39 protein-coding genes and 3 pseudogenes (1 of these 42 only partly in view) are annotated in these 46,819 nt (G+C 64.2%); 20 read left to right on the top strand and 22 right to left on the bottom strand.

Going from position 1 to position 46,819, the window contains the following annotated elements:
- Positions 1–132: 132 nt before the first annotated feature.
- Positions 133–1,029, bottom strand: coding sequence for a methylisocitrate lyase (gene prpB, locus AWB83_RS13240; RefSeq protein ID WP_087045906.1), 897 nt, complete (start codon positions 1,027–1,029; stop codon positions 133–135).
- A 197-nt stretch (positions 1,030–1,226) separates the two neighbouring features.
- Here prpB and prpR point away from each other — a divergent pair, with 197 nt between their 5' ends.
- The gene (gene prpR / locus AWB83_RS13235; RefSeq protein WP_087045955.1) at positions 1,227–3,173 is read left to right on the top strand and encodes a propionate catabolism operon regulatory protein PrpR; all 1,947 of its coding nucleotides are present in this window, start codon (positions 1,227–1,229) and stop codon (positions 3,171–3,173) included.
- Positions 3,174–3,470: 297 nt separating this feature from the next.
- On the top strand, positions 3,471–4,139 hold the full coding sequence (locus AWB83_RS13230) for a TetR/AcrR family transcriptional regulator (RefSeq protein ID WP_374729106.1): 669 nt from the start codon (positions 3,471–3,473) through the stop codon (positions 4,137–4,139).
- 264 nt (positions 4,140–4,403) lie between these two features.
- Here the strand turns inward: AWB83_RS13230 and AWB83_RS13225 are convergent, their stop codons facing one another.
- Positions 4,404–4,637: a hypothetical protein gene (locus AWB83_RS13225; protein ID WP_244197711.1), complete on the bottom strand. Its 234-nt coding sequence runs from the start codon at positions 4,635–4,637 to the stop codon at positions 4,404–4,406.
- Between the two features lie 534 nt (positions 4,638–5,171).
- Here AWB83_RS13225 and AWB83_RS13220 point away from each other — a divergent pair.
- The 6 genes and pseudogenes from AWB83_RS13220 to AWB83_RS13195 form a co-directional block, all read left to right on the top strand.
- Complete coding sequence (locus AWB83_RS13220; protein ID WP_087045902.1) at positions 5,172–6,047, top strand: HpcH/HpaI aldolase/citrate lyase family protein; 876 nt, start codon at positions 5,172–5,174, stop codon at positions 6,045–6,047.
- A 29-nt stretch (positions 6,048–6,076) separates the two neighbouring features.
- A pseudogene (locus AWB83_RS13215) lies at positions 6,077–6,280 on the top strand (MaoC/PaaZ C-terminal domain-containing protein); the annotation flags it as partial.
- 47 nt (positions 6,281–6,327) lie between these two features.
- Entirely contained in the window at positions 6,328–7,494 is a 1,167-nt protein-coding gene (locus AWB83_RS13210; protein ID WP_087045900.1) for an acyl-CoA dehydrogenase family protein, read from the top strand.
- Positions 7,495–7,660: 166 nt separating this feature from the next.
- A pseudogene (locus AWB83_RS13205) lies at positions 7,661–7,834 on the top strand (CoA transferase); the annotation flags it as partial.
- 134 nt (positions 7,835–7,968) lie between these two features.
- Positions 7,969–8,655: a nitroreductase family protein gene (locus AWB83_RS13200; protein WP_087045898.1), complete on the top strand. Its 687-nt coding sequence runs from the start codon at positions 7,969–7,971 to the stop codon at positions 8,653–8,655.
- Between the two features lie 120 nt (positions 8,656–8,775).
- Positions 8,776–9,234, top strand: a pseudogene (locus AWB83_RS13195) (enoyl-CoA hydratase/isomerase family protein); the annotation flags it as partial.
- Positions 9,235–9,300: 66 nt separating this feature from the next.
- Here the strand turns inward: AWB83_RS13195 and AWB83_RS13190 are convergent.
- Entirely contained in the window at positions 9,301–10,452 is a 1,152-nt protein-coding gene (locus tag AWB83_RS13190; RefSeq protein ID WP_087045896.1) for an acyl-CoA dehydrogenase family protein, read from the bottom strand.
- 238 nt (positions 10,453–10,690) lie between these two features.
- Here AWB83_RS13190 and AWB83_RS13185 point away from each other — a divergent pair, with 238 nt between their 5' ends.
- The 6 genes from AWB83_RS13185 (at position 10,691) to AWB83_RS13155 (ending at position 18,982) form a co-directional block, all read left to right on the top strand.
- Positions 10,691–11,566: a MaoC family dehydratase gene (locus AWB83_RS13185; protein ID WP_087045894.1), complete on the top strand. Its 876-nt coding sequence runs from the start codon at positions 10,691–10,693 to the stop codon at positions 11,564–11,566.
- Between the two features lie 25 nt (positions 11,567–11,591).
- Positions 11,592–12,341, top strand: coding sequence for an SDR family NAD(P)-dependent oxidoreductase (locus AWB83_RS13180; protein ID WP_087045892.1), 750 nt, complete (start codon positions 11,592–11,594; stop codon positions 12,339–12,341).
- A 90-nt stretch (positions 12,342–12,431) separates the two neighbouring features.
- Positions 12,432–13,637 carry an acetyl-CoA C-acetyltransferase gene (locus AWB83_RS13175; protein WP_087045890.1) on the top strand — a complete coding sequence of 402 codons (1,206 nt, stop codon included), beginning with the start codon at positions 12,432–12,434 and terminating at the stop codon, positions 13,635–13,637.
- 15 nt (positions 13,638–13,652) lie between these two features.
- Positions 13,653–15,605, top strand: a complete 1,953-nt coding sequence (locus AWB83_RS13170; RefSeq protein WP_167389105.1) for an AMP-binding protein — start codon at positions 13,653–13,655, stop codon at positions 15,603–15,605.
- A gap of 223 nt (positions 15,606–15,828) precedes the next feature.
- Positions 15,829–17,010 carry a CaiB/BaiF CoA transferase family protein gene (locus tag AWB83_RS13165; protein WP_087045886.1) on the top strand — a complete coding sequence of 394 codons (1,182 nt, stop codon included), beginning with the start codon at positions 15,829–15,831 and terminating at the stop codon, positions 17,008–17,010.
- 277 nt (positions 17,011–17,287) lie between these two features.
- A complete protein-coding gene (locus tag AWB83_RS13155; protein ID WP_087045884.1) occupies positions 17,288–18,982 on the top strand; it encodes an electron transfer flavoprotein-ubiquinone oxidoreductase in 1,695 nt (564 codons plus the stop codon).
- 222 nt (positions 18,983–19,204) lie between these two features.
- On the opposite strand, the gene AWB83_RS13150 is transcribed toward AWB83_RS13155, so the two are convergent.
- The 4 genes from AWB83_RS13150 to AWB83_RS13135 all read right to left on the bottom strand — a co-directional run bounded on the left by AWB83_RS13150 (position 19,205) and on the right by AWB83_RS13135 (position 24,581).
- Complete coding sequence (locus tag AWB83_RS13150; RefSeq protein ID WP_087045882.1) at positions 19,205–20,629, bottom strand: MmgE/PrpD family protein; 1,425 nt, start codon at positions 20,627–20,629, stop codon at positions 19,205–19,207.
- 320 nt (positions 20,630–20,949) lie between these two features.
- Complete coding sequence (locus AWB83_RS13145; protein ID WP_087045880.1) at positions 20,950–22,359, bottom strand: MmgE/PrpD family protein; 1,410 nt, start codon at positions 22,357–22,359, stop codon at positions 20,950–20,952.
- A gap of 163 nt (positions 22,360–22,522) precedes the next feature.
- Positions 22,523–23,332 carry an enoyl-CoA hydratase/isomerase family protein gene (locus AWB83_RS13140; RefSeq protein WP_087045878.1) on the bottom strand — a complete coding sequence of 270 codons (810 nt, stop codon included), beginning with the start codon at positions 23,330–23,332 and terminating at the stop codon, positions 22,523–22,525.
- Between the two features lie 355 nt (positions 23,333–23,687).
- Positions 23,688–24,581 carry a LysR family transcriptional regulator gene (locus AWB83_RS13135; RefSeq protein WP_374729105.1) on the bottom strand — a complete coding sequence of 298 codons (894 nt, stop codon included), beginning with the start codon at positions 24,579–24,581 and terminating at the stop codon, positions 23,688–23,690.
- A 151-nt stretch (positions 24,582–24,732) separates the two neighbouring features.
- On the opposite strand from AWB83_RS13135, the gene AWB83_RS13130 reads away from it, so the two are divergent.
- From AWB83_RS13130 to AWB83_RS13110, 5 genes are all read left to right on the top strand, one after another.
- Positions 24,733–26,307 carry a D-arabinonate dehydratase gene (locus AWB83_RS13130; RefSeq protein ID WP_087045874.1) on the top strand — a complete coding sequence of 525 codons (1,575 nt, stop codon included), beginning with the start codon at positions 24,733–24,735 and terminating at the stop codon, positions 26,305–26,307.
- A gap of 52 nt (positions 26,308–26,359) precedes the next feature.
- Positions 26,360–27,283, top strand: coding sequence for a dihydrodipicolinate synthase family protein (locus AWB83_RS13125; RefSeq protein ID WP_087045953.1), 924 nt, complete (start codon positions 26,360–26,362; stop codon positions 27,281–27,283).
- 81 nt (positions 27,284–27,364) lie between these two features.
- On the top strand, positions 27,365–28,660 hold the full coding sequence (locus tag AWB83_RS13120; protein ID WP_087045872.1) for an MFS transporter: 1,296 nt from the start codon (positions 27,365–27,367) through the stop codon (positions 28,658–28,660).
- 12 nt (positions 28,661–28,672) lie between these two features.
- On the top strand, positions 28,673–29,920 hold the full coding sequence (locus tag AWB83_RS13115; RefSeq protein WP_087045870.1) for an alpha-hydroxy acid oxidase: 1,248 nt from the start codon (positions 28,673–28,675) through the stop codon (positions 29,918–29,920).
- 23 nt (positions 29,921–29,943) lie between these two features.
- Positions 29,944–30,888, top strand: a complete 945-nt coding sequence (locus AWB83_RS13110) for an NAD(P)-dependent oxidoreductase (protein ID WP_087045951.1) — start codon at positions 29,944–29,946, stop codon at positions 30,886–30,888.
- 751 nt (positions 30,889–31,639) lie between these two features.
- Here the strand turns inward: AWB83_RS13110 and AWB83_RS13100 are convergent.
- The 15 genes from AWB83_RS13100 to AWB83_RS13030 all read right to left on the bottom strand — a co-directional run bounded on the left by AWB83_RS13100 (position 31,640) and on the right by AWB83_RS13030 (position 46,373).
- Positions 31,640–32,110, bottom strand: coding sequence for a YbhB/YbcL family Raf kinase inhibitor-like protein (locus tag AWB83_RS13100; protein ID WP_087045949.1), 471 nt, complete (start codon positions 32,108–32,110; stop codon positions 31,640–31,642).
- Between the two features lie 537 nt (positions 32,111–32,647).
- Positions 32,648–33,808, bottom strand: a complete 1,161-nt coding sequence (locus AWB83_RS13095; RefSeq protein WP_087045869.1) for an acyl-CoA dehydrogenase family protein — start codon at positions 33,806–33,808, stop codon at positions 32,648–32,650.
- 15 nt (positions 33,809–33,823) lie between these two features.
- The gene (locus AWB83_RS13090; protein ID WP_087045867.1) at positions 33,824–35,371 is read right to left on the bottom strand and encodes an acyl CoA:acetate/3-ketoacid CoA transferase; all 1,548 of its coding nucleotides are present in this window, start codon (positions 35,369–35,371) and stop codon (positions 33,824–33,826) included.
- Between the two features lies 1 nt (position 35,372).
- Positions 35,373–35,837: a MaoC family dehydratase gene (locus AWB83_RS13085; protein WP_087045865.1), complete on the bottom strand. Its 465-nt coding sequence runs from the start codon at positions 35,835–35,837 to the stop codon at positions 35,373–35,375.
- 13 nt (positions 35,838–35,850) lie between these two features.
- Positions 35,851–36,669, bottom strand: a complete 819-nt coding sequence (locus AWB83_RS13080; RefSeq protein ID WP_087045863.1) for an aldo/keto reductase — start codon at positions 36,667–36,669, stop codon at positions 35,851–35,853.
- A 4-nt stretch (positions 36,670–36,673) separates the two neighbouring features.
- Complete coding sequence (locus AWB83_RS13075; RefSeq protein WP_244197709.1) at positions 36,674–37,399, bottom strand: enoyl-CoA hydratase/isomerase family protein; 726 nt, start codon at positions 37,397–37,399, stop codon at positions 36,674–36,676.
- A 53-nt stretch (positions 37,400–37,452) separates the two neighbouring features.
- Positions 37,453–38,619, bottom strand: coding sequence for a dihydrodipicolinate synthase family protein (locus AWB83_RS13070; RefSeq protein WP_087045947.1), 1,167 nt, complete (start codon positions 38,617–38,619; stop codon positions 37,453–37,455).
- Positions 38,620–38,657: 38 nt separating this feature from the next.
- Positions 38,658–39,452: a 3-ketoacyl-ACP reductase gene (locus AWB83_RS13065; RefSeq protein ID WP_087045860.1), complete on the bottom strand. Its 795-nt coding sequence runs from the start codon at positions 39,450–39,452 to the stop codon at positions 38,658–38,660.
- On the bottom strand, positions 39,428–40,693 hold the full coding sequence (locus AWB83_RS13060; protein ID WP_087045858.1) for a TRAP transporter large permease: 1,266 nt from the start codon (positions 40,691–40,693) through the stop codon (positions 39,428–39,430). Before AWB83_RS13060 ends, AWB83_RS13065 begins: the two co-directional genes overlap by 25 nt.
- Positions 40,690–41,250 (bottom strand): TRAP transporter small permease, encoded by a 561-nt coding sequence (locus AWB83_RS13055; protein ID WP_087045855.1) that lies wholly within the window; start codon positions 41,248–41,250, stop codon positions 40,690–40,692. Before AWB83_RS13055 ends, AWB83_RS13060 begins: the two co-directional genes overlap by 4 nt.
- Before the next feature lie 20 nt (positions 41,251–41,270).
- Positions 41,271–42,257, bottom strand: a complete 987-nt coding sequence (locus AWB83_RS13050) for a TRAP transporter substrate-binding protein (RefSeq protein ID WP_087045853.1) — start codon at positions 42,255–42,257, stop codon at positions 41,271–41,273.
- 205 nt (positions 42,258–42,462) lie between these two features.
- On the bottom strand, positions 42,463–43,491 hold the full coding sequence (locus AWB83_RS13045) for a LacI family DNA-binding transcriptional regulator (RefSeq protein WP_087045851.1): 1,029 nt from the start codon (positions 43,489–43,491) through the stop codon (positions 42,463–42,465).
- A gap of 64 nt (positions 43,492–43,555) precedes the next feature.
- Positions 43,556–44,371: a shikimate dehydrogenase family protein gene (locus AWB83_RS13040; protein WP_087045848.1), complete on the bottom strand. Its 816-nt coding sequence runs from the start codon at positions 44,369–44,371 to the stop codon at positions 43,556–43,558.
- Positions 44,368–45,414 carry a Gfo/Idh/MocA family protein gene (locus AWB83_RS13035; RefSeq protein ID WP_087045846.1) on the bottom strand — a complete coding sequence of 349 codons (1,047 nt, stop codon included), beginning with the start codon at positions 45,412–45,414 and terminating at the stop codon, positions 44,368–44,370. The genes AWB83_RS13040 and AWB83_RS13035 overlap by 4 nt, the downstream gene beginning before the upstream one ends.
- 113 nt (positions 45,415–45,527) lie before the next feature.
- Entirely contained in the window at positions 45,528–46,373 is an 846-nt protein-coding gene (locus AWB83_RS13030) for a TetR/AcrR family transcriptional regulator (protein WP_244197708.1), read from the bottom strand.
- Between the two features lie 140 nt (positions 46,374–46,513).
- On the opposite strand from AWB83_RS13030, the gene AWB83_RS13025 reads away from it, so the two are divergent.
- Positions 46,514–46,819, top strand: the 5' end (the start) of a protein-coding gene (locus tag AWB83_RS13025) for an enoyl-CoA hydratase/isomerase family protein (protein WP_087045842.1). 453 nt of this gene lie beyond the right edge of the window; only the first 306 of its 759 coding nucleotides appear in the window; it begins with the start codon at positions 46,514–46,516; its stop codon lies beyond the right edge, outside the window.

Here is a 46,819-nt window from a genome sequence, read left to right as displayed (position 1 = left end):
CGGCCGACCGTGCACAGCGCGGTATTGCCCGCCGTCACGCCCGACAGCGCGACGGATTTCTTCGGCTTGAAACCGCCGCTCGTAGCGGTGCTGTTGTCTGCTTCACTCATCGAATCGTCTCCATTACAAAGGTTATTTCTGTGCCGCAAAAAGCTGATCCAGCTTGTCCTCGTAGGCGTGATAGCCGAGATACTTGTAGAGGTCGGCACGCGTCTGCATCGTCTCGACGGCTGCCTTTTGCGTGCCGTCGCGCTTCACGGTCTCGTAGAAGTTGAGCGCGGCGGCGTTCATCGCACGATACGCGCCGCAGCAATACAGCGCGATATCGACGTTCGCGCTCCTCAGTTCGTCGACGGTGAAGAACGGCGTCGAGCCGAACTCGGTCAGGTTCGCGAGGATCGGCACGCGCACGGCGGCCTTGAAGCGGCGATAGTCGTCGAGCGTCTTCATCGCCTCGGGGAAGATCATGTCCGCGCCCGCTTCGACATATGCGACGGCGCGCTCGATCGCGGCGTCGATGCCTTCGGCGGCGGCGGCATCGGTGCGCGCCATGATGACGAACGAGTCGTCGGTGCGTGCATCGACGGCGGCCTTCACGCGATCGACCATTTCACCGGTCGGCACGACTTCCTTGCCCGGACGATGGCCGCAGCGCTTCTGCCCGACCTGATCCTCCATGTGCACCGTCGCCACGCCCGCCTTGATGAACGAGCGAATCGTGCGCGCGATGTTGAAGGCGCCGCCCCAGCCGGTGTCGATGTCGACCATCAGCGGAAGCGAGGTTGCATCCGTGATGCGGCGCGCATCGATCAGCACGTCTTCCATCGTGCTGATGCCGAGATCGGGCATGCCGAGCGAGTTCGCGGCGACGCCGCCGCCCGACAGATACAGCGCCTTGAAGCCGACGGCTTCGGCCATTTTCGCGGCGTAGGCGGTGATCGCGCCGACGACTTGCAGGGGGGATTCCTCGCGAAGGGCCTGGCGGAACCGCGCGCCCGCGGTACGTGGGGATTGATTATCGGAACTCACATTTGTCTCCCGGAAAAGTGCGCCCTCTAATGCAACTATCTTGCCAGGATGCTGTTTTGTTGTAAGCCTTTGATTTTGCTTGAAAACGCAATTTACGGCTTTCCCGATTGATTTCATAGTTGAAATCACCCATTCCGGTCATGAAATGCGCGGTGCATACTGAGGGCGCTTCGTTGATTCATTTCACGCAGATGGCCATGGAAACAGACACCGTGTCACGCCCGCGTATCTGGGCGGTCGGCATCAGCCGGTTGAGAGAGTTGTTCATCGATATCGCCGGCGCGTATGCCGATCGCGCCGAACTCGACGTCGTTCCGCTCGGCTTCGAGGACGCTGCGAGCAGCATTGAATCCGCGTACGACGATCGGCCCGATGTCGTTGTGGCAGGCGGCTCGAATGGCGCCTATCTCAAGAGCCGCGTGTCGGTGCCGGTCGTTGTCATCAGCCCGACCGGCTTCGACGTAATGCACGCGCTCACCAAGGCGCGGCGCGAGGGAGCGAGCGTCGCGCTCGTCACGCACGGCGATACGCCCGGGGAAATACGCCGGTTCCTCGCCGCGTACGGCATCGACATGATCTGCGAATCGTATCGCTCGGCGCAGGACGCGGAGAGTCTCGTGTTGGACCTGCGCGATCGGGGCGTCGACGTCGTGGTTGGCCCGGGCCTGGTCGCGGACCTGGCGGCCGACGCCGGCATGAGTTCAGTGTTTCTGTACTCGCGCACGTCCGTCGTCGCCGCGTTCGAGACCGCGCTCGAAGTCGCTCAGGCGATGCGCCGCGAAGTCGCGCGGCGCAATCGCCTCGACAATCTGCTGCAGCATCTTCGCGATGGCGTCGTCGCGGTCGATGCGGGCGGGCGCATCGAGGCGGTCAATCGGCGGCTGGCCGCCGCGCTCGGCATCGCCGATGCATCGCGCGCCGTCGGTCGTGCGCTGCTCGATGTCGCCCCCGAGCTCGATGGCGTGCTGCCCGATGCCGACGGCGATGTATTCGGCACCGTGCGCGGCGTGAGCTACGCGATCCATCGCGGACCGCTGGCGGGCGACGGCGCATCGGGCGGCACGATTTTCACCTTCCAGGAATCGCGCGCGGTCGAGCGGCTCGACCGATCGTTGCGCTCGCGCCAGGGCGCGCAGGAATTCGTCGCGCGCTATCGCCTGGAGGACGTCGTGGGCGAGTCGGAGTCCATGGAGCGCGTGAGGGCGCTCGTACGCCGGTACGCGAAATCCGATGCCACCGTGTTGATTCTCGGCGAAAGCGGCACAGGCAAGGAGATGGTCGCGCAGAGCATGCATCGCCTGAGCCGCCGCAAGGATTTTCCGTTCGTCGCGATGAACTGCGGCGCCTTCCCCGAGGCGTTGCTCGAAAGCGAACTGTTCGGTTATGAGGAGGGCGCATTCACGGGTGCGCGCAAAGGCGGCAAGGCTGGACTGATCGAGGCAGCGCATCGCGGAACGTTGTTTCTCGACGAAATCGGCGAGATGCCCCCCGCTCTGCAAAGCCGCCTGTTGCGTGTGCTGCAGGAAAGAGAAGTCATACGCCTCGGATCCACGGAACCGACGCGAGTCGACATCCGCGTGATTGCCGCGACGCATCGCACGCTCGCCGCGGGTGTCGCCGACGGATCGTTTCGGGCCGATCTCTTTTATCGCATCAATATTCTGAGCATCGCGTTACCGCCGTTGCGGGCTCGCTCCAATGACATACTGCCGTTGGCGACGGACTTGCTGATGCGAGCGGCAAAGCGTGAAAGGGCGCTTGCGACACGTGTGCGCAGCCGCGACGTAGCGGCTCAGATACTTACCCCGCTGGCACATGCGCTGCAGCGCTATCCATGGCCCGGAAACGTTCGCGAGTTGCAGAACATCATGGAGCGCATCGCCGTTGAAATCACAGACCTGGACGTCGAGAACGGCCGACCTGTCGCATTGACGCTGGATGAGCTAAAAGGGATTGCGCCTGAGATCTTTGAAGCGGAATCGCAGGCCAACGTCGCGCGGTCTCTGCGCGACCTGGGCCGTTCTGTCGAAGCCGATCAGGTACGGGCGTCGCTGGCCGCGTTCGGAGGCGATCGTGAAGCGGTATGCAAGGCGCTCGGCATCAGCAAAACGACATTGTGGCGGAGGCTTAACCCGAAGCGTTGACGGCCGAGGACGACGGAGCATGTGAGGCTCACGTTCGGCGTCGCTGCATGCGAGTCCAAAGCCGCCGCAATTGAAGCACGGTTGGTCGACAGGAGCACAAGGCCTTGCCGGATTCTCGTTCGTGCTGAGTGTTGACTCGCGATCGCGCTCTCGCCGGCGCACGCGGCGTATCAACGCGCGGCCGCTAGTGGTTCCGTACTGTGAACGCCCTGGCTCGCGCGTTAGAAATAGGATAATCTTTCAAACGAACATTAGATTGAGCGGCGGGCGCCCGAACCGCGCCGAAAAAAGACAGCGTTGACCCGAGACACCGACGTGCGAAAACGAAATGTAAACCCTAGCGTGGATACCCGGGAGACCTTGCTCCGGTTGGCGGCGCGCTCGTTTGCGACGCAAGGGTACACGGCAACGACGATGCGCTCGATTGCCGACCAGGCTGGCATCGAGGCCGCCAGCATCTACTATCACTTTTCGTCGAAGGAAGAGCTTGTCGATATTGTGATGGAGCACGGCGCGGACAGCATCGTGCGGCATATCAATGAGCATTTCGATGCGCTGCCCGCCAACGCGGGCGCCGACGACCGATTCAAGGCGGCACTTGTCGGACAGATGAGCGCCCTGATCAAGTTCGGCGACTACGCGCTTGCACACGGCCGCCTCCTGAGCCAGTTGCCGGACAAGGTGCGAGAGCGCCAGATCAAGCGGCGCGAGCGGCACCAGCGGCTATGGACAACCGTCTTCGACGATCTGCGCAAGGAAGGTTTTCTGCGCGAAGACGTCGATATCGCGCTGTGCCGCGTCTTCGTCCTCGGCTTTATCAATTCGGTCCAGACCTGGTTCGATCCGAAGAAGGGATCGCTCGACAAGGTCGCAGATCAGTTCATCACGATGTTCTTCGAGGGCGTGCAGCCAGCGGCCAAGCGGCGGCGCAGCGGCCGCAGGAAGGAACTGGCCGCGTCATCCTGAGCCCGGCGCGCCTTGCGCGCATGCGGGTGTTCAACTGGCGTGCGTATGATGCAGCAAGAAGTGCAGCGCCGCTTCGCCGAGCTCGTCGTTGCGTTTTCCTGCGATCGTGTGTCCTGCGTCGCGGCCTCTCTATATTCAGCGCATGAGCGTCGCGACCTGCGGCGATGAACCTGGGACTCCGAGGCCGCCGCTCTCGAGTAATACAACGAAACGCATCCGCATAGCACACGATTGTCCCGTGCCTCACTCCGGCACGACGTCCCATCATCCCTGTGCCGCTTGCTCTTCGGCCAGCAAGTGCCGATAGTGAGGCAGCGCGGTAAGCAGCAGCCAGGCCGCGAGCGCTGACGCGATGGCGCACACGATAGCGATCGAATGTCCAACCATCTTCGGATTGCGGAACACATGATCGGTAATCAGCGCAATCAGCGTCGGGCCTGCGCCGAAGCCGATCAACTGCGCGACGAACGAATAGATGGCGCCGACGGTGCCGCGCATGCGGCTCGGTGCGACGAGCTGCAAAGCCGCAGGACCCGATCCGGGGACGGCCGCGCTAGCGCTTCCGCATTGGCGCTGACGCCGTCGGACGGCATCTTGTTCGTGGCGTTGCTCACTTCTCCTCCGAAGAGATCATTCAAGCGTGGTGATGGCTTCATGCCGGTCGTCCTCCCGCGGGCCGGGCTGAAAACCCGTGCCCTGCGCGATGTGCATCGAGTCGGCAACATCGGCATGCACGATTCCGTGGTTTTGGGCTATCTAATGTTTGTTAGTTTGTGGTGTGTTCGGGCGATGTTCCATGGGTGTTATCCATGAGCCAGCCGGACTCGCAGAGGGAGTGCGGACGTGCCCGATCCGGCGGCCGTCGACTGGATGGGAAACGCCATGTGCCGAGCGAGTCGAGCCAGTGGTGGGTTGGCGTAAACCCCCAATGACAGTGTTGCCCGATGAGGGACAAACTAACTACCAATCGTTAGGTAAAAAACGATCGTAAGATGAAACCATCAACAGCCCGAGACAGTCACGACTACGCAGATGAAACCCATACGCTCGTTCCTCTTTGTTCCGGGCAACAAATCGACCTGGATTGAGAAGTCCATCAACTCCAAAGCCGATGCACTGATCCTGGATCTGGAGGACAGCGTGCCGCCGGCCCAGAAGGTCGAGGCGCGGGAGATCGTCAAGTCGAAGCTGGCCTGGCTGGCTGAGCAAAAGCAGCGTGTCTGGGTGCGCATCAACCGTAGCGCGCACCTGTACGACTTCGACGACATCCTGGCCATCGTGAGCCCGGTGGTCGAAGGCATCGTGATCTCCAAGCCCTGCGGCCCTGAAGACATCCATACCGTCTCGTCCATGTTGGCCGAGGCCGAATATCGAGCAGGCGTCCAGGTAGGTCACACGAAGGTGATTCCGCTGCTGGAGACCGCCCGCTCGCTGCAACTGGCCTACGAAATCGCACAGCACGAACGCGTGCCCGCCATCGTGGGCGCCACGGCCAAGCACGCGGACGTGGCACGTGCGCTCAAGACGGTCTGGTCGCTGGGCGGTCGTGAAACCCAGTATCTCAAGTCGCGCATTGTCATGGCTGCGCGCGCCGCGGGCAAGCTGCCCATCGGCGGGGTCTGGCAGCAGGTGCACGACCTCGAGGGGCTCAAAATCTCCTCGGCCAACGATCGGCAACTGGGCATGAGCGGAGAGCTGGTGCTGCATCCCTCCAACGTCGAGATCGTCAACCACACCTACAGCCTCACCGGGGAAGAGATTGCCTTTTACCAAGGGATGATCGACGCGCTGGACAGGGCACGGGCCGAAGGTCGCGCCTCCTGCATCTACGACGGCGAGCACATCGATATTGCCCATGCAAAGACGGCGCGCGAAATCATCGAACTCGCGCAGTCGTTCAACAGCTGATCGGTATCCGGAACGCCAGGAGAAAGAAAATGGCAGGCCTTCATTTCGAAGAATTCAAGCCCGGCATGGTGATCGAGCATGCCATCCGCCGCACCGTGACCGAGACCGACAACATCCTGTTCTCGGCCATGACCTACAACTGCGCGCCGCTGCATATCGACGACGAGTACAGCAGGAACACCATGTACGGTCAGCGCCTCTTGAACAGCATGTTCCTGCTGGCGCTGGATGCCACGTCCCGCCGACAAGGCTCGATTTCACATCTGCAGGAGACTTAGCCATGGACTACCAACTCAGCGCCGATCACCTCGCCATTGTCGATGCAGCGCAAAGAATTTGCTCGGACTTCCCGCTCGATTACTGGCGCAACAAGGACAGGAATCACGAGTTTCCGCACGAGTTCTTCGAAGCCGTAGCCAGCGGCGGGTGGCTGGGAATCTGTATGCCGGAGGATGTGGGCGGAGCGAATCTCGGTGTGACCGAGGCGGCGCTGTTCATGCGCGCTGTCGCCGAGTGCGGCGGCCAGGCGGCAGCGTCCACCATCCACATGAACATATTCGGCCTTCAGCCGGTCGTGCACTTCGGCACGGAAGAGCAGAAGAAGGCCTGGCTGCCGCCCTTTGCTCGCGGCGAGAACAAGGCGTGTTTCGCGGTCACCGAGCCGGACACGGGACTGGACACCACCAAGCTCAAGGTTGTGGCGAAGAAGCAGTCCGACGGCAACTACCTGATCTCGGGCAAGAAGGTGTTCATCTCGACCGCGCAGGTCGCCGACCATATGCTGATCCTCGCGCGTACCACGCCGATCGAGGAGGTCAGAAAGCACAGCGAGGGGCTGAGCCTGTTCTACACCAGGCTCGACCGCGACCATGTCGAGATTCGGGAGATCGACAAACTCGGCCGCGCCGCGGTCGACACCAACGAACTCTTCATCGACAACCTGCCGGTGTCGAGGCACTCGCTGATCGGTGAGGAAGGCAAGGGCCTGAGCTACATATTCCACGGCATGAACGCCGAGCGCGTGCTGGTCGCCGCCGAGCAGATCGGCATCGGCCGTGCCGTGCTCAAGCTCGCGACCCAATACGCCAAGGACCGCGTGGTGTTTGGCCGCCCGATCGGCAAGAACCAGGGTGTCCAGCATCCGCTGGCCCGCAACTGGGCGGAGCTGGAAGCGGCGAACCACATGGTCTTCGGGGCCGCGGATCTTTACGACAAGGGGCTCTCCTGTGGCTCCGAGGCCAACGCGGCGAAGCTGCTGGCATCGGAGGCCTGCATGAACGCCTGCCAGACCGCGATCCTGACACATGGCGGCTTCGGCTACGCAAAGGAATATCACGTCGAACGGTTCATGCGCGAGGCCTGGATCGGCTACATCGCACCCGTCACGCCTCAGCTCATCCTGTCGAACATCGCAGAGCGCAAGCTCGGGTTGCCGAAGTCTTATTGAGCAAGGCGTATCGCCCATTTTTTCCGGGCGGAACCGGCTTCGACTTCGCCTTGACGCCTGACGAAAAAAAGCGCTGGCGCCTGTCGATTTCTCCATTGACAGCCGCCAGTTTCCCGAACAGAAGCCTGCCAGCGAGCGTCGGCCGGCCAGGTTTCAGGAGACGAGCATGGCAGCTGCAAGACCCCTGGAAGGTATTCGCGTTCTCGATTTGACCGTGGCCTTGGCTGGGCCCTGCGGATCGCTGTTGCTGGGCGGCCTGGGCGCGGAAGTGATTCGTGGCGAATCGCCCGGTGGCGGCGATATCGCGCGCAACAATCCTCTGTACGTGGGAGAAGAGGGCACCTTCATCTGAAGCGCCGGACAGGTTGCTTGGACGAACGTGTCCAACCTATGGCGCATCGCCGAACACCGATTCTTCGCCGATCCCGCCACGTCTCCCCCAAGGACCAAGGAACAGGCAAGGACTTTACCGACATGACATCGCAGACTTCCGATCTCGCCGCCCTTGATCGCTTGACGAGCGGCCGCTCTACCTGCCGCGCCTATCAGAACAAGGCGCTGGATGCCGACTTGATCCGCAGCATCGTTGGCATGGCGAGCCGTTCGGCCTCGTGGTGCAACGTGCAGCCCTGGCAGTTGGTCATCACCGAAACCCTGGAGAGCACGGAGCGTTTCCGCGAGGCGCTCATCGGGCGCGTGCGGAGCCATCCGGAAACCGAATCCGATCTGCCGTTTCCGCCCGGTTATAAGGGCATTTATGGCGAGCGTCGGCGCGGCGCGGGCATTGCACTGTATTCGTCGCTGGGCATCGGTCCAGGGGACACTGAGCGCAGCGCCCAGCAGGCCCTCCGCAACTACCGCATGTTCGATGCGCCGCACGTGGCCATCGTCACGGTGCCCGCGGAGCTGGGGCCGTATGCGCTCGTGGATGCGGGCGGCTTTGTCGCTTCCTTCCTGCTTGCGGCGTATGCCCATGGCGTCGCGACCACGCCGCAAGGGGCGCTGGCTCGCCACGCGCATTTCGTGCGCGAGTATTTTGGCGTCCCCGATACGCAGCACATGATTTGCGGCATTTCGTTTGGCTATGCCGAGGCCGAGCACCCCGTCAACCGGTTTCGCACTACGCGCGCCGGCGTGGACGATCTGGCGCGCTTTGCCTGAGCAACGCGCGCATGCGTGACAGGAACACCGCGGCCCAGCGAGCTTCAAAGCGCGCCCGCAGCCTCATCACCTGCGCAGCGCTGGTCGTCACCGGCAAGACAGAGCAGATAGGGGAGCACCATGGCATTGCTGATCGACAACCCCGCGCCGCAGGTGCGCCGCCTGACGCTGAACCGGCCCGAGCGCATGAACGCGCTCGACGGCCCCACCTTGCAGGACCTCAACGATGCGGTGCGTGACTGCGCGGCGGCTGGCGACGAGGTCAAGGTGCTCGTGATCCGCGGTAGCGGCAGCGCCTTCTGCGCCGGCAACGACCTCAAGTGGCTCGCGAGCGGCGTGCTGGCCGACCGCGCAGCCCATATGAACCACCAGGACCTGATGCAGGACACCTACGAGCGCCTGGAGTCGGCGCCGCAGATCGTGCTGGCCAGCATCAACGGTTACGCCGTGGCGGGTGGCTTCGAGCTGGCGGCGGCCTGCGACCTGATGATCGCCGATGACGCAGCGCAGCTTGGCGACGAGCACATACGTCGCAACTTGCTGCCCAGCGGAGGCAGTTCCCAGCGGTTGCCGCGCAAGCCTTCGGCAGCAGCGGTCCCCCAGCTCGACATGTGACGCTGACATCCTCGATGATGCGACCGTGAGTTACTGCGCCTCACGGATCATATTTCGGGCAATGACGAGCTGCTGGATCTGCGTCGTGCCTTCGTAGATGCGAAACAGCCGCACGTCGCGGTAAAAGCGCTCGATGCCGTACTCGGCCATATAGCCAGCGCCGCCGAAAATCTGCACTGCGCGATCAGCCACGCGACCACACATTTCGGAGGCGAACAACTTGGCGCACGAAGCCTCGGTGCTCACGGGCAGTTTGTCGTCGCGCCGGCGCGCGGCATCCAGCACCATGCTGCGTGCCGCGTAGATCTCGGCCTTGCTGTCGGCCAGCATGGCCTGTACGAGCTGGAACTCGGCGACGGGCTGGCCGAACTGCTTGCGCTCCATGGCATAGGACAGGGCCATGGACAGCATGCGCTCAGCCACCGCCACGCAAACCGCGGCGATATGGATGCGGCCCTTGTCCAGCACTTTCATCGCAGTCTTGAAGCCCTGGCCTTCCTTGCCGCCGATGAGACTGGCGGCGGGGACGCGCACGTTTTCGAAGATCACGTCGCAAGTGTGGGCGCCCTTTTGGCCCATTTTCCTGTCGCGCTTGCCGAAGCTGATGCCGGGCGTCCCCGCATCGACGATGAAGGCCGAGATGCCGCTCGAACCCTTGTCGTCCGGATTGGTACGCGCCATCAGCGTGAAGATGCCCGCATGCGGCGCATTGGTGATGAAGCGCTTGGTGCCATTGACCACGTAGTCGTCACCGTCCCTGATGGCGGTCGTGCGCAGCGAGGCCGCGTCGGAACCGGACTCGGGCTCGGTCAGCGCGAAGGAGGCGATCAGCTCGCCCGTCGCGAGACGCGGAAGGTACTTTTCCTGTTGCTCCGGCGTGCCATCGAACAGAATGCCCTGCGAACCGATACCGACCGTGGTGCCCAGCAGCGAGCGAAACACCGGTGAGGCGCGACACAACTCGAAGACGGCCAGCACTTCTTCTTCCATGGTCAGCTCGAGGCCCCCGAAGCGCTCGGGAATGGTGAGACCAAACAAGCCCATGGTCTTCATGTCGGTCACGATGTCCTCGGGAATCTCATCGGTCTCGGCGACCCGCTCCTCGTTGGGTACGAGGCGTTCTCGCACGAAGCGGGCGATGGTGTCGAGCAATCCGTTGAGCGTTTCGTGGTCGCGAATCATGGCAGCGTGCAGATCGATGGATGAGGATGCCATGCTGCGCTTGCCAGGAACGGGAGGCAACGGATTGGCGCAAGGCGTTCCGGAAATTGGAATTGCGGCGGCCAGGATGGCATTGACACTGGTGAAGGAATCACTGACCGGCGTGTACCAAGGTACGGAACGGACCATGCCGATCCGTTGACCGTGAAACGCACCGGTCTCATCGTGTCGACATGTTATTTCAGTTGTCTTGAACGCCATGCCTATCAATCCCGCTCACTTGCTGGGACGTCCTTTTCCCATGATCGAACACGCGTTTTCGCTGCGAGATACCGAGCTATACGCCTTGGGTCTGGGCCTGGGCGCCGACCCGCTCGATGCGCGGCAGTTGCGCTATGTCTACGAAGGGACGGACGGCCGATCGCTGCGCGCCATGCCGACCATGGCGAATGTGCTTGCCTACCCGGGTTTCTGGGCGCGTGAGCCGGATACCGGCATCACCTGGCAAAAGGTGCTGCATGCCGAGCAGGAAATCCATATCCATGCGCCCTTGCCGGCGAGCGGCCGCGTCAAGGGCGCGACCCGCGTCACCGGTCTCTGGGACAAAGGGGAAGGCAAGGGTGCCTTGCTGCAGCAGACGCGAGAGATCACCGATGCCGAAACCGGCCAGCTGCTTGCCACCGTGGCGCAACTCAGCCTGCTGCGCGGCGACGGCGGCTTCGGCGCGGGCGGCAGCGCCGGCGCACCGCCCGTGGCGCATGTCATGCCCGAAGGCGAGCCCGACCATGTATGTGAACTGGCCACGCCCGTGCAATTGGCGCTGATCTATCGCCTGAGCGGCGACCGGAATCCTCTGCATGCGGATCCCGCGGTGGCGGCTGCGTCCGGCTTCCCGCGCCCCATTCTGCATGGCATGGCCGCGATGGGCGTGGCGGCGCACGCCGTGCTGCGCTCCGTGCTGGATTACGACGAGACGCGCTTTGCCGGCATGCGTGTGCGCTTTACGGCGCCGGTCTGGCCGGGGGACACGCTGCGAACCGAGATGTGGGTGCGTGGCGGCACGGTATCGCTGCGCGTCACGGCGATGGAACGCGGCGTGGTCGTTTTGAACAATGCGCGGGTCGATCTGCGCTGAACACCATTCTTTCGAGGAGAAACAAATGGACCTGGGTTTAACCGGCAAGGTTGCCATCGTCACCGGTTCGGCGCGCGGCCTGGGCGCCGCCACCGCGCGGCGGCTCGCGCAAGAGGGCGCCAGGGTCGTCATCACCGACATCAATGGCGAACTGGCGGAAGGCACGGCCAAGGCGCTGCGGGACGACGGGCTGGCCGCGTATTGCGTCGTGGGCGACATCACCCAGGCAGGCGACGTGCAGCGTCTCGTCGATGAAACCGTGGCGCATTTCGGTGGTGTACACATTCTGGTGAATAACGCCGGTGCGCCGCGCGACAAGTACCTTGTGAAGATGAGCGAGGAAGACTGGGACTTTGTCATGACGGTGATGCTCAAGGGCGCGTTCCTGGCGGCCAAAGCCGTCATGCCGCACTTCATCGGGCAAGGTTGGGGCCGCCTGATCAACATCAGCTCGCGCGCTCATCTGGGTAATCCCACGCAGGCCAACTACTCGGCGGCCAAGGCCGGTCTGATCGGCATGGCCAAGGCGCTGTCGATGGAAGAGGGCCGTTACGGCATCACGGCGAATTGCGTGGCCCCTGGCTTCATGGACACGGAAATGGTGCAAGCGCTCGCCACCTACGAGACCATCAAGGAGCGCGCTGTGGCCGCACAGCCGATCAAGCGCGCAGGACGCCCCGAGGACGTCGCCGACGCCGTCGCCTTCCTGGCCAGCGAGTGCGCCGGCTTCATCAGCGGAGAGGTGCTGCATGTGACGGGCGGCCGCTACGGCTGATCGCGCGGCGGCATCAAAAACGACAGCTGCCGGCGCGCGACACGCGAGCCATGGCGGCCGATTCTTCATGACGTTCAAGAGGCATTGGAAATGAAACGAGCAGCCATCGTCTCCCCGCTGCGCACACCCGTGGGCGCATTCGGCGGGGCTTTGAAGGGAGTTCCGGTCGAGGAGTTGGGCGCCACCGTGGCGCGGACCATCGTGGAGCGCACGCAACTCGACCCTGCGCGCATCGACGACGTGATCTTCGCGCAGAGTTATGCGAGCGGCGAGACGCCGTGCACCGGGCGCTGGGTGGCGTTGCAGGCGGGCTTTCCGATCGAGGTCGCAGGCATGCAGCTGGATCGGCGCTGCGGCGGTGGCGTGCAAGCCCTGGCCACGGCGGCCATGATGGTGCAAACCGGCGCAGCCGACGTGGTGATGGCAGGCGGAGTCGAAAGCATGAGCAACGTCGAGTATTACACCACCGACATGCGCTGGGGCAAGCGCGCGGGCACGGTGAAGATGCACGACCGTCTGGATCGTGGCCGCGAGCGCTCGCAGCCCGAAAGCCGCTTCGGTCGCATCAGCGGCATGATCGAAACCGCCGAGACGCTGGCGCGCGAGTATGACATCTCACGCGAGCAATCTGACCGCTTCGCCGCGCGCAGCCATCAACGCGCGGCCGCGGCGCTCGCGGATGGTCTGTTCGATGCGGAAATCGTTCCCGTCCGCGTTCCGCAGCGCAAGGGCGATCCCGTGGTGATGAGCAAGGACGAAGGCGTGCGCGGTGAGACTACGGCGGAGAGCCTGGCCAGACTCAAGCCGATCATGAAGGACGGCGTGGTCACCGCGGGCAACGCCTGCCAGCAAAACGATGCCGCCGCTGCCTGCCTGATCGTGGCCGAGGACAAGCTTGAAGAACTGGGCCTCGCACCCATGGGCTGGCTGGTCGGCTGGGCGGCAGCAGGCTGTGACCCGGCGCGCATGGGCATCGGGCCCGTCCCTGCCGTGCAGAAGCTGCTGGCTCGCACGGGCCTCACATTCGATCAGATGGAGCTGATCGAACTCAACGAGGCCTTTGCCTGCCAGGCGCTCGCTTGCGTGAAGGGCTGGGGGAGTTCCATGGAAGCGCTGGAGGACAGGCTCAACGTGAATGGCTCGGGGATTTCGCTGGGTCACCCGGTGGGCGCCACGGGCGTTCGCATCATGAGCACGCTGCTGCATGAAATGCAGCGCCGCAAGGCCCGCTATGGCCTGGAAACGATGTGCATCGGCGGTGGTCAGGGCATCGCCATGATTTTCGAACGCGCGTGAGGCAGGAGACAGATCATGACCCATCCTGAATCGGGCAACGTGTGGCAGCCCGGCGAGCGCGAGCTGCGGAACTCCGGCATTGTGAAGTTGATCCGCGCGCTGGACGTGCCCTCCTATGAGGAACTGATGCGCGTGTCGATTGCCGAGCCCGAACGCTACTGGAACACTGTGATGCGTGAATGCGGCATCGTCTGGGACGAGCCGCCCAAGGGCTATGTGAACCTCTCGCGCGGCCAGCAGTTTCCGCGCTGGTTCCCCGGCGGCAGGCTCAACTGGGTCAATACCATCTACGCGTGGGCGCGAAATCCAGCCACCGCACAGCAAAAGGCCGTGGTGGCCGAGCGCGAGGACGGCAGCGTGAGCGCGCTGACCTATGCGGAGCTTGAGCAGCGCGTGCGCGATTTTGCGGCCGGCCTCGCACGGCGCGGCCTGAAAGACGGCGACCGCATTGGCCTGTTGATGGAGAACGGCATTGAGGCCACCATTTCGCTGCTGGCCATCGTGCATCTGGGCGCGCTGGTCGTGCCTCTCTTCAGCGGCTTCGGTATCGACGCCATCGTGGCCCGGCTGTCAGCCGCAGAAGCGCGCATGGTGATCGCGTCTACGGGTTTCTCGCGCCGTACCAAACGCGTGGATGTGCAAGGGGCGCTACGCGAAGCGTGGCGCCAGTTGCCGCTGCTCGAGCACGTGATCTGGAAGCGCGGCGAGGGGGAAGCCGCCGGGGATGCGCGTGACCTGGACTGGAACGAGACCGCGACCGCGGCATCGGGCCAAGGCACGGCACCCGTAACCGTCACGCCCGACACGCCATTCATGGTGATCTATACCTCGGGCACCACGGGCAAGCCAAAGGGCGTCGTGCACACGCACGGCAGTTTCCCGATCAAGATCGCACACGACTCGCTGATCCACTTCGACGTGCATCCCGGCGACGTATATTGCTGGCCCGCCGACATGGGCTGGATCGCGGGCACTCTAGTTCTGGGCTGCGCGCTGCTGCGCGGTGCGACGCTCGTTTGCTATGACGGTGCGCCCGACTACCCCGACTGGTCGCGCATGTCACAAGTGGTGGAGCGTCATCAGGTCACGCATTTCGGCTCCGCGCCCACGCTCATCCGTGGTATGGCCAGCCACGAGGAACTTGCACTCAAAGGCGATCGCTCCACTGTGCGCTTGCTCATCACGGCGGGCGAAGGCATCGCGCCCGAGCACTTCAACTGGTTCTTGCAGCGATTTGGCGATGGTGCGGCGCCGGTCATCAACTATACGGGTGGCACCGAGGTCTCGGGCGCGCTCCTGGCGAGCGTTCCGATCCGCCCGATTCCACCCAGCGGCTTCAACACCGCCTCGCCCGGCGTAGCCGTAGACGTGGTCGATCCCGACGGCCACAGCGTGACCGGCGAGGTGGGCGAGCTGGCCATCCGCGCGCCTTTCGTGGGCATGACACAATCGTTCTGGCGCGACGACGAGCGCTACCTGGAAACCTACTGGCAGACCGTGCCCGGTGTCTGGGTGCATGGCGATCTGGCGCTGCGTACGCCCGAAGGCAACTACTTCATGATGGGCCGCTCCGACGACACACTCAAGGTCGCCGGCAAGCGCCTGGGCCCGGCCGAGGTCGAGGAAGTCGTGCTGGAACTGGCCGATGTGGCCGAGGCGGCGGCCATCGGCGTAGCGGACGCCGACAAGGGCCAGAAGCTCGTGGTCTTCGTGGTGCCCAAGCCGAACGCCAGCCTTGTGCGCGCCAATCTGGAGGCTATCGTCTCGGGCCACGTCGACAAGCGCCTGGGCCGGCCCTTCAGGCCCGGTCGCGTGCATGTGGTCGAACAGCTGCCCAAGACGCGGAGCTCCAAGATCATGCGCCGCGTGATTCGCAGTGTGTACTGCGGCTTGCCGCCGGGCGATCTGTCGTCGCTGGACAATCCGGCCGCGCTCGACGAAGTGCGCGCCGCAGCGACCACTGCCTGACCTGCGCAAGACCATGCCAGCCGCTCACTACGCCGACAGCCTGTCCGTGGGAGCTCATTGCGCATCGCCCAGTCGCTCGCGCACCCGGGATATCCGCTGTACGACGTGCGGGTAGGCATTGCGTTCTCACCCATGGGCTGGTCGCTGCTCGCGGCGCTACGTCGGAATTCAACATGATCGGTCGCCGACATTGCGTCTTGCCGATCCATCTGCGAAAGAAAAGATGAAAGTACTCGAAGGCATCAACGTTCTGGATTTCGGCCGCTTCATCGCCGGACCGTTCTGCTCGGCACTGCTCGCCGACTATGGCGCCGACGTCATCCGCATCGACCGCGTGGGCGGCGGTGAAGACCGCTTCATCGTGCCCGTGACCGAACAGGGCGAGGGCGCGCTGTTCCTGCAGGTCAACCGCAACAAGCGCTCCATGACACTGGACCTGGACAGCCCCGAGGGTCGCGAAATCGTGCGCAAGCTGGTCGCGAACGCCGACGTCGTGGTCGCCAACATGCCGCCGCGCACGCTCAGGAGCCTGGGGCTGGACTATGAAAGCCTGCGCAGTATCAAGCCCGACATCATCCTCGTGGCCTCCAGCGCTTTCGGCAACAACGAGGCCGTGCGCGACCGCGTGGGCTTCGACGGTGTGGGCCAGGCGCTGAGCGGCGCAGTGCACATCGCGGGCACGCCCGATCAGCCGCAAAAGGCCATGGTGCCCGTAGTGGACTTCGCCACGGCGTTTTCCTGTGCGCTGGGCGTCATGCTGGCGCTCTACGAACGCCAGCGCAGCGGGATCGGTCAGGAGGTGAGCGCATCGCTGCTGTGCACGGGTCTCAACATGGCTAGCGGCGCGCTGATCGAGGAAGCGTTGCTGGGTCTGGACCGCCACGCCATGCGCAACCGCGCGTCCGGCTACGCGCCCTCCGACATCTTCAAGGCCAGGGACGGCTGGTTCATCACGCAGGTCATCGGCCGCCCCATGTTCCAACGCTGGACCCAGCTCGTCGGGCGCCCGGATCTGCTCGACGACCCTCGCTTCGCCGACGATACCTTGCGTGGTGAGAACGGCGAGTTGCTGAGCGACGTGATGACCGGATGGTGCGCGGACAAAACGCTGGCCGAGGCATTGGACGCCTTGGAACAAGCGCGCATTCCGGCCAGTCCCGTCAATTCGCCGCGGCAGGTGCTACAGGACGAGACGATCAAGGCCGCCGAGGTGATTCGCTGGATGGACTACCCCGGCGCGCCGAAGAAAGTTCCCATCTTCGCCACGCCTGTGTCGCTGTCGCGAACGCCGCCCGAAATCCGGTTCCGGCCGCCGCTGACGGGCGAGCACACGGACGAAATCCTGGCCGATATCGGCGTCGATGCGAAGGCGATCGTCGATCTGAGGGCTCGGAAAATTATTTGACCGAGCCAGAGTGCATCGGGTCGACGGCTATTTTCGAACGTGGTCCTGACGCAGTCCAGCAGCACCCCGACCACGCACCGGACGGGCGCCGCGAGCACGATGGTGCGCTCGAGTTCCGCCGATGCCAACGGGGCCGAGCTCAGGATGCCCCTCGCGACTTCCTGCGAGACGCCCACCGCTGGAAGGATCGTCCAGCCGTGACCTTGCGCGACCAGTTCCTTCCGCACGCTCAGCGCGATGGTTCAGGCGCTTGGGCCAGTATCACTGAGAAAACACGATGAATAGCGAAGACTTGTTGGCCCGGTACGGCCCCCGTGAGTCTATGGAGTACGACGTGGTGGTCGTGGGTGGCGGCCCCGGCGGCCTGGCCACGGCCATACGCATCAAACAACTGGCGGCGGAAAAAGACCGAAATGTCTCGGTGGTGGTGCTGGAAAAAGGCTCCGAGCCCGGCGCGCACATCCTCTCGGGCGCGATCATGGACCCCAAGGCGCTGACCGAACTCTTGCCCGACTGGAAGGCGCGCGGCGCGCCGCTGAACCAGCCCGTCACGGACGAGGCCTACGTGTTCCTCGGCAAGAAGTCCGCTGCGCGTGTGCCCAAGATCTTTCTTCCGCCATTCGCGCAGAACCACGGCAACTACATCATCAGTCTCGGAGCGGTGACTAAATGGCTGGCCGACCAGGCGGAGTCGCTCGGCGTGGAAATCTTTCCTGGCTTTGCGGCCGCGGAGGTGCTCTACAATGAGGACGGTTCGGTCAAAGGCGTGGCCACAGGCAACATGGGCATCGACAAGGCAGGCGAGCCCACCGACAACTTCCAGCTCGGCATGGAGCTGCATGGCCGGTACACCATCTTTGCGGAGGGCGCACGCGGCCACCTCGGCAAGCAGCTCATCGCGCGCTACCAACTCGACGCCGGACGCGACCCGCAAAGCTTCGGCCTCGGCATCAAGGAGTTGTGGGAAATCGACCCCGCTCGCCACAAGCCCGGCCTCGTCGTGCATACAGCCGGCTGGCCGATGGATAACAAGACCTACGGCGGCGCCTTCCTCTACCATCTGGAGGATCACAAGCTCGCAGTCGGGTTCGTCACGGGGCTGGGCTACGCCAACCCTTACTTGAGCCCGTTCGAGGAATTCCAGCGCTGGAAGACCCACCCCAGCATCCGTTACTACTTCGAAGACGACAAGGGCGAGATCACGGCCAAGCGCGTGTCGTATGGTGCGCGCGCCATCAACGCCAGCGGCATCAATGCTCTGCCGCGGTTCGTGTTTCCAGGCGGTGCGTTAGTGGGCTGCGACGCGGGCTTCCTCAACGTGAGTCGCATCAAGGGGAGCCACGCAGCCATCAAGACCGGGATGCTCGCGGGAGAAGCCGCCTTCGCGGCTGTCGTGGCGGGTCGCCGGCACGACGAACTCGTGTCTTATCGCGAAGCCTTTGAAAACAGCTGGCTGTACAGCGAGTTGACCAAGGACCGCAACTTCAAGAACTGGTTCAGGTACGGCCTAAAGGCGGGCACGTTGATGAACGGATTCGAGCAGTTTGTACTGCGCGGCCGCATTCCCTGGACCTTGCGCCGCGGCAAGCCCGATCACGCATATCTGAAGCCGGCCAGCGAGTGCCAGCCTATCCTCTACCCCAAGCCCGACGGCAAGCTGACTTTCGACCGTCTTTCCAGTGTATTCATCAGCAACACGAATCACGAGGAAAACCAGCCCGCGCATCTGACGCTTGAGGATGCCGACGTGCCAGTGAACGTCAACCTGTCCACGTACGCAGGGCCCGAGGCGCGCTATTGTCCGGCCGGCGTCTACGAATTCGTGGATGACGAGGCCCATGGCGGCAAGCGACTGCAGATCAACGCGCAGAACTGCGTGCACTGCAAGACCTGCGACATCAAGGACCCGACACAGAACATCGTCTGGGTCACGCCAGAGGGCGGAGGCGGGCCCAACTACTCGGGCATGTAGACACGAGGAACAACGGTTCTCGGTGCGTGGGTCATCTTGTGGGAAGACATGCCCCACGCGCTGCTTCGGCGCCCGCCCGACAAGTTGGTGGTGCTGAACACGATTCCCTCATGCCCCGCATCAGGGGCGTGAGGAAGCGCGTGCGTGACGGTGAGTCCATCAAGCCCGCCCGGGGACGGCGGTAGATACACCGATGTCCGATGCCGCGACGCGCTCGCACAGTCAGCCTTCAATGGTCCACATGCTCGTTAGCTCTTCGGTTTTCATGTCGGGATCCATCGCGCGTAGTGCGGCCAGCAGCTTCCGAGCCCGAGCCGCACCCAATACGTCAGTGGTCAGTTCCATGAACTTCGCGTCCTGCTCGTGTTCGGGCATTGGATTCGTGTCGCTACCGATCGGGTCTTCTACAAACACATGCCCGGAGCTACCATCCTTGAAGGTGACGGTCACGTCGGCCACGAATTTGCCCGGATAGTCTTTCTCCAGCGTGGGCTCCTCGGTAATCCGGATGCTGCGCGCCATGTCGATGACGGGCGCCATGTCGACCTTGCCGGCGAGGTAGTCGCGGTGGATCCGGTAGCCGTTGCCGTTGCCCGACAGCGTGAAGGCCGCCTGGATCGGCAGGCTGAACTGCACATGTTCGATGTTCCTGGGCTCGTAGGCATTGGCGTTGGCTGTGCCTACAACGACGTTGAAGTGTGGGGTGATCTTCAGATGCACGTCGGCGATCTCGTTCCGGCGCGCCGCGAAGGGGCGCAGCGCGTCGATGTAGGCATGCGTGCAATAGCAGGCGCAATAGGCCTTGAGCCAGACAGTACCGATTTCGAAGGGCCGCTCCGACGCGAAGCGCTGCTCGGCGGCTTCACCTGCCGGACGCTGCAGGAAGGTCCGGAAGAACCCCTTGTTGCCGCTCAGGAACGCGCGCGGTCCCGTGATGCCAGCCCTGGCCATGTCGGCAGCCGCGATGCCGTTTCGAGTGCCGATGCCGGCGTGGATGCGCTTGATGGAGCCGCCGGTGGAGGTGTATTCGGTGGTGCCCGAGACATGGCTCAGCGCGATCGCCAGCGCATGCAGCGTCGTCTCGGCGTCGAACCCGCGCAGTTTGGCGGCGACTGCCGCAGCGCCAAAGTTCGAGAGCGTGCCGTGCGGGTGAAAGCCGCGCTGCAGCAGGTCGGGCGCGGCCAGCAAGCCGATGCGTGTGTAGACCTCGTAGCCGGCGACCATCGCGGTGATGACCTCCTCGAGCGAGGAGCCGAGCTCTTCGCCGATAGCCAGCGCGGCCGGGATCACGCAACTGCCCGGGTGGCTGTAGCTGGGGCCGTGCGCATCGTCGTATTCGAAGCCATGGCCATACGAGCCGTTGACGAAGGCGGCATCCGCGGCGCTCATCATCAGCGTCGAGGCACTGACGCGGCTCTTGCCCGGCCGCTGCTGGGCCGAGGCGTACTTCAGCAACTGCTCGGACCAAGGCATCTTCGAAATGCCGACTTGCAGCGCGACCTGATCGCGCATCAGCCGGTTCAACCCAGCATGTGCGCGAGCGTCGAGGTGTTCATATTTCAGGTCCCGAATAAAGCGCACCACGGCTTGTTCCAGTGGGGGGCAATTCGCTGGCGCGGAGGAAAGGGTTTTATGTGTGGCGGTCATGGCTGTCTCCTTGAAAGTCAAATGCCGGCAGGTCCTCGCATTTTCCGGTGCGTGTCGATTCAAGCGTGGCGGTAGATACGGCTTTGTCCGTTCATCGATAGCGCAATGCTTGCGGCAACGAGCGCAACAAGGCCATCGATATCAGCGTGGCCGTGATGGCCTCATTCATGATCCGACGGACGAAGAATGGCACCAGGCGTCGAAACACTTTTCCATCGTGACTTGCTCAAGCGAATTCATGCAGTCTCCCAAGACTATTCGCGTCAATGGCGAGGGGCTGGAATCTGCTTCGGTAGCAGACAATTCCGGCTCGCTCGCCATTAGCTCTCTGGCGGCACCAGCGGGTCGAGCAGAACACTAACCACGTCATCCACTTCCTCGAAGTGCAAGATGTCGTTGATCAAGTTGTCCACTGTCTTTTGAGCCAGCGGTATGGCTGAATAGGGCACGCAGAGCTTGAACTTGGCGATGAATTCCGCTTCGGTGAACGGATTCTTTGGATGCCCTTTCACGTAGATGCACTCCTTCCTCAATTCACGTCCGCCACGCAGCTTGACGGTGAGGCGCGCGCCCCAATCCGACACACCAGGATTCTCCTCGGCGGTGATGCGCGTCATCAACTCGCGCACCTCGGGCCGGGCACGCGCCTCGTCGCTGTACGATTCCAGGAACACTTTGTCGTCGAAAGCGGCGATCGCCACCACGTAGGGCAGGCTGAACTGGCACTCGGGGACCGTGACGGGGTTCCACTTCTTTTCTTGCGGCTCGCACACGGCCCGCCAGCCGGGCGTGGAGGTCTCGATGTGGATGCTGGCGATGTCGTCCGCGCCAAACTCGTGTTCCTTCGTCAGCTCGCGGATGGCGTCGATGGACGAATGCGAAAAGTAGCACGCGCTATAGCCCTTGGTGATGATGTTCTCCAGCTCCCAGCGCTCACCCAACGCGTCGAGGATGAACCCGGGATCGGTCTCCCAGCGCGCGGTAGCGAGGAAGCCCTTGGGACCGGTCAGCACCTCTGCGCGCGGCCCCGTGATGCCGCGCTGAGCCAGTTGGCAACAGGTGATGGCAGCCTGGCTCACCAGACCGTGATGCATGCGCACCATCAGCGTGGCTGGCGAGTAGATGCCCATGGTGTTGGGTTGCGTCATGGTGCGCGCGATGCCTTGGGCGTTTTCCAATTGTTCCTGCGTCAGCCCCAGCAGCTTACCCACCGCAGCCACAGCGCCAAAGATGTAGTGACCGCCGCATTCATGGTGTTTGATCGCGCGGTTGATGACTCTATAGGCGGTCCCCAGTCGCACCAGAATCTCCTGACCGACCGCCATCGCCGCCACAAACTCCTTGCCCGAAACCTTGCCCCGCAGGCCGGTCGCCGCGAGCAACGTCGGCACCACGTATTCGGTGACGTGGCCGGCCTCTTCATGCAGGTCGCCGCAGTCCATGGCGCGCGGCATCGGACCCATGGCGAGTGCCGCTTCGTTCGCAGGCACGCGCCCGCCATAGAACGGCAGCGGCGTCTGCGGGTTGCCCCCGCGCTCTTTCACGAGTGACACGATAGCGGCGATGCCTTCCATCGCCGAGCCGCCGATGGTCACACCCATGGCATCGAGCAGGGTTTGTTTGACGTGACGCACCACGTCGGGCGGGAGGTCGGCGTACTGGGTCTGCAGCGCCATGCGGCACAAAGTAGCCATCGGGTCCTCGACCCCCTGCTGGGCAAACTTCGTCATTCTTCAATCTCCATTCTTATGCTTTGCACGGTCTGTCCATCGTGCTGATGTGTGGCTTGCCCGTGCCTGAACCGAGCAGCGACCACGATTTCGGTCATGGATTGAATGACGTCTTCGTTCTGAGGTACAAGGCCAAAGGATGCCCGGTCCCGGCGTCCGTTCCCTACCGGGGCAACCGAGCAGAGGGGAAGTCCGCCTGACGTTTGGCGCGCAGCGCAGCCAGCCCTTCCTTGACGTCCGGTCCCAGGAAGCACAGCATCTCCATGGCGAGCGAATTGTCGAAGACAGGCCCGGCGATGCGCATCCAGTTGTTGAGCGACTTCTTGGTCGCGCGAATCGCGGTCTGGCTCCCGCATGCCAGCTTCGCGGCGATGGCAAGCGACCTGGCGAGCACTGCGGCGCGTGGCGCACAGAAAGTCACGAGGCCAATACGTTCAGCTTCCTTACCATCGACGAAGTCGGCCGTCATCAGGTAATACTTGGCCTTCGCCATGCCGCACAGCAGCGGCCATACGATGGTGGCGTGATCGCCCGCCGACACGCCCAGACGAGCGTGTCCATCGGTCAGGCGTGCGTCCTCCGCCATGACGCTCACGTCCGCCAGGAGCGCCACGACGAGGCCCGCGCCCACAGCCGTCCCGTTGATCGCGGAGATGATGGGCTTATCGCAGGCCAGCATGTTGTAGACAATGTCGGAAGCCTCTTTCATCACGCGCAGCGTTGCCTCCTGACTGTTCGACATCTCCTCCACGACAGACAGGTCTCCGCCCGCGGAGAAGGCCCGGTCACCCGCACCCGTAACCACGACGACCTTGACCGTGGGATCGTCGTTGACCACTCCCCAGATCTTGCTCAGTTCCCAATGCATTCTGTTGTTCGTGGCATTCATGACCTCCGGACGATTGAGCGTCACGAGCAATACGCCGTCAGGCTGGCGGTCGAACAGAATGAACTGAAAGTCTTTGTATTGCATGCGTGATTCCAGGGATGATTTGAACGATGGCGGGGTCTGCTGATCCATTGAACTCGCCGACGGCAGGTGGCGCAACGTGTGCACCGCGGACGTTCCGTACTTTGGTGAATTCGAGTGTTGAATCAGGTGAAAACCCGCTTGGGCATGGCGGTTGAAGGCAAGCATCACGCATGTTTGTACTTGCGCTGCCGTTAGATTGCCGCCCGCAGCCGTGCGATATCTCCCGGCCGTGCCGAGCGCAGCAGTTCAGTGCCGATCGGGCCGGGCGCGACTGCATTCGCGGTAATGCAGAAAGAGGCAGTACGGCAGAACGGACAATCCCGATGCATCGATCCGTTACGCTCAGGGCATCGCCTTACCTTCCTGCCCGCGCCATCAGCAACTCGATGAACCGTTCCGCCATCGGTGAAAGTACGCTGCCTTTGCGCGTCACAATACCGAAGGTCTGGGATGACGATCGCAGGTCGACGGGCAGGATGCGGAGCATCTTGTGCTGCGCGAACAGCTCGGCGATGTCGGTCGGTAGCAGCGAAACCAGATCCTTGCCCTGATTCAGCAGCGCGACCGTGACGAAGGTGGACGCCGTCGAGATGGTGTTCAGCGGCATGTCGAGACCGGCGAGATCCAGCTCGCGTTCGAGCAGTTCGCGCAGCGGCATCTTGCTCGGATAGGTGACCCACTGGCAGTGCGCGAGGTCGCGTATGGCGATATTGCCGCGCGGTCTCGTCGAATGCCGATAGCCCATCACCACCGACAGCGGCTCGTCGGCCAGCTTCACATAGCGATACTTCGAAGGCTGCGCGCTGACGGCCGAGCGGCCGATCACCAGGTCGAGACGGCCGTCGTCAAGCTGCGACAGCATGCGCGCGCTCGTATCCTCCACGATCTCCACCGACACGTTAGGCAGATTCTCGCGAAGCGCTTCCAGCGCCGGCACGACGACGGCGGGTATCGCCCCCATGATCGCGCCGATCGCGAGTCGCCCGCCACGGCCGGACTTGATGTCCGTGATGTCCTGACAGAGCAGCGTCAGGTCCGTCGTGAGCAGCCGCGCGTATTCGATCACGCGCCGGCCATACTGGTTCGGAATCATGCCGCTCGCCGAGCGGTCGAAGAGCTCGGCCTCGAACATCGTCTCCAGTTCATGCAGCGCCTTGCTCGCGGCGGATTGCGTGATGGCCTGAACGGCGGCCGCCTTGTGCAGCGACTTGTGCTCGTCGAGGGCGATCAGCAATTGAAGCTGTTTCATTCTCAGTCTCGACAGCAGCGTCTGGACGGTGTTCATCAGCGAGTAGAAAAAGTCATCGGGGGATGGAAACTATTCAATATACATGCGGCGGAGCACCACCGTATAGTCAGCCCCGGAGACAACATCACGGACCCGTTTTCGGGTGACCACAATGCAGAACTCAAGCGAGAGCATCATCGGCGGGCTCGTCGAAGCCGCGCCGCGTCCCCTCACCATTCGCCTTCATCGCGATGACGACGTCGTCATCGCGCGAGAGCAGCTCGTAGGTGGCGCCCGCCTGAGCGAGGAAGGCGTGACCGTTTCGGGACTGATTCCGCCGGGCCACAAGATCGCGACGCGCGCCATCGCGCAAGGCGAGGCCGTGAGGCGCTACGGGCAGATCATCGGATTCGCAAGCCGCGCGATTCAGGCCGGCGAGCATGTTCACATTCATAACCTCGCGATGGGCGAGTTCGACCGCGACTACGGTTTCTGCGCCGCATCGCGCGCAACCGACCATGCGGGCACGCCGGCGACCTTCGAGGGCATCGTTCGCGCGGACGGACGCGTCGCGACGCGCAACTACATCGGCATCTTGACGTCGGTGAACTGCTCGGCGACGGTTGCGCGGGCGATCGCCGATCACTTCCGCCGCGATACGAACCCAGAAAGCCTCGCGCCGTATCCGAACATCGACGGAGTTGTCGCGCTGACGCACGGCGTGGGATGCGCCGTCGATCCGGAAGGCGAAGGACTCGCGCTCTTGCAGCGCACGCTCGGCGGCTATGCGGCGCATCCCAACTTCGCGGGCGTGCTCGTCATCGGCCTCGGCTGCGAGACCAACCAGATCGCGCGCATCATGGAGACGCAAGGTCTCGTCGAAGCACCGTTCCTCAGGACCTTCAACATTCAGGAGACGGGCGGTACGGCGAAGACCGTCGCGCACGGCATCGAACGCATCGAGGAGATGCTCGAGGCCGCAAACCGCGTCCAGCGCCGCCCCGTGCCGGCTTCGCATCTGATCGTCGGCCTGCAATGCGGCGGCTCCGACGGCTATTCCGGCATCTCCGCGAACCCCGCGCTTGGCGCGGCCGTGGACTTGCTCGTCGCGCACGGCGGCACCGCGATCCTGTCGGAAACGCCGGAAATCTATGGTGCCGAGCATCTGCTGACGCGCCGCGCCGTCAGCCGCGAGGTCGGCGAGAAGCTCGTCGCGCGCATCCACTGGTGGGAAGACTATTGCGCGCGCAATCGAGCGGCGATGAATAACAATCCGTCGGCGGGCAACAAGGCGGGCGGCCTCACGACGGTGCTGGAGAAGTCGCTCGGGGGCATCGCGAAGGCGGGCAATACGAATCTCGTCGAAGTCTACGAGTACGCCCAGCGCGTCACGGCGAAGGGGCTCGTCTTCATGGATACGCCCGGCTACGACCCGATTTCCGCGACGGGGCAGGTCGCGGGCGGCGCGAATCTCATCTGCTTCACGACCGGACGCGGATCCGCCTACGGCTGCTCGCCGACGCCCTCGCTGAAGATCGCGACCAACGACGCGCTATGGAACCGCCAGCAGGAAGACATGGACCTGAACTGCGGTCCGATCCTGAGCGGCCAGAAGAGCATCGGGCAGATGGGCGCCGAACTCTTCCAGCTGATGCTCGACACGGCATCGGGCAAGCGCTCGCGCAGCGAGATGCACGGATACGGACAGAACGAGTTCGTGCCCTGGCAGATCGGCGCGATCACCTGAGCGCATCCCGACGTCCACCGAATTCAACCCTTACTCCTCGCACTCCATGAGCATGCAGAACGATAGCCGCTACCGCGGCGTATTCCCGGTCGTCCCGACCATCTTCGACGACGCAGGCCGACTCGACCTCGAAGGTCAGAAGCGTTGCGTCGACTTCATGATCGACGCAGGCTCCAACGGCCTGTGCATTCTTGCCAACTTCTCCGAGCAGTTCGTGCTCGCCGACGACGAGCGCGACACGATCATCCGCGTCGTGCTGGAACACGTGGCCGGACGCGTGCCCGTCATCGTCACGACGACGCACTTCAGCTCTGAAGTATGCGCGCGCCGCAGCCGCACGGCCGAGAGCGCCGGCGCCGCGATGGTGATGATCATGCCGCCGTACCACGGCGCGACGATCCGCGTCACGGAAAAGGGCATTTTCGAGTTCTTCGGCAAGGTGTCCGACGCGATCCGCATTCCGATCATGATTCAGGACGCGCCGGTCGCCGGCACGCCGCTTTCGGCGCCGTTCCTTGCGCGCATGGCGCGGGAGATCGACCACGTCTCGTACTTCAAGATCGAGACCGCGCAGGCGGCCGCGAAGCTGCGCGAGCTGATCGAACTGGGTGGCGACAGCGTCGTCGGTCCTTGGGACGGCGAGGAAGCCATTACCCTGATGCCCGATCTCGACGCCGGCGCGACCGGTTCGATGACCGGCGGCGGCTACCCCGACGGCATCCGCAAGATCGTCGATGCGTACATGAGCGGCGAGCGCGAGAAGGCGGCATCGCTCTATCAGCAGTGGCTGCCGCTCATCAATTACGAAAACCGTCAGTGCGGCCTCGCGGCCTGCAAGATCCTGATGAAGGAAGGCGGTGTCATCCGCTCGGACGCGGTGCGTCACCCGCTCGCGCCCGTGCATCCGAAGACCCGGGAAGGCCTGCTCGAAGTTGCGCGCCGTCTCGATCCGATCGTGCTGCGCTGGGGACAATAGGCGTCCACGCTGCAGCAAACCGTGTCATGGCGGGCCATGCCCGCCCGGCTTACTTTTATAAGACTTACAGGAGACCCGGACATGAGCGTGTCCAGTGTGCAGGCGGCCGGAATGACCAGCGTGCGGTGGAAGATTTTTCTTCTGCTGCTTTTGCTCGTATCGATCAACTACATCGACCGCGCGGCGCTTTCGGTCGCGATGCCGTCCATCGCGCAAGAGTTCGATCTCTCGCCCGAGCGTCAGGGCCTCATCCTCAGCTCGTTTTTCTGGACGTATCTCTTCATGCAGGTGCCGTCCGGCATGCTGGCCGACCGCCTGAAGCCGCGAGCGCTGATCGCGGCGGCGACGATCGGCTGGGGCGCATTCCAGGCACTCGGCGCGGTCTGCACGGGCTGGTTTGCGCTGCTGCTCACGCGTCTGGGCCTGGGCATCACCGAAGCGCCGATCTATCCGGGCGGCGGCAAGCTCAACGCGCTGTGGCTCACCCAGCACGAGAAGACGCGCGGCGCGGCGATCGTCGATGCCGGCTCGGCGCTCGGCTCCGGCGTCGGCGCGGTCGTCGTCGCGACGCTGATGGCATGGTTCGGCTCGTGGCGCGCGGCGTTCGTCGTCGCGGGCGTCGGCACGATCGCCTGCGGCATCTGGGCGTGGTGGTACATCCGCAATACGCCACGCGAGCATCCGTCCATCAGCGAGGCGGAGATCGCCTACATCGAACAGGCGCATGCCGAAGAGGATGCCCGCGAGCCCAAGGTCGCGGCGGGCGGCTCGCTGCTGCGCTTCTTCGGGTATCGCTCGGTATGGGGCATGTGCGCGAGCCACACCTGCACGAACCTGATCTTCTTCGGCCTGATGACCTGGCTGCCGACCTATCTCTTCAAGGTCCACGGCTTCGATCTCAAGTCGCTGGGCGGCGCGACGTTCCTGATTTTCTTCTGCGGCTTCGTCGGCGAAGTGATCGGCGGTCAGATCGCCGACAAGTGGAAAGCGGCGGGCGCGGGATCCAACCTCGTCTATCGCACCATGATGTTCATTGGCGCGACTGCCGTCGCGCTGTCGATGCTGGGCGTCGCCTATGTTCGTGCGCCGTTCCTCGTCGTGGGCCTGTTGTGCGTCTCGCTGTTCTTCCTGCGCTGGTGCGGCGGCTGCAACTGGGCGACGCCGGCCATGCTCGCCACGCGCGCCCGCGCCGGCGCGCTGAACGGGATCATGAACTTCGTCGGCAATATCGCGGGCATTTTCGTGCCGATCTTCATCGGTTACATCGTGCAGACGACCGGTTCGTACTTCCTGGCCCTGATGTTCTTCGTCGCGGTGGCGGTGGTCCAGATGCTCGCCGTGCTGGCGATCGACTATCAGAAGAAGCTTCCGGTCTGAGGAGAAAGCGAAGTGCAGCGCCGTTTATATACGGGCAACGATCCGCGCCGGGCTCATAGCATCGAGGAGCTGCGCGCCATGGCGGCGCGGCGCGTGCCCAACTTCTGCTTCGAGTATGTGGAGGGCGGTGCGGAGGAGGAAGCCACCCTGCGCCGCAATCGCGATGTGTTCGCGGATATCGCGTTTCGGCCGCGCTCGCTGGTCGATGTGTCGAAGCGCGACATCGGCATCGAGCTGTTCGGACGGCGCAGCGCCGCGCCGTTCATGATCGGGCCGACGGGCTTCAGCGGGCTCCTTGCCCACGAAGGCGACATCGCGCTGGCGAGCGCGGCCGCGGCGGCGGGTATTCCGTTCGTCCTGAGCAATGCGTCGACGGTGCCGCTCGAGCGTGTCGTCGAGCGCGCGGGCGGCCGCGTGTGGATGCAGGTCTACATGTACCGCACGCGCGATTTCGTCGCGAAGCTGGCCGAGCGCGCGCAACGCGCGGGCGTGGAGGCGCTCGTCGTCACGACCGACAGCGCGATCTACGGCAAGCGCGAGTGGGATCTGCGCAACTACGCGAGGCCGCTCGAGCTGAACTGGCGCAATACGCTCGATGTCATCGCGCATCCGCGCTGGATGATGGACGTGCTGTGGCCGAAGGGCATGCCGCGCTTCGCCAATCTCGGCGACTTGCTGCCGCCGGGGCAGGACAGCGTGCGCGGCGCGGCCTCGGCGCTCGCGAAGGAGCTGGACCCGTCGCTGTCGTGGAACGACATTCGCTGGTTGCGCGACCGGTGGCCGGGCCGGCTCATCGTCAAGGGCCTGCTTCATCCGGATGATGCCGCGCAGGCGGTGTCGCTCGGGGCGGACGGCATCGTGCTGTCGAATCATGGCGGCCGGCAACTGGACGGCGCGGTCTCGGCGATGGACGTCCTGCCCGAAGTGGTCGATGTCGCCAAGGGGCGTCTTGCGATCATGCTCGACGGCGGCTTCCGGCGGGGCACCGACATCGTGAAAGCCATCGCGCTGGGCGCGGACGCCGTGCTGCTCGGCCGCGCGACGACATGGGGGCTGGCGGCCGGAGGCCGCGCGGGCGTCGATCGGGCCATCGACATTCTCAGGACGGAAGTGGACCGGGTCATCGGTCTACTGGGCTGCGGCAGTGTCGCCGCGCTGGACGCGCGCTATCTGCAACGGATGCCGCGCGAGGTCCGGCCGGCGCCGCGCGACGCGTCGCGGTCCGCTCACGAAACATTACTGGAAGCGGAATTGCAATGAACGATACAGGCAGCGTGGAACGCATGAATGAACGAGACTCATCGGCGGCGCGTGTCGAACGGGTCGGCATGATCGGACTGGGACTGATGGGCAGCGCAATCGCGGCGCAGGTACTCAAGAATGGCTTTCATCTCTCGGCGCTCGCGCATCGAAGCCGGGACGCCCTGAACGCGCTGCTCTCGCAAGGCGCGGCGGAAGCACGCAGCGCCGCCGAACTCGCGCGCAACGCGGACGTCGTGCTGATCTGCGTGACGGGAACGCCGCAAGTGCGCGACGTCGTGTTCAGGGAGGATGGCGTGCTCGCGGGCGCGCATCCCGGGCTGATCGTGATCGACAGCACGACGGCCGATCCCGAATTCGCCGACGAAGCGGCCGCTGCTTTCGCGGGCAAAGGCGCTGCCTTCCTCGATGCGCCGGTGAATCGCACGCCGAAGGAGGCCAGGGAAGGGCGGCTGAACGTGTTGGCCGGCGGGGATGCGGACGTGCTCGAACGCGTGCGGCCGGTGATGGCCGCGTACGCGGAGACGGTGCATCATCTGGGCGCGCATGGCGCGGGCTATCGCGCGAAGCTGATCCACAACTTCATCGCGCAGGCGAACGGCGCCATTCTTGCCGAGGCCTTCGGGACCGCGGCCAAGGCGAAGCTGAACCTGAGCGAGTTCGCGGCGGTGTGCCGCCTGAGCGGCGCGCACAGCAAGACGTTCGACCGCATCATTCCGTACCTGCTCGAAGGCGATGACAGCGGCCAGCAGTTCGCCATTCGCAATGCCGCCAAGGACATGCGCTCGTATTCGCAACTCGCGGCGGCGCAGTCTTCGACGGCCGTGATTGCGGAGGCGGTGCGTCAGCTCTATGTGCTCGCGACCAATCTCGGGCACGGTGACAAATACGTGCCGCATATCTTCGATGTATTGGCGGAACTCAATGGGCTTCCACCGGCGCGTCATGGGGATGGAATAACCGGCTGATAACACGCTTGCGCTCAGCGTGCGCCTCACGGGGCAGAACCGGCCATCGACCTGAGGTTCATCGCCCGGTTTTCCCGCCGATGTCGGTGCACTCTTCTCCGTCTATGGCGTCGGGCGTGCTACCGGGCTACCGAAATGCCCGCACGTTACCGTCCGTCCCTGGTGGCATGGCAATCGACCCGGCACGCCGAAAAACATCGACGGTTTCCGTTAGCGCGAGCCGTGAGTGGCATACATACCAACGTGAAGACAGCAGCCGTCGCGGAGCGATAATGTAGTCGCAATAGTCCGCCAAACGATGACGAGAGTGCTTGACATGGAATGGACACACACACGGCCAACCGCCCCGGGTTACTACTGGTTGCGCTTCGTCGACGAGCGATCGCCCCAACAAACAATCGCGGAAATCTCCAAAGTGCCTGGCGATGGGTCAGACGAATACGTCGTCATTCTGATGGGAGACGACACCATCATGGAACTGGATGACGCGTTCTTCGATGGGGGCCTGTTCGCTGGACCCATCGAGCCACCGTTGACTGGGGACCGACCATAGCGAGACCGACCGCCGACGGGCAGCGCAACGGATTGTCCCCACCATGCGGGGTTATCGGTCCGAACGCAAAGTCCTTCGTCCGACCTGGACGGTTTATTGCTCATCGGCGCACCGGACCTCCTTAGCCGCTTCGGCACGTACTTTTTTGCGCCCGCTGGGTAGTGCTGTACCTGCCGGCTCGACCTTGGCGCATCAGCATCAGTGCCCGAATGTGCCGAGCAATTCCGTGTGCGCCACCACATGGCCTTTCATCGCTTGCTCCAACGCTGCCTTGGTGGGATGGTGAAGATCGGGCAGCACCGTGTCGAGCGCGTACAGCTTGTGGAAATAGCGATGACGGCCGACCGGCGGGCATGGACCGCCATACGTGGCACGCTGGAAGTCATTGGTGCCTTGCAGCGTGCCTGCGGGCAGCGCGGCCGGTGTGACGCCTTCCTGCAAACCGGACGCCGTGGGCGGGATGTTGTAGAGCACCCAGTGCACCCACGTCATCCGTGGCGCGGCCGGGTCGGGCGCGTCGGGATCGTCGACGATCAGCGCGAGACTTTTCGCGTTGGCGGGTACGCCGGACCATGCAAGCTGCGGCGACACGTCCGCACCCTTGCAGGTGTGGCGCTGGGGAATCTCGCCTCCATCGTGGAAGGCGTGCGAAGTCAGGGTCAGGGCCATGTTCCGCTCCTGGGCGTTGGTCTGCGCCGCCAATCCGGTGGCGCAGGCCAGCAAGATCAGAATGGATGCCGCGCAACTGCGCATCGTATGTGCTCCATCGGCTTCATCGACAGCCGCTCGCGAAGGGCGAGAGCGAGCGGATCCTCCGCGCTCAACTGTTTCAATCGGTGCTCGCGTCGTTGTCTCGGCGACATAAGAAAACTAGTGCAGCGCGAGGCCGAATGCAATGAGCGCGCCGCGCGCCTGCAATCAACGGAAATGTTCCCGTTGGATGAGCAGGAACGCAGGCGATACGTGATTGGAACCATGTAGTGTCGGCATGGCAGATCCGGTTGCGCCAACCTCAAATCCAACGCGAAGGCTCACTTCGCCAAGGCCCGCTACCAGGAAAGAGCCCTTCAAAAGCGGACTTTCCCACAGCGTTTTTACAAGCAATCCGTAAGCGCTACGTGTCTATGCTTTGGCCGCGTCGCGTATCTGATTGGAAGCACTCACCGCCCTGGCTTGAAAGATTGCATTCATGCCGGATGCCCGCGCTCAGCGATGAAGGTCGAACAGGGCCGCGCCGCGCTTGAGCGCATTGCGGGCGATGATGCAGCGATGTATCTCCGAGGTGCCGTCGAAGATGCGGTAGACGCGGGCATCGCGGTAATAGCGTTCGATCGCCAGCTCCTTGCAGAAACCCATGCCGCCGAAGACCTGCACCGCGCGGTCGACCACGCGGCCCAGCGTCTCGGAGGCCTGCACCTTGACCATCGAAATCCAGTCGCGCGCGTCCTGTCCCGCGTCCATCATGCTGGCGGTGTTGAGCAGCATCAGCCGCGCCGCGTTGATCTCCATCACGCTGTCGGCGATGAGCTGCTGGATCATCTGGAAGTCGCCGATGCGCACGCCGAACTGGCGCCGGTCGCGGGCGTACTCGATCATCATTTCGAGCACGTGCGCAGCCTTGCCGATCCCACGAGCGCCGATCAGCGCCAGGCGCACACGGCCGAGCATGTTCATCGCCAGCTTGAATCCCTCGCCCTGTCGTCCGATCAGGGCCATCGGCTCCAGCGGGACGTCGTCGAAAAACAGCTCGTGATGGGGCGTGCCGCGCAGCCCCATCATCTGCTGATCCTTTCCGACGACGAAGCCGGGCAGGTTTTTGTCCACCGCGAAGAGCGAAATTTCCCTCTCGCCGGTGCGGGCCGAGACCAGAAAGAAATCGCTCCATTGCGCATCGCTGATGAAGTGCTTGCTGCCGTTCAGCACCCAGCCGAGCGTGGTCTTCCGCGCCGTGGTCCTGATGCCCTGGGCGTCCGAGCCCGCGCCGGTTTCGGTGATCGCGAGGCCGCAGGTCCGCTCGCCCCGGATCGCGGGTTTCAGCCAGCGTTCGATCTGTTCGCCCTCGCAGGCCAGAAGCGCGTCGTAGACGTTGCCGAACGCGCGCCGCACGAGGATGTCGGAGCTGTGCCCGAACTGCTCCTCGCAGAGCATCGAGTCGACTGTGCTCAGTCCTCCGCCGCCAAGCTCGGCGGGCATGTTGACCGCGTACAGGCCCAGCGCGCGGGCCCGGGACTGCAGGCCACGGGCGATCTCGGGCGCGAGCGCGCCTTCGTCCTCCACCTGTTGCTCGAGCGGCTGCAGCTCGGCGCGGACGAAGCGGCGCGCGGTCTCGATCATCATTTTCTGCGTGTCGCTCAGCGTAAAGTCCATCGCTTTCCTCCGTCTTCAGCTCGTGGATGCGGTCGCGGTCTGCGACGACTGCTCCGCACGCTCGCGCAACGACGGGTGCACGGACACGTCGAAGGGCATGCGTTCGAGCACGTCCCGGACGAGATCCACGCCCGGCGCGACCTCGATCAGCCGCAAGCCCTCGGCCGCGAGCTCGAAGACGGCGCGCTCGGTGACGTAGATCACTTTCTGGCCGTCCGCGCGCGCCCGCCTGCCGCTGAACGTGATGTGGCGGACCTGCTCGACCAGCTTCGGAACCGAGCCGTGACGGCGGATGCGAACCTGTCCGTCTTCCAGTTCGACCTCCAGCCCCTTCGCCTCGAAGGTGCCGCAGAAGACCACCTTGCGCGTGCGCTGCGTGATGTCGACGAACCCGCCGGGTCCGACGATGTTCTCGCCCAGCCAGGAGACGTTGACGTTGCCTTGCGCGTCCAGCTCGCCCATGCCGAGGAAGGCGATATCGATACCGCCGCCGCTGAACAGGTCGAACTGATCGTTGGATTTCAGGATCGCGCTCGCATGGCGCGTGGCGCCGAACAGGTCGCCGCCCAGCAGTTCACCGTTGTGCGATCCCTGCTCGATCACGGTCCAGCTGATGTCCACGCCTTCCGCATGCGCCACTGCGGGAATGCCGTCGGGCAGGCCGTAGCCGAAGTTGACGCAGGCGCCGGGTTCCAGCTCCTTCGCGGCGCGCTTCGCGATGATGTAGCGGATGCCCTCGGGCAGCGGCGGCGGCGTGCGCGTGTCGGGCGCCGGCATCTCGCCGCTGATGGCCGGATCGTAGCCCGCGGCGGTGGTCTGCTTCTGGTCGGCGTACACGCAGATATCGTCGACCAGAACGCCCGGCACGGTGACCGCGCGCGCCGGCATGATCGGCGTGGCGGAGACGTCGCGCACCTGCGCGAACACGCGGCCGCCGCGGTTGTGCGCGGCGAGCGCCGCGGCGAAAGCGTCGATGTCGGCCGGCTCTTCACGCGATGTCAGGTTGCCCTGCATATCCGCCGTGGTGCCACGCACGATGGCGAAGTCGATCTCGAAGGGCTTGTACCAGAGCAGCTCCTTGCCGCCCAGCGTGACGACCTCGACCAGATCTTCCTGCGCCCGGGCGTTGACGCGGCCGCCGCCGTGGCGCGGATCGGCGAAGGTATCCAGGCCGATGTGGGTGACGAGGCCGTGACGGCCCGCGCCGGCTTCGCGTATCAGCGTCTGGATCACGCCGGCGGGCAGTGTGTAGGCCTCGATGTGTTCCTCGCGGGCGAGCTTCTGCATCGGCCTGGACCACGTCCAGTGGCCGCCGATGACCCGCTTCACCATGCCCTCGTGCGCGAAGCGGCTGATGCCGCTCGTCACGCCGTCGCCGATCCCGAGGGCGTGGATCAGCGTGAGATCGCGCGGATGGCCCGTGAGCAGAAAGCGGCGCTCGATGGCCTCGGTGATGTGATCGGGTTCGACCAGTCCGCCGCCCGAGCCGCTCAATACGACGACCGCGCCATCGAAGATCGCCGCCGCCATGGAATCCGCATCGATCAGGTTTGCACGCTTCATCTTATTTTTCCTCGTTGCCCGTGTGCGCGCCTGCCCGGACCATCAGCACGTTGAGTCCGTCCTGGATCAGCACGCCGTCCTGGTTGTGTACTTCGATCTGCAAGCGCACGATGCCGCGGTCGGACCGGCGCGTCGGGCGCTTGTCCAGCACGCGGATGCGCCCCTGAATCCTGTCGCCGATGAGCACCGGCTTGTGAAAGCGATAAGTCCACTCCAGCGTCGCGACCGCGGCGAAGCTCGTCGTCGCGCGGTTCTTGAGACCGTCGACCATGGCGAGGCACAGAAGACCATGCGCGACGCGACCGGGAAAGCCGACGCTGCGCGCGAATTCGTCGTCCATGTGGACGTCGAAGAAGTCGCCCGAGATGCCGGCGAACTGCACGACATGGCTCTCGGTGACGACGATGCCCGACGTCGTGAAGGTGAGACCGGGTTCGATTTCGTCGAAGAGCAGGGGAGTGCTCATGATGTTTTCCTTATCAGTCGAACTCGGGCGCATGGGGAACCCGTTCGCGATTGACGATGCGGTAATTCGTCTTGGTCAGCTCGTCGATGCGATTCATGTCGATGCCGGACAGCGTGAAGTCCATCACGTCGAAGTTGGCCTCGATGTTCCTGCGCCGCGTCGACATGGTGCTGATCGTGACGCCGTTCTGGAGGATCCAGCGCAGCGCCACCTGCGCGGCCGACTTGCCGTAGCGCTCGCCGATCTCGTCGAAGAGCGGATATTTGAAGATCTCGCCGCGCGCGACCGAACAGTAGGACGAGAGCGGAATGCCGGTCTCGATGGCGGTGTCCAGCAATACGCGCTGGTTCAGCAGCGGATGAAACTCGACCTGATTGGTGACGAGCGGCAGCGCCGTCGCGGCTTTCGCGGCGCGCATCATCGCGGCGTTGAAGTTGCTGATGCCGATGTGGCGTGTCAGGCCCGCGCGTGCCGCTTCTTCGAGGCGGCGCACCGAAGGCGCGACGTTGCCGTCGGCTGGCGGCCAGTGCAGCAGCAGTATGTCGGCCCGATCGATCTTCAGCTTCTCGAGGCTTTCGCGCAGCGACGGCATGAAACGTTCGTCGGAATCGTTCGCGGGCGCGATCTTGGTCGTGATGCACAACTCGTCGCGCGGGATGCCGATGGCGCGCAGCGATGAGCCGACGCCGATTTCGTTGTCGTAGAGCTGCGCGGTGTCGATCGCGCGGTAGCCGATCTCGACGGCGCTCTGCAGCGCGTCCAGCAGTTGCCGCCCGTTGAGCGGCCAGGTGCCGAAAGATCGTTGATGGGTGCGTTGGAAAAGTATGTTCATGGCGTCAGAAGACGGCAGCCGTCTTCGCGAAGAAGGCGCGGATGCCGAGCTCCGCGTCGGGACTGGAGCGGGCCGCGAGCGCGGCCGCCGGATAGGCTGCGTGCGGATCCTTGTCGTCATCGACGATCAGGGCTTTGGCCAGGGCGGCGGCGCGCGGCGATATCCGGCACAGACGCGCGGTCCATTCTTCCAGCCGGGCTTCGACCTCCTGCGGCGCGCAGACGGCATTGACGATGCCCCACTGCAACGCGGCCGGCGGATCGATTTCGCGCGACAGCAGCACCGCTTCGAGCGCGCGCCCGCGGCCCGCGATGCGCTGCAAGCGGTCGCCGCCCTCCCAGCCGGGAATGGCGCCGATCGCGACTTCCGGAAAGCGCAATCGTGCGCCGGTGCCCGCCAGCCGCAGATCGCAGCACAGCGCGAGCTCCAGGCCGCCGCCGAAGCACAGTCCCTCGATGACGGCCACGGTCGGGCAGCGCAGCCGTTCGAAGCGCCGGAACACCGCGTTGCCCTCGCCGATCCATTGGGTCGCGAATGCTTGGGGGTCCAGCGCCGACCATTCGCGGATGTCGGCGCCGGACGAGAAGACGCCGCCCGCCGTGCCGCGCAGCACGACCGCGCGGATGGTGTCGTCCTCATCGATCCGTGCAATCTGCTCGTCGAGCGCGGCCAGCATCGCGAAGTCGAGCGCATTGGCCTTGCCCGGATTGCTGAGCTCCAGCGTGAGCACCGCGCCTTCGCGGCGCGAAAGAATCTGTCCCATCGATGCCTCCTCAGTCCTGCTCATTCCTGCGATATGCCGTAGCAGGCGAGGACCGTCTTCATGCGCGCGATCGCGAGTTCGGGCTGCATCAGCAGGCCCGCCGCGTCGGCCAGCTTGAACAGATCGACGAAATACGGCAGCGGACGCATGGCTTGTTGTCCGGCCAGCATCGCCATGTGCGATTGATGGCCGTTCAGGTAGGCGAGGAACACGATGCCCGTTTTGTAGAAGCGCGTCGGCGCGCGGAAGATGTGGCGCGACAGCGGCACCGTCGGCGCCAGAATTTCGTCAAAGCGATCACGACGTCCGGCTGCCAGTTCGCTGAGCGCGGCGGAGGCCGCGGGCGCGATGCCGTCGAAGATGCCCAGCAGCGCGTGTGAATAGCTTTGCTCGTCGCCGGCGATCAACTCGGGATAGTTGAAATCGTCGCCGGTGTACATCTTCACGCCGGCCGGCAGGAGGCGGCGCATGTCGATCTCGCGTTGCTTGTCGAGCAGGGAGACCTTGATGCCGTCGACCTTGTCCGCGGACTCCGTCATGACCTGCAGGGCCACGTCGCGCGCGGCCGTCAGATCGTCGGTGCCCCAGTAGCGGGCCAGAGCGGGATCGAACATGTCGCCCAGCCAATGCAGGATGACCGCCTGATCCACTTGCGCGAGCACGCGGCGGTACACCGAGACATAGTCGTCGGGCGAACGGGCCACGCGCGCGAGCGCCCGGCTGGCCATCAGGATCAGACGCCCGCCGGCGGTCTGGATCGCGTCGACCTGTTGCAGATAGGCATCGACGACGGCGTCGAGCGAATCGACCGATGCGGGATCGAGGTGGTCCGTGCCGCAGCCGTTGAAGACGGGCACACGGCTGTCGGAGAGCTCCGCGCGCGTGCGGCGGATCAACTGCAGCGACTCTTGCCAGCTGAGGCCCATTCCGCGCTGCGCAGTGTCCATCGCCTCTGCGATGCCCAGACCGAGGCTGGCCAGATAGCGGCGATATTCGAGCGTCTTGTCCCAGTCGATCTTGCCGCCGCTGGACGGATCGACGTCCGCGAACGGATCGGCGACGACGTGCGCGGCCGACAGCGCGATGCGATTGAAGGGGGCGGCCGGGCGGCCGACCTGCAGCGGCGTGCCCACGAGCGTGTAGCGCTCGAGCGCTCCGGCAGGAGTCGGGAGTTGAATGGTGTTCATGTCGCGATCGATGAATTGGAATGAAAGTGCGTCGAGGCTCACAGGCGCGGAATGGACAGCGCGCCGTCGATGTTGAGCACGCTGCCCGTGGCGAACGCCATCTGCCCCGAGGCCAGCGCCGCCACGGCCGAGGCGACGTCCTGCGGAACGCCCCAGCGCCGCATTGGAACGATCCCTTCGGCGATGCGTTCGTCGTAGCGCGCGGAGACGGCTTCCGTCATCGGCGTGCGGATGATGCCGGGCCGCACTTCGAACACGCCGATGGAGAGCGGTGCGAGGCGCAGCGCGAAAAGCTTGGTGAGCATGCCCAGCCCGGCCTTGGACATGCAGTATTCGCCGCGCTCCGTCGACGCCAGCTCGGCGCTGACCGACGAGACCGTGACGATGCTGCGCGCGTCGTCGCTGGCGGTCGCGGCCATGTGGCGCGCCACGGCCTGAGTGAGAAAGAACGTTCCGCGCATGTTGATGTCGACGACCCGGTCATACGACCGTTCGCCGAGTTCCAGCAGGTCGCCGCGCTGGTCGGCGGACACGCCCGCGTTGTTGACCAGGCAGGCGATCGGGCCGCTTTCCGAGACGATGCGTTCGACCAGTGCGCGATGCGCGGCGCCATCGGCCAGATCATGCTGGTAGAAGCGCGCGCGTGCGCCGTGCGATTCCACGGCAGCCAGCATTTCGCGCGCACCGTCCTCATCGATGTCGATCAATGCGAGGTCGAAGCCGCGCTGCGCCAGCTCGGCCGCGATGCTTGCGCCGATGCCGCGGCGCGCGCCCGTGACGAGCGCCAGCGGCCGTCCGTGGCGCGGCGCTAGTACAGGAGATGAGGTAGCCATTCGGAGAACGCCGGCACGAAAGCCAGCAGCAGGATGGTCACGAACATGATGACCATGAATGGCAGCATGGGCCGTACCAGATTCACCATCTTGATGTTGGCGACGCCGGTGACGATGAAACAGGCCGTGCCGATCGGCGGCGTCACGAGCGAGATGCCGACGATGGCGATGGCCAGGATCGCGAAGTGGATGTCGCTGAAGCCGGCGTCCTGCGCGATCGGCAGGAACAGCGGAATCAGCAGGATGAGCGCGGGAATGCCGTCGAGAAGGGCGCCCAGCAGCCAGAACACCACCACGATGAATACCGTGAAAATGAACTTGTTGCCGGTCAGTTGCGACGCGAAATCGGCCACCTGCTCGCCCACCGAGTTGTACGCGAGCATGTACCCGAGAATCTGCGCGACTCCCACCAGCGACAGCACGATCGCACTGGTGCGGCCGGCCTTGATCAGGATGCCCATCCACGCGCGATGGGGGATCGATCGCTGCAGCAGCGTGATGATCGTCACGTAGGCCACCGCCGCCGCCGCGGATTCGGTCGCCGTGAAGAAGCCCATGAAGATCCCGCCCAGGATGATGATCGGCGCGCCCAGCGCCGGGATGGCGAGCACGAAGGCCCGGCCCAGCTCGCGCACGCTGAAGTGGACCGGCGCCACCGGCGGCTCCGAGCGCGCCCGGTACATGATGATGAACATCTTCGTCACGCCGACCAGGATCGCGGGCAGCGTCGCCGCGAGGAACAACTTGGTGACCGACATGTTCGCGACGGTCGCCAGCACGATGATGGTGATCGACGGCGGGATCAGGATCCCGGTCCCGGCCGCTGCCGCGATGATCGCGGACGACCATTCCTTGCGGTAGCCTGCCTTCTCCATCGAAGGCAGCATGGCTGAACTGATCGCGGCGGCATCGGCGTTGACCGAACCGCTGAGTCCGGAGAACACCATCGTCGAGGCGACGGCGCTCACGCCCAGGCCGCCCGGCACGCGCCCCACCAGCAGATTCATGAAATTGACCAGGCGGCCCGCCGAGCCCGAGTGAAACAGAATCTCGCCGGCGAGGATGAAAAGGGGTACGGCGAGCAGCGTGAACGAGTCCACGCCGTGGTACATCGCCTGGGCGATGTTGGTCAGCGGCAGGCCGTTGAGCAGGCCGTCGATGGTGCCCACCACGCCCAGCGACGCGATGATCGGGGCGCCGACGAGCACGAACAGCGCGAGTAGTCCGACGGTAAGAATCATTGCGTCCTCGTCCCGGTATGGCCGTGGCCCTGCGGCGCCCGGGCGTCGAGCCCCGCGTCGGCCGCCACGTCCCATGCGTGGACCACCAGGTGCAGCAGCCCTAGCGCGCTGCCGGCCGGGATGGCGGCGAACGAGATCCATTGCGGGATGCCGCTCGGCGTGATCTGGTCGAGTCCGAGCTGCATGAACTGCCAGCCACCCCAGGCCAGCGCGACGAGCAGGAAACCCATCAACAGCATCTGGACGAAGGACGCCAGCGCAAACCAGCGGCCGCTCAGCCTGTCTTCGAAAAGCTCGAAGGCGACGTGGACCCGGTCGCGCACCCCGACCGCGATGCCGATGAAGGTCATCCAGATCATCAGGGTGACGCTGACCTCGATGTTCCACGACAGGGAGACGTGGAAGACGAAGCGGGACAGAATGCCCGCCAGCACGACGCAGAAGATCGCAAAAACCAGGACCGCGATCAGCATGTCTTCGGCGCTCGCGAGCACGCGAAACACCGCAGCGTTGCCGATGCTGTCCCGGGGCACGCGCGAATGCGGTTCGGGTTTCATGTCGGGGACCCTGTGGCTGGTTATCCGAGAGCCGGCAGGTAGCTGGCCAGCTCGGCGAAGTTCGAGCGGTACTTCGAGTAGACCGGCTTGACCGCTGCCTGGAATGCTGGGAGGTTCGCGTCGTTGAAGGCGACGCCGGACTTTTGGGCTTCAGCCAGATATTTGGCATCCGAGGCCAGCCACAGATCCCGCTCGTGCTGCTGAGCCTGCGCGGCGGCTTCCTTCACGGCGTCCTGCTTCTTGGGCTCGAGCGCATCGAACCACTTCTTGCTGGCCAGCATCGGATCGATCGAGAAGAAGTGGTTCGTGTACGAGTAGTACTTCGCCACCTCGCTATGGTGCTGCTGGACGAAAAAGGTGACCGAGTTCTCGGCGCCGTCGACGACGCCTTGCTGCAGCGCGGAGTAGATCTGGGTCGTGTCCAGTGGCGTCGCCTGCGCGCCGAGCTGGTTGAACGTGGCGATCATGATCTGATTGCCCTGCGTGCGGATCTTCAGGCCCTTCAGATCGTTGGGCTCATGGATGGGACGGGTGCGGTTGTAGACGCTGCGCAAGCCCGAGTCGAACCAGCCCAGCAGCACGAAGCCGAGATTGTCGAGGATGCCGGCGTAGGCCTTGCCGAGGGCGCCGTCCTGGGCCGCGAAGAGCGATTTCCGGTCGGGAAACGCGAACGGCATGGCGAACAGGCCCAGGCGCTTGTCATAGCCTTCCAGGTCCGCCACGTTCGTGACCGTGACCTCGAGCGTGCCGTTGCGCAGCTGCTCGTTCATGCGGGTATGGGAACCGAGGACGCCGTCCGGAAACACTCTGGCGTCGAAGCCAGTCGTTTCCTTCAGCCGTTTGGCCATCACGTTCTCCGTGATGACTTCCGGATTGTGGCGATCCACGACATCGCCGATGCGGATCGTCTGGCTTTGCGCACTGGCGAAGCGCGGCAGGCAACCCGCGGCCGCGGAAGCAGCGGCGAGCATCAACATCCTGCGGCGAGAGAGGAGATAGTCACGCATATATCGGATTCCTATGGTTCTTGTGCCCATATTGCACTGCGACGAAGGTGCACGGAAAGGCGGCCGGAACGGGCCGCATCTGCTGCCGCGTCAGGCCGCGGAAGCGTGTTAGATCGATCTACTATAGGGTAAAAGCTGCGCCGATACGGCGCAAGCGGATTTTGCTAAGGGAAACCCGAACCGGCCGTCGTCGAGGCTTGAACGGTTATTTGCGCGCGCCGCAGGTGCTGCGTATGACCAGCACGGGCTCGGAGACGATGCGCGTGGGCGTGCGCGACGGCTCCGTCATGCGCTTGAGTAGCAGGTCGGCGGCGGCGCGGCCGATGTCGTCCTGCAAGACCTGGACCGTGGTGAGCGGCGGCTCCCAGAGCGCGGCTTCGGGTACGTCGTCGAAGCCCACGACGCCGAAGTCGGCGCCGGGCTCGATGCCGTGGGCGCGCAGACCGAGCATCACGCCGAAGGCGACGATGTCGTTGCCGCACACCACGGCCGTCGGCGGATTCTTCAGGTTGAGGAGTTCGGTGATGATGCGCTTGCCGTCGTGACGCGTCAGCGGCGAAGGCACGAGCAGGCGCTCGTCGAGCTTGATCTTCGCGGCGCGCAGTGCCTCGCGATAGCCCTCGGCCCGGTCGCTGCCGGTGGAGGCGCGCATGATGCCGCCGATCATCGCGATGCGTCGATGGCCGAGCGAAATCAGATGCGAGGTCGCGAGCGCCATGCCGCGGCGATTGTCCACGCCGACGTAATCGGCCTGAAGCCCGGCGACATAGCGCGATGCGAACACGCACGGAATCCCCCACGCAAGCACCTGGCGCATCTGCGCGGCGGTGGTCGATTCGGTCGGACAGACGATGAGGCCGTCGATGTTGTGCTGCCGCACGGTGTCGAGAAAGCGGCTTTGCCGTTCGAGCGATTCGTCGGTATTGCCGAGCAGCGTGACGAATCCCTGCGTGCTGAGGCTGGCCTCGATGGCCCGCACCAGCATGCTGAAGTAAGGGTTGGCGATGTCGTTGACGACGACGCCCACGGTGTTCGTCTGATTGCTGCGCATGCCCGCCGCGTGGCGGTTGTAGACGTAGCCTTTGCGCTTGAAGGCTTCCAGCACGCGCTCCCGCGTGGCTTCGGAGATGCGCGGGCTGTTGCGCAGCACGAGCGAGACCGTTGCTCTGGACAGGCCAAGATCGTTGGCGATATCCAGCAGTGTGACGGGAGAACCTGATTTGCCTCGGGTCATTGGAACGGTCGATGAGTCGTATGCCCGGAGTGTATCCGAATCCGACGCAAGGCCCCGTTTCCGGTCAGATCGGTTTGAAGCCGAAGAACTCGGCGACGATTTCCGCCTGATTCTCCAGCAGGTGGCGCCCCAGATGTATGCGGTGGCCGCGTTCTTCCGCTTGACGCAGCAACGGGGTCCGTTCCGGCTTCATGATGATGTCCGCCACCAGCGCACGACGGTCCAGCCGGTCGATGTTGAACGGCAGCGGATCGCCACCCGCCATGCCGCAGGGCGTGGCGTTGACGACCATATCGACGCCCTCGGGTTCGGCGCTCCCGGCCGAGACGTTCAGCTCCGGATAGGCCTGCGCGAGCTCCGCGATCAGCGCGTCCTGCTTCGCCCGGTCCACGTCGATCAATTGCAGCGATTTCACGCTCGCGCTGGCCAGCGCATGCGCCAGCGCCTTTCCGGCTCCGCCGGCGCCGGCCTGGAACACCGACATGCCGCGAGGCTCGTGGCCCTGTTTGCGCAGTCCGCGCGTGAAGCCTTCGCCGTCGTACATCTCGCCGATCCACTCGCCGGATTCGGCGCGGCGCATGCAGTTGATGGCGCCCACTTTGCGCGCGATGGGCAGCAGCCGGTCGACGAGACCGGTCATGGATATTTTGTGCGGCACCGTGACGACGATGCCATCGAGGTTGCCGATCGTCTTCAGCCCGGCGATCGCCGTGTCGAGCGATGCGGCCGGAATCTGCATCGGCACCAGCACCGCATTTACGCTCATGCGCTGGAAGATGTCATTGAAAACCAGCGGCGAACGCGCTTGCGCGATCGGATCGCCGACGATGGCGAACAGGCGAGTGTCTCCGGCGACCGCGGCATTCAATACGGAAGTCACGATGGCGAACCTGGGTTGACGGGCATGGGTTGACGATTGACGGACGACGCGATCAGCGCGTCGATCAACAGGTGGACGTCCAGGGCGCTGCGCAGCGAGGCGACCGGCTCGGCTCCGTGCGTGGCGGCGTCGATGAAATTGGCGATGACGGCCTGGTGCGCGTGGTGAGAGAAGGCCATCGGGTTTGCGCCCGAACCGAGCGAAGCCGTTTCACCTTCATCGAGCACGGAGCCGTCCGCGTAGTGCACGGTAAGCCTGCCGCCGCTGAGCGTGGCGCTGCCATTGCTGCCGCTGATCTGGATGCTTTCGGCAAAGCCTGGGAAGATGGCTGTGCTGGCGTGCAGCGATGCGACGCAACCGCTTCGATATTTCATCGTCCCCGCCACGGTGTCCTCGCATTCCATGCTGTGCGCGCGGCTGGTTATCGCGTACGAAAAGACTTCGTCCGGGCGGCCGACTAGCCACAGAAACAGGTCCAGCGTGTGGATGGCCTGTGTCATCAGCACGCCTCCGCCGTCACGGGCGAGGGTGCCACGTCCGGGTTCGTCATAATAGGACTGCGGGCGCCACCAGGGGACGGCGATGCTCGCGCTGTGGATTTCGCCGAGCGCGCGCGCGTCGAGCAACTGCCGCAGCTTGCGCGATGCCTCGCGCGTCCGGTGCTGCAGCACCGCCGCTGCGACGATGCCGCGTCGCTCACATGCCGCGACGAGCTCGCGCGCGCGGGAAGTCGTGACATCGATCGGCTTTTCGACCAGCAGATGTTTGCCCGCCGCCGCGACCTTCGCGCCGAGTTCGAGATGCGTGTTGGGCGGCGTCAGCAACAGCACGCCGTCGACGTGTTCGTCTTCGAGCGCGGTCGCGAGATCCAGCGTCACGCGCGCGTGCGGCAATTGCCGGGCGAAAGCGCCCGCCCGCTCCCCGGAACGCGCGACGACGTGGCGCACGGTCACGCGATCCCGCAATTCAAGAAGGCTCGCCAGATGCGGCGCGGATGCCATGCCCGCGCCTACCACGGCGATGTTGAAGCCGGTCTCGTTCATACATTGTCTCCGTCAGGTGACAATAAAGTAGATCGATCTAATTGTCCAGAGTACAGTGATGTTTTCGGATCGTCGGGCGTTGTTGCTACACGGTGAAACGGGACTGCGCCCGCTCACTTCGTATTGGTGTACTTCGCCAGCACCACGCGGGAGAACGAGTTCATGAACTGCTCGACGCGCTCGAAGCCGCCCGCGTCCTGCGCGAACACCGACAGACTGTCGACCAGATGAGTCAGCAGGAAGATCAGGTCTTCTTTCGGCGTATCGCGTTTCAGTTCGCCGCTGCGGCTCGCGTGTTCGACGGCGCTTTCGATCGCCCCGTGAATTTCGGTCGTGAAACCCGCGAGCGCGGCGCGGGCCTCGTCGGTCAGGACATCGCCTTCGAGGCGCAGACGTCCGATCAGGCTCCACGGTTTGCGCGTCCGGCCGCCGGGATTGTATTTGCGGTAAAGAGTGCGGTTATACGCGATTTCCGCCTGCACTTTTTCCTGAAGCGACATCGTCTCGTCGAGCCAGATCTTTTTCTGCCCAGCGATGGCCCCGGCCACGTAATCCTTCACCACTTCCTCGACGAGGCTGTTCTTGTTGCCGAAGTGATAGTGGATGTTGGTCGTGGTGACGCCCAGTTCCTTGGCGATCACGCCGAACGTCGTCTTGTGATAGCCGTGCGCGACCAGGAGCCTCTTGGCCAGGTCCTTGATGCTGTCGTACATCGCGGACTTCTTCGGCGCGGAACTGGTTTTGTCGGTTTTGTCGTTCTGGCTCAACGTTTCACCTCGGCGAGGATCGGAGTGGGAACTTGGCCTCATGCGGGGCGAAGCATCGAATGCGGATAGTGCGGACGGGCGTGCGCGGCGCTCACTGCTCCTGCTCCGGCACTTTTGCGCGGCTGATTTTACACGACCCCCGTCCGTCGATCGTGCCTTCGATTTTCCCGCAAACGTCTGCGCGCGTGCCATTTGTCTCATCCTCAAAATTTCGTTGCCTGACTTCCGACTATGGTGCTAATGTCCTGCAAAAGCTACTTACTAGTAAGTAAGTATAAGGGAAAGCTCGAATAGGACGCGACTGCGGTCGCAGGCGAAAAACAGGAGGCGAAATGCAGGAATACGTGAAGTTGCGGCGGCACGGCGCGGTGGCTGAGATCGTCATCGACCGCCCGGAGAAAATGAACGCGATGACGCCCGGAATGACGCAGACACTGGTCGGCATCCGGCAGGACATCGAGCTCGACGACGCGATTCGCGCCGTGTTGCTGCGCGGCGAAGGCGAACGCGCATTCAGCGCCGGAAGCGATCTCCACACGCTGAAGACGTATCGCACGGCATGGGAATTTCGCGCCCGGACCGATTACGCGATGGTGATTCGCGACTTCACGAAGCCCGTCGTCGCGGCATTGAAGGGA

It is taken from the genome of Caballeronia ptereochthonis (genome assembly GCF_001545075.1).
Lineage (GTDB): Bacteria > Pseudomonadota > Gammaproteobacteria > Burkholderiales > Burkholderiaceae > Caballeronia > Caballeronia ptereochthonis.
This window is presented reverse-complemented; position numbering and strand designations above follow the sequence as displayed.

What these genes read in the sequence shown, in the direction of transcription:
- AWB83_RS13095 (WP_087045869.1), bottom strand. Translation starts at nt 33,808, where the DNA reads ATGGACTTTACGCTGAGCGACACGCAGAAAATGATGATCGAGACCGCG.
- AWB83_RS13140 (WP_087045878.1), bottom strand. Translation starts at nt 23,332, where the DNA reads ATGCAATACAAAGACTTTCAGTTCATTCTGTTCGACCGCCAGCCTGAC.
- AWB83_RS13170 (WP_167389105.1), top strand. Translation starts at nt 13,653, where the DNA reads ATGACCCATCCTGAATCGGGCAACGTGTGGCAGCCCGGCGAGCGCGAG.
- AWB83_RS13080 (WP_087045863.1), bottom strand. Translation starts at nt 36,669, where the DNA reads ATGAACATACTTTTCCAACGCACCCATCAACGATCTTTCGGCACCTGG.
- AWB83_RS13045 (WP_087045851.1), bottom strand. Translation starts at nt 43,491, where the DNA reads ATGACCCGAGGCAAATCAGGTTCTCCCGTCACACTGCTGGATATCGCC.
- AWB83_RS13035 (WP_087045846.1), bottom strand. Translation starts at nt 45,414, where the DNA reads ATGAACGAGACCGGCTTCAACATCGCCGTGGTAGGCGCGGGCATGGCA.
- AWB83_RS13135 (WP_374729105.1), bottom strand. Translation starts at nt 24,581, where the DNA reads ATGAAACAGCTTCAATTGCTGATCGCCCTCGACGAGCACAAGTCGCTG.
- AWB83_RS13060 (WP_087045858.1), bottom strand. Translation starts at nt 40,693, where the DNA reads ATGATTCTTACCGTCGGACTACTCGCGCTGTTCGTGCTCGTCGGCGCC.
- AWB83_RS13100 (WP_087045949.1), bottom strand. Translation starts at nt 32,110, where the DNA reads ATGGCCCTGACCCTGACTTCGCACGCCTTCCACGATGGAGGCGAGATT.
- AWB83_RS13225 (WP_244197711.1), bottom strand. Translation starts at nt 4,637, where the DNA reads ATGCGCGGCACCGTCGGCGCCATCTATTCGTTCGTCGCGCAGTTGATC.
- prpR (WP_087045955.1), top strand. Translation starts at nt 1,227, where the DNA reads ATGGAAACAGACACCGTGTCACGCCCGCGTATCTGGGCGGTCGGCATC.
- AWB83_RS13120 (WP_087045872.1), top strand. Translation starts at nt 27,365, where the DNA reads ATGAGCGTGTCCAGTGTGCAGGCGGCCGGAATGACCAGCGTGCGGTGG.
- AWB83_RS13055 (WP_087045855.1), bottom strand. Translation starts at nt 41,250, where the DNA reads ATGAAACCCGAACCGCATTCGCGCGTGCCCCGGGACAGCATCGGCAAC.
- AWB83_RS13110 (WP_087045951.1), top strand. Translation starts at nt 29,944, where the DNA reads ATGAATGAACGAGACTCATCGGCGGCGCGTGTCGAACGGGTCGGCATG.
- AWB83_RS13220 (WP_087045902.1), top strand. Translation starts at nt 5,172, where the DNA reads ATGAAACCCATACGCTCGTTCCTCTTTGTTCCGGGCAACAAATCGACC.
- AWB83_RS13090 (WP_087045867.1), bottom strand. Translation starts at nt 35,371, where the DNA reads ATGAAGCGTGCAAACCTGATCGATGCGGATTCCATGGCGGCGGCGATC.
- AWB83_RS13085 (WP_087045865.1), bottom strand. Translation starts at nt 35,837, where the DNA reads ATGAGCACTCCCCTGCTCTTCGACGAAATCGAACCCGGTCTCACCTTC.
- AWB83_RS13155 (WP_087045884.1), top strand. Translation starts at nt 17,288, where the DNA reads ATGAATAGCGAAGACTTGTTGGCCCGGTACGGCCCCCGTGAGTCTATG.
- AWB83_RS13180 (WP_087045892.1), top strand. Translation starts at nt 11,592, where the DNA reads ATGGACCTGGGTTTAACCGGCAAGGTTGCCATCGTCACCGGTTCGGCG.
- AWB83_RS13185 (WP_087045894.1), top strand. Translation starts at nt 10,691, where the DNA reads ATGCCTATCAATCCCGCTCACTTGCTGGGACGTCCTTTTCCCATGATC.
- AWB83_RS13065 (WP_087045860.1), bottom strand. Translation starts at nt 39,452, where the DNA reads ATGGCTACCTCATCTCCTGTACTAGCGCCGCGCCACGGACGGCCGCTG.
- AWB83_RS13125 (WP_087045953.1), top strand. Translation starts at nt 26,360, where the DNA reads ATGCAGAACGATAGCCGCTACCGCGGCGTATTCCCGGTCGTCCCGACC.
- AWB83_RS13190 (WP_087045896.1), bottom strand. Translation starts at nt 10,452, where the DNA reads ATGATTCGCGACCACGAAACGCTCAACGGATTGCTCGACACCATCGCC.
- AWB83_RS13175 (WP_087045890.1), top strand. Translation starts at nt 12,432, where the DNA reads ATGAAACGAGCAGCCATCGTCTCCCCGCTGCGCACACCCGTGGGCGCA.
- AWB83_RS13210 (WP_087045900.1), top strand. Translation starts at nt 6,328, where the DNA reads ATGGACTACCAACTCAGCGCCGATCACCTCGCCATTGTCGATGCAGCG.
- AWB83_RS13145 (WP_087045880.1), bottom strand. Translation starts at nt 22,359, where the DNA reads ATGACGAAGTTTGCCCAGCAGGGGGTCGAGGACCCGATGGCTACTTTG.
- AWB83_RS13130 (WP_087045874.1), top strand. Translation starts at nt 24,733, where the DNA reads ATGCAGAACTCAAGCGAGAGCATCATCGGCGGGCTCGTCGAAGCCGCG.
- AWB83_RS13200 (WP_087045898.1), top strand. Translation starts at nt 7,969, where the DNA reads ATGACATCGCAGACTTCCGATCTCGCCGCCCTTGATCGCTTGACGAGC.
- AWB83_RS13165 (WP_087045886.1), top strand. Translation starts at nt 15,829, where the DNA reads ATGAAAGTACTCGAAGGCATCAACGTTCTGGATTTCGGCCGCTTCATC.
- AWB83_RS13070 (WP_087045947.1), bottom strand. Translation starts at nt 38,619, where the DNA reads ATGAACACCATTCAACTCCCGACTCCTGCCGGAGCGCTCGAGCGCTAC.
- AWB83_RS13050 (WP_087045853.1), bottom strand. Translation starts at nt 42,257, where the DNA reads ATGCGTGACTATCTCCTCTCTCGCCGCAGGATGTTGATGCTCGCCGCT.
- AWB83_RS13030 (WP_244197708.1), bottom strand. Translation starts at nt 46,373, where the DNA reads ATGGCACGCGCGCAGACGTTTGCGGGAAAATCGAAGGCACGATCGACG.
- AWB83_RS13150 (WP_087045882.1), bottom strand. Translation starts at nt 20,629, where the DNA reads ATGACCGCCACACATAAAACCCTTTCCTCCGCGCCAGCGAATTGCCCC.